This is a genomic window from Pararhizobium arenae, assembly GCF_001931685.1.
GTDB lineage: Bacteria > Pseudomonadota > Alphaproteobacteria > Rhizobiales > Rhizobiaceae > Pararhizobium > Pararhizobium arenae.
In genome coordinates this window covers 563,826-620,271 of sequence record NZ_MOOY01000001.1, presented here as the reverse complement: position 1 = coordinate 620,271, position 56,446 = coordinate 563,826, and the positions used below count along the sequence as shown (strand labels likewise).

Annotated in this window: 51 protein-coding genes and 1 tRNA gene (2 of these 52 only partly in view); 28 read left to right on the top strand and 24 right to left on the bottom strand. The window is 60.3% G+C overall.

Annotated elements, in window-relative coordinates:
- Positions 1-335 carry the 3' portion of a DUF6105 family protein gene (locus tag BLX89_RS03065; RefSeq protein WP_075289135.1) on the top strand. 13 nt of this gene lie to the left of the window's left edge, so the window shows 335 of its 348 coding nt (coding positions 14-348); its start codon lies beyond the left edge, outside the window; its stop codon occupies positions 333-335.
- Here BLX89_RS03065 and ruvX read toward each other — a convergent pair.
- Entirely contained in the window at positions 269-766 is a 498-nt protein-coding gene (gene ruvX, locus BLX89_RS03060) for a Holliday junction resolvase RuvX (protein WP_075289134.1), read from the bottom strand. The genes BLX89_RS03065 and ruvX overlap by 67 nt on opposite strands.
- An 81-nt stretch (positions 767-847) precedes the next feature.
- On the opposite strand from ruvX, the gene BLX89_RS03055 reads away from it, so the two are divergent.
- The 4 genes from BLX89_RS03055 (at position 848) to BLX89_RS03040 (ending at position 4,040) form a co-directional block, all read left to right on the top strand.
- Positions 848-1,552 carry a metal-dependent hydrolase gene (locus BLX89_RS03055; RefSeq protein ID WP_075289133.1) on the top strand — a complete coding sequence of 235 codons (705 nt, stop codon included), beginning with the start codon at positions 848-850 and terminating at the stop codon, positions 1,550-1,552.
- A gap of 85 nt (positions 1,553-1,637) precedes the next feature.
- Positions 1,638-1,925 (top strand): Asp-tRNA(Asn)/Glu-tRNA(Gln) amidotransferase subunit GatC, encoded by a 288-nt coding sequence (gatC, locus tag BLX89_RS03050; RefSeq protein WP_075289132.1) that lies wholly within the window; start codon positions 1,638-1,640, stop codon positions 1,923-1,925.
- Positions 1,926-1,974: 49 nt separating this feature from the next.
- Positions 1,975-3,456: an Asp-tRNA(Asn)/Glu-tRNA(Gln) amidotransferase subunit GatA gene (gatA, locus tag BLX89_RS03045; protein ID WP_075289131.1), complete on the top strand. Its 1,482-nt coding sequence runs from the start codon at positions 1,975-1,977 to the stop codon at positions 3,454-3,456.
- A 62-nt stretch (positions 3,457-3,518) separates the two neighbouring features.
- Positions 3,519-4,040, top strand: a complete 522-nt coding sequence (locus BLX89_RS03040) for a GNAT family N-acetyltransferase (protein ID WP_075289130.1) — start codon at positions 3,519-3,521, stop codon at positions 4,038-4,040.
- A 35-nt stretch (positions 4,041-4,075) separates the two neighbouring features.
- Here the strand turns inward: BLX89_RS03040 and BLX89_RS03035 are convergent, their stop codons facing one another.
- The 3 genes from BLX89_RS03035 to BLX89_RS03025 all read right to left on the bottom strand — a co-directional run bounded on the left by BLX89_RS03035 (position 4,076) and on the right by BLX89_RS03025 (position 5,964).
- Positions 4,076-4,333, bottom strand: coding sequence for a YjhX family toxin (locus BLX89_RS03035; RefSeq protein WP_075289129.1), 258 nt, complete (start codon positions 4,331-4,333; stop codon positions 4,076-4,078).
- 210 nt (positions 4,334-4,543) lie between these two features.
- Positions 4,544-5,434 carry an NAD(P)/FAD-dependent oxidoreductase gene (locus BLX89_RS03030; RefSeq protein WP_075289128.1) on the bottom strand — a complete coding sequence of 297 codons (891 nt, stop codon included), beginning with the start codon at positions 5,432-5,434 and terminating at the stop codon, positions 4,544-4,546.
- 74 nt (positions 5,435-5,508) lie between these two features.
- Positions 5,509-5,964, bottom strand: a complete 456-nt coding sequence (locus BLX89_RS03025; protein ID WP_075289127.1) for an Rrf2 family transcriptional regulator — start codon at positions 5,962-5,964, stop codon at positions 5,509-5,511.
- Positions 5,965-6,095: 131 nt separating this feature from the next.
- Between BLX89_RS03025 and gatB the strand changes: the two genes are divergently transcribed.
- The 5 genes from gatB (at position 6,096) to BLX89_RS03000 (ending at position 9,730) form a co-directional block, all read left to right on the top strand.
- The gene (gene gatB / locus BLX89_RS03020; RefSeq protein ID WP_075289126.1) at positions 6,096-7,598 is read left to right on the top strand and encodes an Asp-tRNA(Asn)/Glu-tRNA(Gln) amidotransferase subunit GatB; all 1,503 of its coding nucleotides are present in this window, start codon (positions 6,096-6,098) and stop codon (positions 7,596-7,598) included.
- Between the two features lie 3 nt (positions 7,599-7,601).
- Entirely contained in the window at positions 7,602-8,087 is a 486-nt protein-coding gene (locus BLX89_RS03015; RefSeq protein ID WP_075289125.1) for a GNAT family N-acetyltransferase, read from the top strand.
- Between the two features lie 99 nt (positions 8,088-8,186).
- Entirely contained in the window at positions 8,187-8,660 is a 474-nt protein-coding gene (locus BLX89_RS03010; protein ID WP_075289124.1) for a GNAT family N-acetyltransferase, read from the top strand.
- Between the two features lie 103 nt (positions 8,661-8,763).
- Entirely contained in the window at positions 8,764-9,162 is a 399-nt protein-coding gene (locus BLX89_RS03005; protein ID WP_245292749.1) for an NADH:ubiquinone oxidoreductase subunit NDUFA12, read from the top strand.
- A 148-nt stretch (positions 9,163-9,310) separates the two neighbouring features.
- On the top strand, positions 9,311-9,730 hold the full coding sequence (locus BLX89_RS03000) for a DUF2155 domain-containing protein (protein WP_083637314.1): 420 nt from the start codon (positions 9,311-9,313) through the stop codon (positions 9,728-9,730).
- A 16-nt stretch (positions 9,731-9,746) separates the two neighbouring features.
- Here the strand turns inward: BLX89_RS03000 and aat are convergent, their stop codons facing one another.
- The 5 genes from aat to BLX89_RS02975 form a co-directional block, all read right to left on the bottom strand.
- Positions 9,747-10,361 carry a leucyl/phenylalanyl-tRNA--protein transferase gene (gene aat, locus BLX89_RS02995; RefSeq protein WP_075289261.1) on the bottom strand — a complete coding sequence of 205 codons (615 nt, stop codon included), beginning with the start codon at positions 10,359-10,361 and terminating at the stop codon, positions 9,747-9,749.
- A 10-nt stretch (positions 10,362-10,371) separates the two neighbouring features.
- Positions 10,372-11,718 carry an acetyl-CoA carboxylase biotin carboxylase subunit gene (accC, locus tag BLX89_RS02990; RefSeq protein ID WP_075289122.1) on the bottom strand — a complete coding sequence of 449 codons (1,347 nt, stop codon included), beginning with the start codon at positions 11,716-11,718 and terminating at the stop codon, positions 10,372-10,374.
- Between the two features lie 10 nt (positions 11,719-11,728).
- Positions 11,729-12,205: an acetyl-CoA carboxylase biotin carboxyl carrier protein gene (gene accB / locus BLX89_RS02985; protein WP_075289121.1), complete on the bottom strand. Its 477-nt coding sequence runs from the start codon at positions 12,203-12,205 to the stop codon at positions 11,729-11,731.
- A gap of 20 nt (positions 12,206-12,225) precedes the next feature.
- Entirely contained in the window at positions 12,226-12,672 is a 447-nt protein-coding gene (aroQ, locus tag BLX89_RS02980) for a type II 3-dehydroquinate dehydratase (RefSeq protein ID WP_075289120.1), read from the bottom strand.
- A gap of 134 nt (positions 12,673-12,806) precedes the next feature.
- A complete protein-coding gene (locus BLX89_RS02975) occupies positions 12,807-13,574 on the bottom strand; it encodes a DsbA family protein (protein WP_075289119.1) in 768 nt (255 codons plus the stop codon).
- Positions 13,575-13,843: 269 nt separating this feature from the next.
- Here BLX89_RS02975 and BLX89_RS02970 point away from each other — a divergent pair, with 269 nt between their 5' ends.
- Together BLX89_RS02970 and BLX89_RS02965 are read left to right on the top strand one after the other, a co-directional pair.
- Entirely contained in the window at positions 13,844-14,965 is a 1,122-nt protein-coding gene (locus BLX89_RS02970; protein WP_075289260.1) for a pyridoxal phosphate-dependent aminotransferase, read from the top strand.
- A gap of 165 nt (positions 14,966-15,130) precedes the next feature.
- The gene (locus tag BLX89_RS02965) at positions 15,131-15,340 is read left to right on the top strand and encodes a hypothetical protein (protein ID WP_143523438.1); all 210 of its coding nucleotides are present in this window, start codon (positions 15,131-15,133) and stop codon (positions 15,338-15,340) included.
- A 72-nt stretch (positions 15,341-15,412) separates the two neighbouring features.
- On the opposite strand, the gene BLX89_RS02960 is transcribed toward BLX89_RS02965, so the two are convergent.
- The gene (locus tag BLX89_RS02960) at positions 15,413-18,286 is read right to left on the bottom strand and encodes an Rne/Rng family ribonuclease (RefSeq protein WP_075289117.1); all 2,874 of its coding nucleotides are present in this window, start codon (positions 18,284-18,286) and stop codon (positions 15,413-15,415) included.
- A gap of 707 nt (positions 18,287-18,993) precedes the next feature.
- On the opposite strand from BLX89_RS02960, the gene BLX89_RS02955 reads away from it, so the two are divergent.
- The 6 genes from BLX89_RS02955 (at position 18,994) to BLX89_RS24745 (ending at position 24,922) form a co-directional block, all read left to right on the top strand.
- Positions 18,994-20,202 carry an N-acetylmuramoyl-L-alanine amidase gene (locus tag BLX89_RS02955; RefSeq protein ID WP_083637305.1) on the top strand — a complete coding sequence of 403 codons (1,209 nt, stop codon included), beginning with the start codon at positions 18,994-18,996 and terminating at the stop codon, positions 20,200-20,202.
- A gap of 342 nt (positions 20,203-20,544) precedes the next feature.
- On the top strand, positions 20,545-22,998 hold the full coding sequence (locus BLX89_RS02950) for a penicillin-binding protein 1A (protein ID WP_075289115.1): 2,454 nt from the start codon (positions 20,545-20,547) through the stop codon (positions 22,996-22,998).
- A gap of 17 nt (positions 22,999-23,015) precedes the next feature.
- Complete coding sequence (locus BLX89_RS24750; RefSeq protein ID WP_198935118.1) at positions 23,016-23,165, top strand: hypothetical protein; 150 nt, start codon at positions 23,016-23,018, stop codon at positions 23,163-23,165.
- Positions 23,094-24,225 (top strand): peptide chain release factor 2 gene (gene prfB / locus BLX89_RS02945; RefSeq protein ID WP_143523436.1). Its coding sequence is split into 2 segments (ribosomal slippage): positions 23,094-23,162 and positions 23,164-24,225, totalling 1,131 coding nucleotides; the frame shifts between segments, so codons are not numbered across the junction. Before BLX89_RS24750 ends, prfB begins: the two co-directional genes overlap by 72 nt.
- A gap of 207 nt (positions 24,226-24,432) precedes the next feature.
- Positions 24,433-24,508, top strand: a tRNA-Thr gene (locus BLX89_RS02940).
- Between the two features lie 246 nt (positions 24,509-24,754).
- Positions 24,755-24,922: a hypothetical protein gene (locus BLX89_RS24745; protein WP_198935112.1), complete on the top strand. Its 168-nt coding sequence runs from the start codon at positions 24,755-24,757 to the stop codon at positions 24,920-24,922.
- Between the two features lies 1 nt (position 24,923).
- Here the strand turns inward: BLX89_RS24745 and BLX89_RS02935 are convergent, their stop codons facing one another.
- From BLX89_RS02935 to BLX89_RS02910, 6 genes are all read right to left on the bottom strand, one after another.
- Complete coding sequence (locus tag BLX89_RS02935; RefSeq protein WP_075289113.1) at positions 24,924-26,135, bottom strand: molybdopterin molybdotransferase MoeA; 1,212 nt, start codon at positions 26,133-26,135, stop codon at positions 24,924-24,926.
- A gap of 2 nt (positions 26,136-26,137) precedes the next feature.
- Positions 26,138-26,629 (bottom strand): cyclic pyranopterin monophosphate synthase MoaC, encoded by a 492-nt coding sequence (gene moaC / locus BLX89_RS02930; protein WP_075289112.1) that lies wholly within the window; start codon positions 26,627-26,629, stop codon positions 26,138-26,140.
- Positions 26,626-27,441, bottom strand: a complete 816-nt coding sequence (trpC, locus tag BLX89_RS02925) for an indole-3-glycerol phosphate synthase TrpC (protein WP_075289111.1) — start codon at positions 27,439-27,441, stop codon at positions 26,626-26,628. The genes moaC and trpC overlap by 4 nt, the downstream gene beginning before the upstream one ends.
- On the bottom strand, positions 27,438-28,466 hold the full coding sequence (gene trpD / locus BLX89_RS02920) for an anthranilate phosphoribosyltransferase (protein WP_075289110.1): 1,029 nt from the start codon (positions 28,464-28,466) through the stop codon (positions 27,438-27,440). Before trpD ends, trpC begins: the two co-directional genes overlap by 4 nt.
- 16 nt (positions 28,467-28,482) lie before the next feature.
- Complete coding sequence (locus tag BLX89_RS02915; protein ID WP_075289109.1) at positions 28,483-30,372, bottom strand: peptidylprolyl isomerase; 1,890 nt, start codon at positions 30,370-30,372, stop codon at positions 28,483-28,485.
- Between the two features lie 153 nt (positions 30,373-30,525).
- Complete coding sequence (locus tag BLX89_RS02910) at positions 30,526-32,277, bottom strand: hypothetical protein (protein WP_083637304.1); 1,752 nt, start codon at positions 32,275-32,277, stop codon at positions 30,526-30,528.
- Between the two features lie 237 nt (positions 32,278-32,514).
- Here BLX89_RS02910 and glmU point away from each other — a divergent pair, with 237 nt between their 5' ends.
- From glmU to BLX89_RS02890, 4 genes are all read left to right on the top strand, one after another.
- Complete coding sequence (gene glmU, locus BLX89_RS02905; protein ID WP_075289107.1) at positions 32,515-33,879, top strand: bifunctional UDP-N-acetylglucosamine diphosphorylase/glucosamine-1-phosphate N-acetyltransferase GlmU; 1,365 nt, start codon at positions 32,515-32,517, stop codon at positions 33,877-33,879.
- A 122-nt stretch (positions 33,880-34,001) separates the two neighbouring features.
- On the top strand, positions 34,002-35,828 hold the full coding sequence (gene glmS / locus BLX89_RS02900; protein ID WP_075289106.1) for a glutamine--fructose-6-phosphate transaminase (isomerizing): 1,827 nt from the start codon (positions 34,002-34,004) through the stop codon (positions 35,826-35,828).
- A complete protein-coding gene (locus BLX89_RS02895; RefSeq protein WP_075289105.1) occupies positions 35,825-36,328 on the top strand; it encodes a GNAT family N-acetyltransferase in 504 nt (167 codons plus the stop codon). Before glmS ends, BLX89_RS02895 begins: the two co-directional genes overlap by 4 nt.
- Positions 36,329-36,338: 10 nt before the next feature.
- Positions 36,339-37,046 carry a DUF502 domain-containing protein gene (locus BLX89_RS02890; protein ID WP_075289104.1) on the top strand — a complete coding sequence of 236 codons (708 nt, stop codon included), beginning with the start codon at positions 36,339-36,341 and terminating at the stop codon, positions 37,044-37,046.
- Here BLX89_RS02890 and recG read toward each other — a convergent pair.
- On the bottom strand, positions 37,033-39,138 hold the full coding sequence (recG, locus tag BLX89_RS02885) for an ATP-dependent DNA helicase RecG (RefSeq protein WP_075289259.1): 2,106 nt from the start codon (positions 39,136-39,138) through the stop codon (positions 37,033-37,035). The genes BLX89_RS02890 and recG overlap by 14 nt on opposite strands.
- A 130-nt stretch (positions 39,139-39,268) precedes the next feature.
- Between recG and BLX89_RS02880 the strand changes: the two genes are divergently transcribed.
- Both BLX89_RS02880 and mfd read left to right on the top strand, forming a co-directional pair.
- Positions 39,269-39,577 carry a succinate dehydrogenase assembly factor 2 gene (locus tag BLX89_RS02880; RefSeq protein WP_075289103.1) on the top strand — a complete coding sequence of 103 codons (309 nt, stop codon included), beginning with the start codon at positions 39,269-39,271 and terminating at the stop codon, positions 39,575-39,577.
- Positions 39,577-43,092 (top strand): transcription-repair coupling factor, encoded by a 3,516-nt coding sequence (gene mfd, locus BLX89_RS02875; RefSeq protein WP_075289102.1) that lies wholly within the window; start codon positions 39,577-39,579, stop codon positions 43,090-43,092. Before BLX89_RS02880 ends, mfd begins: the two co-directional genes overlap by 1 nt.
- 117 nt (positions 43,093-43,209) lie before the next feature.
- On the opposite strand, the gene BLX89_RS02870 is transcribed toward mfd, so the two are convergent.
- Positions 43,210-43,869, bottom strand: coding sequence for a DsbA family oxidoreductase (locus BLX89_RS02870; protein ID WP_075289258.1), 660 nt, complete (start codon positions 43,867-43,869; stop codon positions 43,210-43,212).
- A gap of 100 nt (positions 43,870-43,969) precedes the next feature.
- Positions 43,970-45,784 carry an extracellular solute-binding protein gene (locus BLX89_RS02865; RefSeq protein WP_075289101.1) on the bottom strand — a complete coding sequence of 605 codons (1,815 nt, stop codon included), beginning with the start codon at positions 45,782-45,784 and terminating at the stop codon, positions 43,970-43,972.
- 274 nt (positions 45,785-46,058) lie between these two features.
- Here BLX89_RS02865 and BLX89_RS02860 point away from each other — a divergent pair, with 274 nt between their 5' ends.
- Positions 46,059-46,688 carry an invasion associated locus B family protein gene (locus BLX89_RS02860; protein ID WP_075289100.1) on the top strand — a complete coding sequence of 210 codons (630 nt, stop codon included), beginning with the start codon at positions 46,059-46,061 and terminating at the stop codon, positions 46,686-46,688.
- Positions 46,689-46,769: 81 nt separating this feature from the next.
- Here the strand turns inward: BLX89_RS02860 and hspQ are convergent, their stop codons facing one another.
- A complete protein-coding gene (gene hspQ, locus BLX89_RS02855; protein WP_075289257.1) occupies positions 46,770-47,099 on the bottom strand; it encodes a heat shock protein HspQ in 330 nt (109 codons plus the stop codon).
- A 149-nt stretch (positions 47,100-47,248) separates the two neighbouring features.
- On the opposite strand from hspQ, the gene BLX89_RS02850 reads away from it, so the two are divergent.
- Both BLX89_RS02850 and BLX89_RS02845 read left to right on the top strand, forming a co-directional pair.
- Entirely contained in the window at positions 47,249-48,244 is a 996-nt protein-coding gene (locus BLX89_RS02850) for a hypothetical protein (RefSeq protein WP_075289099.1), read from the top strand.
- 31 nt (positions 48,245-48,275) lie between these two features.
- Positions 48,276-49,313: a TAXI family TRAP transporter solute-binding subunit gene (locus BLX89_RS02845; RefSeq protein ID WP_075289098.1), complete on the top strand. Its 1,038-nt coding sequence runs from the start codon at positions 48,276-48,278 to the stop codon at positions 49,311-49,313.
- 84 nt (positions 49,314-49,397) lie between these two features.
- Here the strand turns inward: BLX89_RS02845 and glnA are convergent, their stop codons facing one another.
- Both glnA and BLX89_RS02835 read right to left on the bottom strand, forming a co-directional pair.
- Positions 49,398-50,807 (bottom strand): type I glutamate--ammonia ligase, encoded by a 1,410-nt coding sequence (gene glnA, locus BLX89_RS02840; RefSeq protein ID WP_075289097.1) that lies wholly within the window; start codon positions 50,805-50,807, stop codon positions 49,398-49,400.
- 59 nt (positions 50,808-50,866) lie between these two features.
- A complete protein-coding gene (locus BLX89_RS02835; RefSeq protein WP_056326314.1) occupies positions 50,867-51,205 on the bottom strand; it encodes a P-II family nitrogen regulator in 339 nt (112 codons plus the stop codon).
- 337 nt (positions 51,206-51,542) lie between these two features.
- On the opposite strand from BLX89_RS02835, the gene BLX89_RS02830 reads away from it, so the two are divergent.
- On the top strand, positions 51,543-53,021 hold the full coding sequence (locus BLX89_RS02830; protein ID WP_075289256.1) for a bifunctional ADP-dependent NAD(P)H-hydrate dehydratase/NAD(P)H-hydrate epimerase: 1,479 nt from the start codon (positions 51,543-51,545) through the stop codon (positions 53,019-53,021).
- Between the two features lie 28 nt (positions 53,022-53,049).
- On the opposite strand, the gene BLX89_RS02825 is transcribed toward BLX89_RS02830, so the two are convergent.
- Positions 53,050-53,859, bottom strand: coding sequence for a DUF72 domain-containing protein (locus tag BLX89_RS02825; RefSeq protein WP_075289096.1), 810 nt, complete (start codon positions 53,857-53,859; stop codon positions 53,050-53,052).
- A 33-nt stretch (positions 53,860-53,892) separates the two neighbouring features.
- Positions 53,893-56,446, bottom strand: the 3' portion of a protein-coding gene (gene uvrA, locus BLX89_RS02820; RefSeq protein ID WP_075289095.1) for an excinuclease ABC subunit UvrA. It continues 365 nt past the right edge of the window; the window shows 2,554 of its 2,919 coding nt (coding positions 366-2,919); the start codon falls outside the window, past its right edge; the stop codon is at positions 53,893-53,895.

Below are 56,446 nucleotides of genomic sequence, written 5' to 3'. Positions count from 1 at the left end.
TGATCCTCTGGGCTGCTCCCGTCACGTTGCTGACCGGCTGGTATAGCCTTTCCTATTACGACATGAGCTTCGGCATCTTCATGCTGACCCGTCAGGCGCATGATCTGGTCTTCAACATCTACGGCAACGTCTTGGGCATTCCGCCGGAAACCATTCCGCCGCTTGTCGCCCGTGCCATTGCCTTCGACAGCCTGATCGTTTTTGCCATCATCGGCTGGCGCAAGCGTCGCGAGATCCGCGCCTGGTACCAGCGCCGCTATGGTGTGGCTCAGTCGCCGGCCGTCTCGGAAGAAGCGGCTCTTCCGAGCGTAGCCAGCCTGTCCAGCGCCCCCTGAAGAATGAAGGACGCGGCCGCCGAATCGATGCGTTCGGCGCGCTTGCGACGGGAGACGTTCATCTCGATCAGAACCCGCTCGGCAGCAACGGTCGAGAGCCGTTCGTCCCAGAAGACGAACGGCACGTCGGTTTTTTGGCCCATGTTGCGAACGAAGGCGCGCGTTGCCTGAACGCGGGGACCTTCCGAGCCATCCATGTTGATCGGCAGGCCGATCACCAGCGCGGCGATCTTTTCCTTTTCGATGATCGCCAGGAGCGCTTCTGCATCGACACCGAATTTTACCCGCTTGATCACGTCGCGCGGCGTGGCGAAGCGCCTGCCGAGATCGGACACGGAAATACCGATGGTTTTCGTGCCGAGGTCGAGCCCGGCGATGGCCTGTCCGGGCGTGAGCTGTTGAGCGAGGTCTTCGATGGTCAGAACAGCCATTTGATTTGCCGATTCGATCTTCTATTGATTGTCTCCTGATCCATATGCTTCCCGCACAGTAAAATCGACAGGAGTTCCATCATGAAGATCACATGGCTCGGCCATTCGGCTTTTCGCATCGAAACGGCCAAGGCGAAAATTCTGATCGATCCGTTTTTCACGGGCAATCCGTCTTTCCGTGACGAAACCCGCAAGGATGCCACCGCCGGTCTCACCCATATCCTCCTGACCCACGGCCATGGCGACCATGTGGGCGACACGATCGCGATTGCCAAGGAAACAGGGGCCACCGTCGTTGCCAATGCCGATCTCGCGTCCTGGCTCGGAACCAAGGGCGTCTCGGCGCTGGAAATGGGCAATACCGGCGGCACGATCCATCTGAGCGGCTTTTCGACGACCTTCGTGAATGCGCTGCATTCCTCGGCGCAGATCACCGAAGACGGCGTCTCCCATGCGCTCGGCAATGCCAACGGCCTCGTGCTGCATTTCGAAGACGAGCCGACGCTGTATCACATGGGCGATACCGACATCTTTTCCGACATGGCCCTGATCAACGAGTTGCACCAACCGGAGATCGGCCTTGTGCCGATCGGCGACCGTTTCACCATGGGCGGGGCCGTGGCCGCGCTTGCCTGCCAGCGATACTTCAAATTCGGCACGGTCATTCCCTGCCACTACGGCAGCTTCCCCATCGTCGATCAGACACCTGAGACTTTCCTCGTTGCCATGGATAGCGCTTCAACGAAGATCGAAACCCCGGCAATCGGCGCCGGCCTTTCGCTCTGATCGCCCATGACGCCGATTCCCCCGTTGCACCGCCGCGCCGCGGCCATTATAGCGGGGGAAATATTCCTGATACCGGAGCCGTTTTATGTCCGTAGATCTCGCCACCGTGAAGCGCGTCGCGCGTCTTGCCCGCATCGCCGTCAGCGAGGAGGAGGCACAGCGCATGATGGGTGAGCTGAACGGCATTCTCGGTTTCGTCGAGCAGCTCTCGGAAGTTGATGTCGCCGGTGTCGAGCCGATGACGTCTGTTACTCCGATGGCGATGAAGAAGCGCGAGGATGTGGTGAGCGACGGCAACAAGGCGGAAGATATCGTTGCCAACGCACCGGTCACCGACCGCAACTTCTTCCTGGTGCCGAAGGTCGTCGAATAACCGACCTGAGCCTGCCGCGCCGATCCCATTCTTTGAAAGTTCCGTTGCCATGACCGACCTGACCCGCCTGACTATCGCCGAAGCCCGCACCAAGCTTGCCGCCAAGGAAATCACCGCCGTCGAACTGACGGAGGCTTATCTTGGCGCGATCGAAGCCGCGAATGAAGCGATCAACGCTTACGTCGTCGTCACGCCAGAAAAGGCGCGCGAAATGGCGAAGGCCTCGGATGCGCGGATCGCGGCCGGCAAGGCCGGAGCGCTGGAAGGTATTCCACTCGGTATCAAGGATCTGTTCGCGACCGAAGGCGTGCACACGCAGGCCTGCAGCCACATCCTCGACGGTTTCAAGCCGCGCTACGAATCGACCGTCACCCAGAACCTGTGGAACGACGGTGCCGTCATGCTCGGCAAGCTCAACATGGACGAGTTCGCCATGGGCTCCTCCAACGAGACCTCCTATTACGGCGTTGTGAAAAACCCGTGGCGGGCGAACGGCTCGAACCTCGATCTCGTTCCCGGCGGCTCATCCGGCGGTTCGGCTGCTGCCGTTGCCGCGTTTCTCTGCGCCGGTGCAACCGCGACCGATACCGGCGGTTCGATCCGCCAGCCGGCCGCATTTACCGGCACCGTCGGCATCAAGCCAACCTATGGCCGCTGCTCGCGTTGGGGCACCGTCGCCTTCGCCTCGTCGCTGGATCAGGCCGGCCCGATTGCCCGCGACGTGCGCGACGCCGCCATTCTGCTGAAGTCGATGGCTTCCGTCGATGCCAAGGACACGACCTCCGTCGATCTGCCGGTTCCGGACTACGAAGCCTCTCTCGGCCAGTCGCTGAAGGGCATGCGCATCGGCATCCCGAAGGAATACCGCGTCGATGGCATGCCGGAAGAGATCGAAACCCTTTGGCAGCAGGGTATCGCCTGGCTGCGTGACGCCGGTGCCGAGATCGTCGATATCAGCCTGCCGCACACGAAATATGCGCTGCCGGCCTATTACATCGTCGCGCCCGCCGAAGCCTCGTCCAACCTTGCCCGCTATGACGGCGTTCGCTACGGCCTGCGCGTCGATGGCAAGGACATCGCCGATATGTACGAAAAAACCCGTGCTGCCGGCTTCGGTACCGAGGTCAAGCGCCGCATCATGATCGGCACCTATGTTCTCTCTGCCGGTTACTACGACGCCTATTACCTGCAGGCGCAGAAGGTCCGCACGCTGATCAAGCGGGATTTCGAACTAGCTTTCCATGCGGGCGTCGATGCGATCCTGACGCCGGCGACGCCGTCTTCGGCCTTCGGCATCGCCGACGAGGATCTGGCATCCGATCCGGTCAAGATGTACTTGAACGACATCTTCACGGTAACGGTGAACATGGCCGGCCTACCGGGCATCGCCGTTCCCGCCGGCCTCGACCACAAGGGGCTTCCGCTTGGCCTGCAGCTGATCGGCAAGCCTTTCGAGGAAGAAACCCTGTTCAAGACGGCTCATGTCATCGAGCAGGCAGCCGGCCGTTTCACCCCGGCAAAGTGGTGGTAAGCTCCCGCTGAGGCTGGCCAAAAGGCGTTTCAAGTGGTGTAGTGCAGCTGAAAGGCGGCCGCATGATCACCACCCGTATCGCACAAGAAAACGATGTCATTGCCTTGACGGCTATCGGGCTTGCCGCCTGGCAGGTCGCCGTTCTCGGCCTCGTCGATCTCGTCAAGGTGCGCCATACGGTCGAAGTCGCGTTTCTGTCTTTCCTGCGCAACAATTGGGAGCGGGTGCTTGTCGGCGAAATCGACGGCGCTCTTGCGGGCTGGGTCGCATCCGAGCGCGGAGATGGCACGATCACCGATCTCTGGGTAACACCGGAGATGCAGCGGCAGGGTCTTGGTTCGCTGCTGCTTGAACAGATGGAAAGTCGTATCGTTTCGATGAACATTGACACAGCCGACCTTGCAACCCATGTCCGCAACACCGTTGCCGTGGATTTCTTCAGGAAGCGCGGCTATGCGGTGAGTTCACTCTCCACCAGCTATGCGGCGAAACTCGACCAGAATGTCGAGACGATCGGGCTTCGAAAGACGCTGATCGAGCGCCCCGAACGCGATGCGGGCTCCAACCTTTTCAGCTATCTGTGAGGCCCAGCCCGGTTTGGCCGGACTGGGCTTTTTCGTCATTGGCAGTTGTTAAGCTGCGACCGCACCAGCACAAGCCCACGCTGGGTGATGCGATAGGGCTTGCCGTTCGAAGACGATATCGCCCTTTTCCGCTTGAGTTTTCTAAACAGCAGGAGATCGAGGCCCGGATAGAGCCAGCCATCGCGCGTGTAGCACTTGGCATTCTCGATCTTGCCGTTCGACCTGATGATTTCGATGCGGCCACCCTGGGCCATAAGGTGAAGAATACGCTGTTCGTCGCGTGAAATGTCCATGGTGTTGAAGTCCGAGAGGCGTCCACGAGGACGCGTGAAAACGGGCCGGCGCCTGGAATAAGCGTCGGCGGCTTCGTTTTCGGCCCAGCGCGCAAAGAGGATTTGCGGGCAGGGCCCTCAGCGGGACTCAGACTGGTTGGACATCAAAACTCCGTTTCAACGCGGTGAATTTAGAAAACGCCACGTCCGGCGTCAACCGTTCCGCAAGGTTCAGAAGATCAGGGAACGATGGATGGCAAGTGCCGCCATGGAACCATCGGCCGCTGCGAAGGTAATGTTGCCCACCGCTCGCGCCGCGTCACCGGCGGCGAACACGCCTGCGACGCTGGTCGCCTTCATCGCATCCGTGTCGATGATCGTCCCCATCGGCGTCTCCTCCAGCCGGCATTGGAGCGCATCGACGATGGGATTGTGGACGTCGAGTTTTGTGGCGACGAAAATCGCTTTGACTGTCGTTCCCGGCTTGTTTTCGACCTCGACGGAAAGTCCGCCGCCGCCTGCATCGCTGATGGCGGCGACCTTGCCCGGCGCCAGCCGAACGTTGCGTCGCGTCAAGAGATCGAGTGCTTCTTGCTCCAGCGGCATATCATTGGTGAAGAAAGTGACGTAGCCCCAATCGGCCACAAGAGCCGCCTGATGGTAGGACAACGGGCTGCCGGCGATGACGCCGATCGCACCGCCGCCAATCTCGAAACCGTGGCAATAGGGGCAGTGAAGCACCGTCTTGCCCCAGCGTTCGGCGATACCCGGTATATCAGGCAAGTTATCCCGGACGCCGGAGGCGATCAGCAGGCGGCGGCCTTCGAGCACCGCACCCGTGTCGAGTTCCACGGAGAAATCATCGATCCCGCCACCGGCATGAACGGCTGTACCTTCGACAAAGGTAACAGTCGGGTAGGCGAGGAGTTGGGCGCGGGCGTCCGCCAGAATATCCGATCCGGGCCGTCCATCATGGCCGAGAAAGCCATGGGAGTGACCGGCGAATCGGTTCCGCGGCAAGCCTGCGTCGATGACGGTGATGGGGCGGCGGGCGCGGGCGAGCATCATCGCGCCGGCAAGGCCGGCAAAACTGCCGCCGATGATGATGGCATCCTGTTTCATGGCAATATCCTTCCTTTGCCCGCCCGGAGTTGCCGGCTGAGCCTGTTACGCTGTTGATGGGATTGGCCGGTCTCTCAGGTCGTATCTGTGGAGAGGGTCAGCTTTCGTGCCTTGGCGCGGGTGATGAAGTCGGCTGCGATGATATCGAGCGTGACCTCTCCAAGACGAGCAACAAGCAAGGCTTCGGCATCGCGCATGGCGTCATCGAGCGCGTGATTGACGGCCTGCTCGACGAGGCAGCCCGGCATTTCCTCGGCATGGCCGATCTGGAACAGCATGGGCTCCCCGAGCGCGGAATAGACATCGCGCATGGTGATCGTCGAAAGATCGCGCGAAATCGTCCAGCCGCCGCCATGACCACGGCCAGAGCTCACAAGCCCGGCCTCCCGCAGCCCCGCCATGGTGCGACGGACGACGACGGGATTGGTGCTGAGGCAGGCGGCAAGTTCGTCCGAGGTCATCGGCGCATGGCGTTCGGCCATGTGGAGCAGCGCGTGCAGCACTGCGGAGAGGCGGCTGTTCTTTTTCATGTAACTATTATTGTTACGATTCGATCCGGTGTCAACGCTTCTCGGCATTGAAGTGGCTTCAAGCCTTGCACCCCCATGCCATTTGTTCTACCGAGAGGATCACGATTTCGAGCCTTCAAGAAGAGCAGTCCATGACCCTAGTCGATGTTCGCACACCCGATCCGAAACGCTTTATCCCCGGCGCCACTGGCGACTGGGAGGTCATCATCGGCATGGAGGTGCACGCCCAGGTTCTGTCCAATTCCAAGCTCTTCTCGGGCGCTGCGACCGAATTCGGCAATGCGCCGAACGCCAACGTTTCGCTCGTCGATGCCGCCATGCCCGGCATGCTGCCGGTGATCAACATCGAATGCGTCAAGCAGGCGGTGCGCACCGGTCTTGGCCTGAAGGCCCAGATCAACAAGCGCTCGATCTTCGACCGCAAGAACTATTTCTATCCCGATCTGCCGCAGGGCTACCAGATTTCGCAGTTCAAGGACCCGATCGTCGGCGAGGGCAAGATCGTCATTTCGCTCGGGCCTGACCGGCAGGGCAATTTCGAGGATATCGAAATCGGCATCGAGCGCCTGCACCTTGAACAGGACGCCGGCAAGTCGATGCACGACCAGCATCCGACCATGTCCTATGTCGATCTCAACCGCTCCGGCGTGGCGCTGATGGAGATCGTCTCCAAGCCGGACATGCGCTCGTCGGACGAGGCCAAGGCCTACATGACCAAGCTGCGCTCGATCGTGCGTTACCTCGGCACCTGCGATGGCAACATGGACGAAGGCTCGATGCGCGCCGACGTCAACGTGTCCGTACGCCGCCCCGGCGAAGCCTTCGGCACGCGCTGCGAGATCAAGAACGTCAACTCCATCCGCTTCATCGGTCAGGCGATCGAATACGAAGCCCGCCGCCAGATCGGCATTCTGGAAGATGGCGGCGTGATCGATCAGGAAACCCGCCTGTTCGACCCGAACAAGGGCGAGACCCGCTCCATGCGCTCCAAGGAAGATGCGCATGACTACCGCTATTTCCCCGATCCGGACCTGCTGCCGCTGGAGTTCGACGATGCTTTTGTCGAAGCGCTGAAGGTCGACCTGCCGGAACTGCCGGATGACAAGAAGGTGCGGCTGGTCAGCGATCTCGGCCTTTCCACCTATGACGCCTCGGTGCTGGTTTCGGAAAAGGCGATTGCCGACTATTTCGAAGCGGTGGCCGCTGGCCGTGACGGCAAGATCGCTGCCAACTGGGTGATCAACGATCTGCTCGGCGCCTTGAACAAGGCCGGCAAGGACATCGAGGAAACGCCGATTTCGCCAGACCAGCTCGGCGGCATCATCGACCTCATCAAGGACGGTACGATTTCCGGCAAACTTGCGAAGGATCTGTTCGAGATCGTCTGGAACGAGGGTGGCAACCCGGCCGAGATCGTTGAAGCGCGTGGCATGAAGCAGGTGACCGATACCGGCGCCATCGAAAAGGCTGTGGATGAAATCATCGCCGCAAACCCGGATCAGGTTGCAAAGGTTCAGGCCAAGCCTTCGCTGGCCGGCTGGTTCGTGGGTCAGGTGATGAAATCGACCGGCGGCAAGGCCAATCCGCAGGCCGTTCAGGCTCTCGTCAAGGCCAAGCTCGGTCTCGAGGACTGATTGATGTTCTTCGTCCGGTCAGCAACGGAACGCGACCTGCCAGCGATCAGCAAGCTGCTGTCCGAGACGGCCCATGCGACCTATGACGCGCTTTACGGCGCCGAGAAGATCGCCGAGATGACGGCGAAGTGGCATTCGGTTCCGGCGCTTAAGGTCAATCTCGCGCGCAAGAATTCGGAATTTCTTGTCGCCGACAACGGCAAGGTCATTGGCGGCATGGGTTATGCCGCCATGTCCGAGACGTTGCATGAAACCGCCACTCTGCATCAGCTGTACGTGCTGCCTGCCCACCAGCGCCAGGGTATCGGCCGCGATCTTTTCGCGGAGCTCGAAACCTGCTTTCCCTATGCCGGCCATATGCGGCTGGAAGTCAAGGAAAACAACGCGAAGGCTATCGCCTTCTATGAGGCGCATGGCTTTACGGCCCGGGGCCAGGGTGTACCCCACTGGGGCATTGCGACCATCGTGATGGACAAGCCGCTCGACTGATTCTCCGGGCAGGCTTTTCCACAGGGTCCAGTCTCGTGTCACATTTCCTTTGCCGACGGGTGCCAGATGTACCGCGTTTCCCACGAGGACGCGAGGACCATGGACGCGAACGTCAACGCCATCACCATCCGGCATGCCCGCCGAAACGACCTGCCGGCACTGGTCCAAATGTTTGCGGATGACGCGCTGGGCGGTCACGGCGATACGACGGATCCCAAGGCTCTTGGTGAATACCTTGCCGCCTTTGAGCGTATTCAGGCGTCGGCAAACGACACTCTCTATGTCGCGGAAATGGACGGCACGATTGTCGGCACCTTTCAGACCACGGTGTTGACGTCGCTGCCGGGGCGGGGACGTTCCAGCCTGCTGGTCGAAGCGGTGCAGACACGGACGGATCGGCGAGGGCAGGGCATCGGCGAGATCATGCTGCGCTTTGCCATCGATCAGGCTCGCCACATGGGCCTTGCAAAGGTGCAACTGACCTCGAATGCCATCCGCACCGATGCCCATCGGTTCTACAAGCGCCTCGGTTTTGAGGCCTCTCATCTTGGGTTCAAGCTCCACCTGAAATGATGGCTGTTGCGCCGGAAATACTGGACAAGCCGCGGCTTGCGCGGCATAAGCAGGCTAGCAATTCCAGTTATTTCGCGCGTCATCGGCGCGGCCAAGGACGAACATCATGAAGTCTCTGCTGCAGATCTTTACCTGGTGGAATGGCCAGACCATCGGAACCCGTTTCCACACCTGGCGATTCGGCAAGCGCGTCGGTGAAGACGAGGCAGGCAACGTCTACTACGAAGGCGGCAAGGATTCGGAAGGTCGTACCCGTCGCTGGGTGATTTATAACGGCTACGCGGACGCCTCGGCCATTCCTCCGGGCTGGCACGGCTGGATGCATCACCGCACCGATATTTCGCCGGCTCACGAGGATTACAAGGCCCGTGAATGGCAGAAGCCGCATCAGGCCAACAAGACCGGTACGGGCGATGCCTATCGCCCGAAGGGTTCGATCAACAACACCGGCGAGCGTCCGCGCGTGACCGGCGACTACGACGCCTGGACGCCCGGCGCCTGATTCTTCTCCCAGGGGCGCGGCATTCCGCGCCCGCTTCCCGGCCTATCATGTCTCGGCCACATTTCATCGTTAGCGCCTGATGCCGCAACATCATAATGCGGTGCGCAAGGAAACGGCGATCATGGCAGCTTCAAATTCCGGTTTCTCGATGCCTCGCAGGCTTTTGACTGTGGCAACCTCTGCGTTTTGTGCGTTGATGGCTGCCGCCATGCCGGCCAATGCCGAGCGCATCTCCAATCCGGTTGCCGTCTTCTCCGGCATCGACAAGATCACCGGGCGCATCACCACTTTTGACGTCTACATCGGCGAGACCGTGCAATTCGGCGCGCTGCAGGTGACGCCGCGCGTCTGCTATAACCGCGACGATACGGAAGCGCAGAAAACGACGACCTTCGTCGAGGTGGACGAGATCACGCTTGACCGCAAGATCCGCCGCATCTTCACCGGATGGATGTTTGCAGACAGCCCTGGCCTGAACGCAGTCGAGCATCCGGTGTATGACGTGTGGCTGCAGTCCTGCAAGGCGAAGTCCGACCTTCCGCCGCCGGATACCGCTGCGACGCAGTAAGGCTTGATCTTTTAGCTCAAAATTTGAGGTTCGGTAGCGCCATGGCGCTGGCGAGCATGAGTTCATACTCGGCCTTGGGCACGTCAATCGCGCCGAAGGTTTTCAGGTGTTCTGTCGTGAACTGCGTGTCGAGCAGCCGGTAACCACGCTCTTTCAGGCGTTCCACCAGATGCACGAGGCAGATTTTCGAGGCGTCCGTGCGTCTGGAAAACATGCTCTCCCCAAAGAAGGCGCCGCCCAGCGATACGCCGTAGAGCCCGCCGACCAGCACATCGTTCTCCCAGGCCTCGACCGAATGCGCATGGCCCATGTGATGCAGGGAGGTGTAGAGCGAAAGGATCGTTTCGTTGATCCATGTCGTCGGCCGATCGGGCGCGGCTTCTGCGCACCCCCTCATCACGCCCTCGAAATCTTCATTGAAGGTGATTTCGAATGGCTTGCGCCGGATGGTTTTGGCAAGGCTGCGAGGGACGTGGAAGTCGTCAAGCGGGATCACACCGCGCAGTTCCGGTTCGACCCAGAAGATTTCAGGGTCGTCGGCCGAATCGGCCATGGGAAAAAGACCGATCGAATAGGCCCGCAAAAGCAGTTCCGGAGTGACCACCGGCTGCTTGTCGCGGGCCTTTTTCATGCGCAAAGCCTCATTCGGCCGCGGACTTGGCCAGATAATTTTCCAGCCAGTGGATGTCGTAGTCGCCGTTGGCGATGTCCTGATTGTTGATCAGGTCCTGGAACAGCGGCAATGTGGTCTTGATGCCGTCGATAACGAACTCGTCCAGCACGCGGCGAAGGCGCATCATGCATTCAACGCGGGTGCGGCCGTGCACGATAAGCTTGCCGATCAGGCTGTCGTAGTAGGGCGGGATGCGGTAGCCCTGATAGGCGCCCGAATCCACGCGAACGCCGAGACCGCCGGGCGCATGGAAATGCGTGATCGTGCCCGGCGAGGGAACGAAGGTCCGCGGATCTTCGGCGTTGATGCGGCACTCGATGGCGTGGCCGGAGAACACGATCTCGTCCTGGGTCACGGAAAGGCCGGCGCCGGAGGCGACACGGATCTGTTCGTGCACGAGGTCGATACCAGTGATCGCTTCCGTGATCGGATGCTCCACCTGCAGACGGGTGTTCATTTCGATGAAATAGAACTCGCCGTTCTCGTAAAGAAACTCGATGGTCCCGGCGCCGCGGTATTTCAGCTTGCGCATGGCATCGGCGCAGATTTCGCCGATCTTCATGCGCTGCTCGACGTTCAGGGCCGGCGAATTTGCCTCTTCCCAGACCTTCTGGTGGCGGCGCTGCAGCGAGCAATCGCGTTCGCCGAGGTGGATGGCATTGCCTTCCCCGTCACCGACGACCTGAATTTCGATGTGGCGTGGCTTGCCGAGGTACTTTTCCATATAGACGGCGTCGTTGCCAAAGGCGGCGAGCGCCTCGGAACGAGCGGTGGAAACGGCCTCTTCAAGGTCTGCCTCGGATTTGGCGACCTTCATGCCACGTCCGCCGCCGCCGGCCGTTGCCTTGATCAGGACGGGGAAACCGATTTCACGGGCGATTTCCAGCGCGTTTTCCGGCTTCACTTCGCCGGCGGACCCCGGAACGACCGGAATACCGAGCGCCTTTGCCGTTTCCTTGGCCGTGATCTTGTCACCCATGATGCGGATGTGATCGGCGGTCGGACCGATGAAGGTGATGTCGTGGGCGTCCAGAATATCGGCAAACTTGGCGTTTTCCGACAGGAACCCATAACCGGGATGCACGGCGTCGGCGCCGGTGATTTCGCAGGCGGCAACGATCTGATGGATGTTCAGATAGCTGTCGCGCGAGGGCGGCGGGCCGATGCAGACGCTCTCGTCGGCGAGCCGCACATGCATGGCGTCGGCGTCGGCGGTCGAGTGGACAGCCACGGTGGCAATGCCGAGTTCCTTACAGGCGCGAAGCACGCGAAGGGCGATTTCGCCGCGATTGGCAATAAGTACCTTGGAGATCATCTGTTCAGGCCTATTCGATGACGATCAGCGCTTCGCCATACTCGACCGGCGCGCCGTCTTGAACGATGATTTCGACAACCTTGCCGGAGCGAGGCGCCGGAATCTGGTTCATCGTCTTCATCGCTTCGATGATCAGGATTGTCTGGCCTTCCTTGACGGTCGCGCCGACTTCAACGAACGGACGCGAGCCGGGGGCAGGTGCGAGATAGGCCGTGCCGACCATGGGCGAAGTGACAGCATTCTTGGCGTTGCGAGCGGATGCCTCTGAGGCTGCTGCAGAGGTTGAGCTTGCCGCGGTTGCAGCGGCGGCAGGGGCACTGTAACTGGCCGGAACCGGCGCGGAAACGTATTGCGGCGTGCCGGCGCGCGAGACGCGGATCCGCAGGTCTTCCTGTTCGACTTCGATCTCGGTCAGATCGGTCTCGTTCAGGATATTGGCGAGGTCGCGAATGAGCGCCTGGTCGATGCCGGATTTCTTGTCAGCCATGGGTGAGCCTCTTGTTCTTTTTATTTCGTTTGTGTCGTGAGTGTGTTTAGCGCATTGAGCGCAAGAATGTAACTGTGGGCGCCGAAACCGCAGACGACGCCCTTGGCGGCGGGAGCAATCATGGATTTGTGGCGAAATTCCTCGCGCGCATGCACATTCGACAGGTGCAGCTCGACGACCGGGATTTTGACGGCCTTGATCGCATCGTGCAGTGCGATCGAGGTGTGCGTGTAGGCGCCAGCGTTGATGGCAACACCGGCGGCCTTGTCGCCTGCCTCGTGGATCCAATCGACCAGCGCGCCCTCGTGATTGCTCTGGCGGCAGATGATCTCAAGTCCAAGCTTCTTGCCTTCTTCCACGCACATCGCCTCGATATCGGCCAGCGTGTGGCCGCCATAGATGCCGGGCTCACGCTTGCCGAGCATGTTGAGGTTTGGGCCGTTCAGAACGTAGATGGTCTCAGGCATGAAGGAATAAGTCCGATATTTGTGGAGGTTACCTATAGACCGGAGGTCCCGTGAGGAAAAGCCCTTTGCTTCCTCACGGAATTTGTCCACAAGCGGTCAGACGGTCCGGGTGGTTTCGTCCGCCGGTCAGGCCTTCAGCACAGCGTCTTGCCGCAACTGCGCATGTTGGTGATCCGGGTCTCAAGCTCTTCCGCACCGACAGCGCCGAACACCGCCTCGTCGCCGACGACATAGGAGGGAGTGCCGGTGATGCCGAGACTGTTGGCGAGCGTGTAGGCTTCCTTCACCGCCTCGTCATGGGCGTCGGTTTCCATTTTTGCACGGATATCGGCTTCCGATACGCCGAGGCGACCGGCAACGGCGATTGCGGTTTCCTCCGTCGCGCGGTCTTCACCGCCGAGCAAGGCGCGGTGGAAATCTCCATATTTTTCAGGCGCGACAAGGCGGAACGCGGCACTGACCTTATGGGCGGCAAGCGAATCCGGCCCCAGGATCGGCAGTTCCTTCAGCACGAAACGCACATTCTTGTCGTTCTCCAGAATGGCGTCCATATCCTCAAGGGCGCGTTTGCAGTAGCCGCAGTTGTAATCGTAGAATTCGACGATCGTCACGTCGCCCTTGGGGTTGCCGAGGGTGACGTCGTGGACGGACTGGAAGATCGCATCCTTGTTTTCCGTGATGGCGGCCTGCGCCTGGCGAAGCTGCTCTTCCTGCTGCTTCTTCTTCAGCGTCTGCTGGGCTTCGAGAAGGATTTCCGGATTGGCGACAAGGTACTCGCGAATGAAATCGCCGATTTCCTTCTTTTCGCTGTCGTCGAGTGCGTAAGCGCCATGGGGCAGGGCGATGCTGGCCGTCAGCAGCATGGTCGCGGCGGCGATGATCTTGCGGGCAGTCAATGGCATCAGGTCCTCGTGTCCTTCGTTGTCTTGCCTTTGTCGTTCAAGTTCGCGACCGGAGCCGGCAGGCAGAATTGAAAGACATTCCCGCACCTTAAGGTACGGTAGTCGACCATAGGTCGAGCGGTCGTCAAACGAAACCGCAAAATCGGCGGAAGTGCGGCGTTCGCGCACTTGTGAATGGCTTTTTGATGGTGCAAAGCACGGGCACGCTTTGAAGGAGATCGGCTTTGAAATCACTCTCGCACCGCAGCGCCGTTGAGCCGTTTCATGCCATGGATGTGCTGGCGGAAGCCACGAAGCGGCGCGAAGCCGGCTATCCTGTCATCTCAATGGCGGTCGGGCAGCCGAGCCACCCGGCACCGAAGGCGGCGCTCGAGGCCGCTCAGGCGGCACTCGTACATGGTCGGCTGGGCTACACCGACGCTCTCGGGACCAGCAGCCTGCGTATCGCCATCGCCGGGCACTACCGCACCCGTTATGGTGTCGAGATAGACCCCCAGCGGGTGGCTGTGACGACGGGCTCGTCAGCAGGCTTCAATCTCGCATTTCTCGCGCTCTTCGATCCCGGCGACTGTGTGGCCATCGCCCGACCGGGCTACCCGGCCTATCGCAACATTCTGGCCGCACTCGGTATCGATGTGATCGAAGTGGAGGCCGATGCGCAAACCGGTTTTACCCTGACGCCGGAAAGCCTGTCAGTTGCAGAAAGGAAAGCGGGCCGCCGTATCGATGGCGTGCTGCTTGCGAGCCCCGCCAATCCCACGGGCACGGTGACGGGGAAAGCTGCCCTGCGGGCTCTTGCGGATTATTGCCACGACCGCGATATCGCTTTCATATCGGACGAGATCTACCACGGCCTCACCTTTGCCGGAGAGGAAACGACTGCGCTTTGCGTGACGGACGAGGCTGTCATCATAAACTCGTTTTCCAAATACTATTGCATGACCGGCTGGCGCATCGGCTGGATGGTCCTGCCGGAATGCCAGGTCAGGGCCTACGAGAGGATCGCCCAGAGCCTTTATATCTCGCCGCCGGAACTCTCGCAGATCGCAGCGCAGGCAGCTCTTGGGGCGGAGGCGGAGCTGGACGTCTACAAGGCATCCTATGCGGCCAACCGGGATCTGCTGCTGAAGCGTCTGCCGGAGATGGGGCTGACCATTGCCTCACCGATGGACGGGGCATTCTATGCCTATGCGGATGTCAGCCGGTACACCAATGACAGCATGGCCTTCGCCCGCCGCATGCTCGCGGAAATCAACGTGGCGGCAACACCCGGCTTCGATTTCGATCCGGTGGAAGGTCATCGCACCATGCGGTTTTCATATGCCGGTTCCGAAGCCGATATCCGGGAAGCGCTGGACCGGATAGCGCGATGGCTGCCCCGCACGGACTAACCGTAGACGCGAAAGCGCGTCGGAGGTGCGCCATCGCCTGATTGCTGTGTCGGGATTGCCGACCGCTTCTTACGGACTGTTTCCGTGGATACAGATCGAAATCCGGGAGTGTGGGAGTTTGCCTCATCCGACGCGATCAGCGTCGCCTTCAATGAGGATAAAGCCATGGCAGGTATTGCCGCCACACTTGCCGCCGCCTCGGTCGTCGGCCTTACCCAAACTTCGCTGACCGGCGCCGGCGCGCGCCAGTTTCACAACGATTATTACTACCGAAGCTACGACTTCGCCTACGAACCGATCTGCGTCGTGCGCATCGTCAAAACCCAAGATGCGTTTGGAAATCCGGTAACCCGCAGGGTCAAGGTCTGCCGATGATGCCGTTTGCGGGCAGAAAAAAACCGGCCAGAAGTCTGGCCGGTTCTTGATTTCAGGACATCTGCACGTTTCTTAGAAAAAGCCGCGCTTCTGCCACCAGCCGCCCTTCTTGGGCTTCGGCGGTTCGCCGTCCGTCTCCGTGCTCGACGGAGAAGAGGACTTGACGACCGGGGCGCTGGCGATCGCGTTGAGGTCGCGATTGCCGCGAGAGGGCTTGTCTTCTTCCAGGGCCGCAGCGGCCTCTTCGACGGCAGGCTCAACTGGCGTAGCCTCAGGGGCGGCAGGCGTATCCTCGATCGCAGCCTTTGCTGCGGTGTCGATGACCGCGGCCTCTGCAACGGCCTCTTCCGCAACCGGCGCTTCCTCACCGACGGACGCTGCCTTCTTGCGGCTGCGGCGTGGCTTGGCCGGCTTGGCTTCTTCAGCGATAACCGGGGCTTCGGCCACGACGTCGACATCGGCTACGGCAACAGCAACCGCTTCAACTTCGTCCGCTTCGGCGTCGGTTTCAGAATTGCCATCTGCTTCAGCAGTTTCGGCTGCTTCTGCGCTTACGCCTTCGCCGTCAGCCTCGTCGCCGCGGTTGCGGCGGCCACCACGCTTGCCACGGCGGCGGCGCTTGCGCTTCTGGCGCTCGTCGTCGTCCTTGCTGGCTGCGTCTGCGCTGACGAGATCGTCGGCAGCGTCATCGCTTCCATCTTCTTCGTCTTCTCCGGCATCATCAGCGCCGGTTTCTTCGGAAGCGCCAGCCTGCTGTTCGCCATTGCCCCGTCCGCCACGGCGGCGGCGACGACGCTTGCGCTTGCGACCATCATCGCCTTCGGTCCGTTCAGGACGATCCGCGCGTTCGGCCTTGGCTTCGACGACGACTTCCTCGTCTTCGTCGATCTCTTCCTCAATGACGATGTCGTCGTCTTCTTCGATTTCAGGCTCGAAGTGCAGGAGCTGTTCGATCTTCACCGGATTTTCAACCGGCTCCCCCCGATCGATGCCAAAGTGCTGGGCACCGACATGCGCATCGGCCTCGACGACGATCGATACACCGAAGCGTGCCTCGTAATCGATGATCGTGCTGCGCTTGTGGTTGAGCAGGTAGAGCGCGATATCCGGCGTCGTGCGCACGGTGATGTCGTGCGTGGTGTTCTTCAAGAGATACTCTTCGACGCCGCGCAGCACATGCAGGGCAACAGACGACTGCGAGCGGACGTGACCCGTGCCGTTGCAATGCGAGCAGACCTGCATCGTTGATTCGAGAACCGAGGCTCGGATACGCTGGCGCGACATTTCGAGCAGGCCGAAATGCGAGATGCGGCCGACCTGGATGCGCGCACGGTCGTTCTTCAGGTGATCCTTCAGACGCTTCTCGACGGCGCGGTTGTTGCGCTTTTCTTCCATGTCGATGAAGTCGACGACCACAAGGCCGGCAAGGTCACGCAGGCGGAGCTGGCGGGCGACCTCTTCGGCGGCTTCGAGATTGGTCTGAAGCGCGGTGTCTTCGATCGAATGCTCGCGCGTCGAGCGGCCCGAGTTGACGTCGATCGCCACCAGCGCTTCCGTCTGGTTGATGATGATGTAACCGCCGGACTTCAGCGTCACCTGCGGCTGCAGCATGCGGTCGAGCTGGGCTTCGATGCCCGAGCGCGAGAAGATCGGATGGACGTCACGATACGGCTGAACCACCTTGGCGTGGCTCGGCATCAGCATCTTCATGAAGCTCTTGGCTTCCTTGTAGCCTTCCTCGCCAGCAACGACGATCTCGCTGATATCCTTGTTGTACAGGTCGCGGATCGAGCGCTTGATGAGCGAGCCTTCCTCATAAACGAGGCAAGGGGCAGTCGAGGCCAGCGTCAGCGTGCGGACGTTTTCCCACAGGCGCATCAGATATTCGAAGTCGCGCTTGACCTCGACCTTGGTGCGGTTGGCGCCGGCGGTGCGCAGGATGACGCCCATGCCCTGCGGCACTTCGAGCGCGCGGGCGATTTCCTTCAGACGCTTGCGGTCCGGCAGGTTGGTGATCTTGCGGGAAATGCCGCCACCACGCGCCGTGTTCGGCATCAGGACCGAGTAGCGGCCGGCGAGCGACAGGTAGGTCGTGAGGGCCGCGCCCTTGTTGCCGCGCTCTTCCTTGGCGACCTGAACCAGCAGGATCTGGCGACGCTTGATCACTTCCTGTATGCGGTACTGCTTGCGCGGACGGCGGTTGGACTGGCGATCGGGAACCTCTTCCATCGCGTCTTCGGCGCCGACCGATTCGATCACTTCCTTTTCTTCGTGGTGATCGTCATCGTCATCGTCGTCATGACGGCGGCGACCGCCGCCGCGAACGTCTTCCGAAATGCTGTCGGTATCGACCATGGCGGCCATTTCGCCGCCGCTCTGTTCGTTCGAGCCGTCTTCGGTCTCCGCCTTCGCTTCGGCAGCGGCGGCTTCTTCCTCGGCGATCGCCTTTTTCGTGCGGCGTGGACGACGGGCCTTGGCCTTTGGCTTTTCCTCGACGACTTCTTCGGCCGCAGCCTCAGTCACGGTTTCAACTTCCGACGCTTCTTCGACGATCTCGACAACCGTCGACACGGATTCGGCAGCCGGTGCGGTTTCGGTTTCGTCCTCGCTCAGATCCGTACCGGTTTCGACCGGCTCGATATCGTCGTCGCGACGCGCTTCTTCAGCCTCGGCCTTCAGGAGAGCCTGACGGTCAGCGAGCGGAATCTGGTAGTAGTCGGGATGGATTTCGGCGAAGGCCAGAAAGCCGTGACGGTTTCCGCCGTAATCGACGAAGGCCGCCTGAAGCGAGGGTTCTACGCGGGTCACCTTTGCAAGGTAGATATTACCGCGGATCTGCTTCTTGTGTTCTGATTCGAAGTCGAATTCTTCTATGCGGTTTCCGCGTACGACAACGACGCGCGTCTCTTCAGCGTGAGACGCATCGATAAGCATTTTCTCTGCCATTTAAGCTGTGCTCCTCGGCGCACACGCAAAACAGAAGAGGGACGGCTTCCCGGAGGAGACCATCCCGACAGTTCGCGTTGTTCGCCGGATGTGAATATCCCTGAATGGTCAGTGCGAACGTTCAGCAGCCAGACGGCAGCCGGGGCGCTTACGTCCCGGGGCCTGTTTACTTCTGACCGATACTGCTGTGACAACGTCGCGTACCAAACAAGAATGCCAATGTATTAGGCCCTTGAGGCCCGATGAATGCGCCCGATCACGGGCTTGCGGTGAAATCACCATGTCTTGCCGGCCACCGCCGGATGTTTTCGATTCATGAGGGAAGAAAGTGGTGCGACGGCGGATGAAGCGCGACTGCATGCTGCTGCGTGACCTAAACTGAAGCGGCTATCCCGCTGATCACGCTCTGGCGCCAAGGCTTGAAAATTGCCATGGCTGCCGGTCGTCGATTCTATCCCGTCAACACTTTCTACCTGCCACGCTTGTATGTTTTCTATGTCACAATGGCAAGGGAAAAGCCTGATCCGTCATAATATTGATTGATTCGACCGGCCACGTATGGCTGCTCGCGGACGGCGTTGAAACCTCGCAGTAAGGTTCAGTTAACCATGAAGGAGCATTCATGGTGCTGGAGCGAATCGCAAGGCCGGTCCGCGTGGCCTTTGGCCGAAGATCCGATTGAGATAAAACGGGGAATGTCTGTCAGGATGCTGAGGACCATTGTGCGATATCTGTCGGCAGCCCTTCTTATCGGCGCCATGTCAGGTATTGGCTTTGCAGCCGACGGCCCGCTGTTGGCCTACGGTGCCCGTATCGCCGGCGATGATGCCCGCACCCGAGTCGTCATCGAATTCGACCAAGCACCTGATTTTTTCGTGCATTATGTCGCCGATCCGGTGCGCGTCATCATCGACCTGCCGGAAACGTCGTTCGGCTTGAAGTCTGAAGATATGCAGGCGAGGGGGCTTTTCAGCGATATCCGCTATGGCGCCATGGGGACCGGAAGCTCACGGATTGTCTTGACCGCCAAGGAGCCGGTCGAAGTGTCGCTGGCTGAGGTCAAACCGGACGAGGACAAAAAAGGCTTTCGGCTTGTTCTCGATTCCGAGCGGGTCAGCAAGCAGGAATTCGCCGAACTTATCGAAGCACAGAAATGGACGGGCAGTGTCGTTGCCACCAAAACCGGCCGCGTCGGTGCAACCGAGCCCAAGGTGGATGACGGTGCCTTCGTCGTTGCTGTCGATGCCGGCCATGGCGGTATCGACACCGGCGCGATCGGCACGGAAACCAAGACGGAAGAAAAAGACGTAACGCTCGCCTTTGCGCGTGATCTCGTCGGCCATCTCAATCGACAGGCCGGCATCAAGGCCTTCCTGACACGGGATGGAGACGAATTTCTGTCTCTACCGCAGCGGGTGCAGATCGCGCGGCGAAAGAACGCCAACCTGTTCATTTCGCTGCACGCGGATACGCTGAAGCAGCGGGACATTCGCGGCGCGACCGTTTACACCATCTCGGACAAGGCGTCGGACCATCTCGCCGCAAGCCTTGCCGAGCGGGAAAACCTCTCCGACGCGATTGCCGGGGTTGCGCTCTCGAACGAGCCGGCCGAAGTCGCCGACATTCTGCTCGATCTGACGCGCCGCGAAACCCAGGCGTTTTCCGTCAATCTTGCCCAGACCGTCGTGTCGTCCTTCGAGGGGCAGATCAACCTCATCAACAATCCGCACCGCTATGCGGGGTTCCGCGTGCTTCAGGCGCCGGACGTGCCGTCCATCCTGCTCGAACTGGGTTTTCTTTCCAACAAGGAAGACGAGAAGCTGCTGGTTGACCCCGCCTGGCGGGCGAAGGTTGCCGAGCTTTTGGCCGGCGCCGTGCGCAACTATAAAAGCGCGACCCTCGCCAATGGTGGCTGATCCTGCTTGAGTGTGATTCGATTTCCCGCAAGGCCGTCACGTCATCACGCAGCGGTTTACCACTCCATCCGAAGTGATTTGTGTCGCTCGGGTAACAGCGATATGATTTTCAAGGGGATGCGGGTCGTTTATGCGCTTCGGGCCCTATTTTGCTCACAATCCGGTCGCTATCGGAAGCCGGAGTTTGCATTGACATCTCGCCCAGCGTCCCCTTTTGGGCCTCGGCTTGGCAAGACCGTCGCTTGAAGAAGCGAAGGCGGCACGTTGCATTCGCATTCGGCACGCGCTAGGCCTCCCGCCTGGACGCGCAGGCATGGACAACAGGGTACCGGTATCTGGCTGATGATCAGACTGATTGGATATTTCTTCGGCATTGGCGCTTTCCTGCTTCTTGGCGTAGCAGCGGCGGCCGCCGTCTATCTCGGTCATGTGACGAAGGACCTGCCGGACTATGAAGTTCTGGCGAACTACGCGCCCCCGGTGACAACCCGCATTCATGCGGGCAACGGCGCGCTGATGGCTGAGTATGCCCGCGAGCGTCGCCTCTATCTGCCGATCCAGGCTATCCCCGATCGCGTCAAGGCTGCGTTCATCTCCGCGGAAGACAAGAATTTTTACCAGCATCCCGGCGTCGACATCACCGGTCTGGCGCGCGCCATTGCCGTCAACCTGCAGAATTTCGGATCCGGCCGTCGTCCTGTCGGTGCCTCGACGATCACCCAGCAGGTCGCCAAGAACTTCCTTCTGAGCTCCGATCAGACGATCGACCGCAAGGTCAAGGAAGCGATCCTTTCCTTCCGCATCGAGCAGGCCTACAGCAAGGACCGCATCCTCGAGCTTTATCTGAACGAGATTTTCTTCGGCCTCAATTCCTACGGCATCGCAGGCGCGGCATTGACCTATTTCGACAAGTCCGTGACCGAACTGACGATTGCCGAGACTGCCTATCTCGCCGCCCTGCCGAAAGGCCCCGCCAACTATCATCCCTTCCGCAAGGAAGCCGCCGCGCTCGAACGCCGCAACTGGGTCATCGATCGTATGGTCGAGAACGGCTACGTGACCAAGGCCGATGGTGAGGAAGCCAAACAGCAGCCGCTCGGCGTCAAACTGCGTCGGGGTGGTTCGCACCTCTTCGCATCCGACTATTTCGCAGAAGAAGTTCGCCGCCAGATCATCCAGCGCTACGGCGATAACGCGCTCTACGAGGGCGGCCTCTCCGTGCGGACCTCGCTTGACCCGGACATGCAGGTCAAGGCCCGCAAGGCGCTGCAGGATGGGCTCGTAAGCTATGACGAGCGTCGCGGTTTCCATGGTGCGCTGAAGTCGATCGAGATCGGCGGCGACTGGGGTGAGCCGCTCGGCAAGCTCAATGCGCTGTCGGATGTTCCCGAATGGAAGTTGGCCGTCGTGCTGTCCGTCGATGACAGGGGTGCAGAAATCGGCATTCAGCCGGACAAGGACAGCGCCGGAAAGATCGCCGAGGAGCGCACCACCGGCTACATCACGGCCAAAAATATGCAGTGGGCCTATCGTTCGTCGACAGGCGAGCGAAAGACCGCTAAATCGCCCGAAGGCGTGCTCGGTCCGGGTGATGTCGTTTATGTCGAAGCTACCGACGAGCAGGGCCAGTACCGCCTGCGCCAGCCGCCGAAGGTCCAGGGTGGCCTTGTCGCCATGGACCCGCAGACCGGGCGCGTTCTCGCCATGGTCGGTGGCTTTTCCTACGGCCAGTCGGAATTCAACCGCGCGACGCAGGCCATGCGCCAGCCGGGTTCGTCCTTCAAGCCTTTCGTTTACGCAGCGGCTCTCGACAATGGCTATACGCCTGCGTCTGTCATTCTCGATGCACCCTTCGAGATGGTGGCTGGCGGTCAGGTGTGGCGCCCGGAAAACTACGGCGGCGGATCGGCCGGCCCTTCGACATTGCGCCTCGGTATTGAAAAATCGCGTAACCTGATGACGGTTCGCCTCGCCAACGACATGGGCATGAACCTCGTTGCCGAGTATGCCGAACGCTTCGGTATCTACGACAAGATGCTGCCGGTGCTGGCGATGTCGCTCGGTTCGGGCGAAACGACCGTGCTTCGCATGGTGTCCGCCTATTCCGTGATCGCCAATGGCGGCAAGCAGATTAAGCCGTCGCTGATCGACCGTATTCAGGACCGCTACGGCAAGACGATTTTCCGCCACGAGGAGCGCACCTGCGAGACCTGCAACGCGGCCGACTGGGAAAGCCAGGACGAGCCTGTGGTGACGGACAATCGCGAGCAGGTGCTCGATCCGATGACGGCCTACCAGATCACCTCCATGATGGAGGGTGTCGTCACCCGCGGTACGGCAGCCGGCAAGATCAAGCTCGATCGGCCGGTCGCCGGCAAGACCGGCACGACCAACGACGAAAAGGATGCCTGGTTCGTGGGCTATACGCCCGATCTCGTTGCCGGCCTCTATCTCGGTTTCGACAGTCCCGCCCCGCTCGGGCGCGGTGCGACCGGCGGCGGACTGGCTGCGCCTGTCTTCAACGAGTTCATGCAGGCGGCTCTTCAGGGCACCCGCCCTGGCAAGTTCGTAGTTCCTGAAGGGATGAACCTCATTCCCGTCAACCGCAAGACGGGCATGGCCGCCTACGAAGGCGAACCTGATACCATCATCGAGGCGTTCAAGCCCGGTACAGGGCCGGCCGATACCTTCTCGGTCATCGGCGATATGGACGAATACGTGCCGCCGGAAGAAATATTGCGCACCTCGCCGCAGGCAAACCAGGCGGTGACGTCCGGCTCTAACGGTCTGTTCTAGGCTTTCGTGGATTGCTGATGCCCGTCGCCTTTACTTTGGCGGCGGGCATCGCTATTTCACGGCTCCATCAAAACCCGAATTCAAGAAGCGGAAAAATGCGCAGCGAAATCGAGAATATTGTCGACGAAATCAAGCAGGCCATAAGCCTGCTGAGGAGGCATCTTTGACTGGGATCAGGCGGTAAGACGACTGGACTGGTTGAACAACAAGGCTGAAGATCCAAACCTCTGGAACGACGCTGCCGAAGCGCAGAAGCTGATGCGCGAGCGGCAGAACCTTGACGAGGCGATCAACGGTGTCCGCGCGCTCGAGCAGCAGCTGAAGGACAACATCGAACTCATCGAGCTCGGCGAAGAAGAGGGCGATGCCGATATCGTCAAGGAAGCCGAAGATACGCTGAAGGCGCTGCGGGCGGAATCGGCGCGACGTCAGGTCGAGGCGATGCTTTCGGGCGAAGCCGACGGCAACGACACCTACCTCGAAGTGCATTCCGGCGCCGGCGGCACGGAGAGCCAGGACTGGGCCAACATGTTGCTTCGCATGTATACCCGCTGGGCCGAGCGCCAGGGCTTCAAAGTTGAGCTTCTCGAAATCCATGACGGCGAAGAAGCGGGCATCAAGTCGGCAACGTTGCTGGTCAAGGGGCACAATGCCTATGGTTGGCTGAAGACCGAATCAGGCGTACATCGCCTTGTTCGAATCTCGCCCTATGACAGCAATGCGCGGCGCCACACCTCGTTCTCGTCGATCTGGGTTTACCCCGTCGTGGACGATTCGATCCAGATCGATATCAACGAGAGCGACTGCCGGATCGATACGTACCGCTCGTCGGGCGCCGGTGGACAGCACGTCAACACGACCGATTCGGCGGTGCGTATCACGCACATTCCGTCCGGGATAGTCGTGCAGTGCCAGCAGGAGCGCTCCCAGCACAAGAACCGCGCCAAGGCCTGGGACATGCTGCGCGCGCGCCTCTACGAGGCCGAACTCAAGAAGCGCGAAGATGCCGCGAATGCGGAGGCAGCCTCCAAGACAGATATCGGCTGGGGGCACCAGATCCGGTCTTACGTTCTGCAGCCTTACCAGCTGGTCAAGGATTTGCGCACCGGCGTTGAAAGCACTGCGCCTTCGGATGTGCTCGACGGTGAGCTGAACGAGTTCATGGAGGCAGCGTTGGCGCATCGTATCAGCGGCAGCGCGGACGCCGTTGTAGACGATCTGGCCTGAGCCGATCCATCCCTGGAACGATTGAGGGAGCCGGGCAGGACTGTCCGGCTCTTTTGCATTGTGGCACCGGGATCGCGACGACAAACCGCGGGAGTGCCACCTTGCAACATGCCCTCACGGCAACGCCATCTTCCGGTTTAAAAAATCCTCATGAGTGGCCTTTTTGCTTTACAGGCCGGAAAAATATGGTACTGCCATCGCCATGGCGCCCTTATAGCTCAGTTGGTAGAGCATCTGATTTGTAATCAGAGGGTCGGGAGTTCGAGTCTCTCTGGGGGCACCATTTTCCACACCCACAACACGGTTTCCCGTTTACGCCGGCGTTCTCTGGATCGCCTGGCCTTGTTGCTCGTCTGCGCCTGAAACGCGGGTATCTCGCCATCCGTCAACACGCAAACACTGGGTTGCAAGACTTAAAAAACCACTTGTTGCGGGACATTCAACAGCTTACCGTGCAGATATAGGCAGGCGGCGATACCGTAAAAGCGATGCCCGCGGTTGAGCCACATTATAACCGGAGAGAGTATTCATGACCGTCAAATCTGTAACGCTGGCCGTATTGGGTGCCCTTCTGATGCTCTCGGGCTGCGCCAGCACCGGTGGCAACAACACCACATACGCCAATTATCAGGGCTCTTATCCGCAGCCGTTCCTCGGCGCTCAGAGCGGTGCCAATGTCGGCATTCCGCTGCAATAATTCAGCGTAGTCGCATCACGATGCAGGGTGCGCCGGCCGCTGCGGCGGGCGCACCGATCGGCCTTACGATCAGGCAATCCGCCCCGGCAAACACCCTTATCATGGACGAGTCCTGACGCGGGAAGGGATGCGCGATCAACGTGCCATCCTCATCTTCCTGCAATCGTGCCCGCACATAATCCTGCCTGGTATCGTTGGCAGGCAAGGCTTCTCCAAGAAGCGCTGTGGCCTTTCGCGTCAGGGGCGGCCTGCCGCCGATATGGCAGACCAGCGGCTCCAGAAACAGGTAGGCGCAGACGAGGCTCGAAACGGGGTTTCCCGGAAGACCGAGGACCACGGTATCCGCAAGCGAGCCGACCATCAGCGGCTTGCCGGGGCGCATGGCGATTTTCCAGAAATCGAGGAGCATGCCCGCATCCATCAACGCCGGCTGAACAAGATCGTGATCACCGACGGAGGCTCCGCCGAGGGTCACCAGCACGTCGATGTCGCCTGCGACAGCATTCTCGACCGCGGCCGCGATCGCTGCGCGATCGTCGCCTATGATACCCAGATCGGTAATCTCGGCACCGCTGTTTAAGGCGAGCGCGCCGACGCCGACATTGTTGGACGAGATGATTTGCGATGGCCCCGGAGACGAGCCGGGTGGCAGCAATTCGTCGCCTGTCGCCAGGATTGCCACTTTCGGCCGGGCGAGAACAGGCAGGCTGGCGTGGTTCATTGCAGCAGCAATCGCAAGGCGCGCCGGCGTCAGCTCGTCGCCGGCATGCAGGATGACATCGCCTTCGCGAAAGTCTTGCCCCTTCGGCCGTATGTGCCGTCCCTTTTCCGGCGCAAAGAGCGTGCGAATGCTGCCTCCGGGCAGGCGTTCGGCATCTTCCTGTATCAGAACCGTATCGGCGCCCGTAGGTATGGGCGCGCCGGTCAGGATGCGCACCACTTCACCGGGGTGCACGATGCCGGGGAAGGCGCGTCCAGCCGCCGATTCGCCGATGATCCTGAGTTCAGCACCACGCTCCGACAAATCCTCGCTGCGTCCGGCGTAGCCGTCCATGGCAGAGTTGTCGAAGGCGGGATGGGTCAATTTCGCGGCAACATCGTCCGCCAGAACCCGGTTCCGGGCCTCGTTCAAAGGCACCGTTTCAATGCGGCGCTTCCGGTTCGCTAGTGCGAGAAGGCGGCTTAACGCTTCATCGACGGGAAGCAGGGCCATGGTCAGGCGTCCGTACGCTCGAAATCGCCGGATCGACCGCCAGATTTTCGCACCAGCCGAATGCCGCCGATTTCCATTTCCCGGTCGGCGGCCTTCGCCATGTCATAAATCGTCAGGCACGCGACGCTTGCCGCGGTCAGGGCTTCCATCTCGACACCCGTGCGCCCCGTCAGCTTCGCCATACTCTCGACGCGCAGGCCGGGCAACTGCGGATCGGGACTGATCTCGACAGAAACCTTGCTCAGCATAAGCGGGTGGCAGAGCGGAATGAGGTTTGCAGTCTGTTTGGCGGCCATGATGCCCGCGAGGCGCGCCGTCGCAATCACGTCGCCCTTCTTCGCATTTCCGGCCAGGATAAGATCAAGCGTCTCCGCCTTCATCCGCACATGGCCTTCCGCCACGGCGATACGGACAGTCTCCTGCTTGTCCCCGACATCGACCATTCCGGCGGTTCCGCTGGCATCGACATGGGTGAGCGAGGGGGGCATCGTCATTCCGCAGCCATCACGGGCGAGGAACCGGTCAGCAGCGAACGGGTCGCAGCTGTCACATCGTCCTTGCGCATCAGGCTTTCGCCAACGAGGAAGGTGTTGATGCCGCAATCGCGCAGCCTCAGGCATTCGGCATGGGTAAAGATGCCGCTTTCGGCCACAAGCAGCCGGTCTTCGGGAACAAGCGGCGCAAGCTTTTCAGACAACGCGATATCGACTTCGAACGTCTTCAGGTTCCGGTTGTTGATGCCGACGAGTTTCGAGGAAAGCTTCAGGGCGCGCTCCATCTCCTGCTCGTCGTGCACTTCGATGAGAACATCCATCCCCAGCGCGAAAGCCTCGTGTTCCAGGCGTCGTGCATCGTCGTCGTTCAGAGACGCCATGATCAGCAGGATGCAATCGGCGCCCCAGGCGCGGGCTTCCTGAACCTGGTAGGTGTCGAACATGAAGTCTTTGCGGAGCGCAGGCAGCGAGCAGGCCGCGCGTGCTGCCGTCAGAAAGGCTGGCTGGCCTTGAAAACTCGGCGTATCGGTCAAGACCGAAAGGCAGGCGGCACCGCCGGCTTCGTAGGCCTTCGCGAGGCTCGGCGGATCGAAATCCTCGCGGATGAGGCCCTTAGACGGGCTGGCCTTCTTGATCTCGGCGATCAGGCCGAAAAGACCATCGGCCTGCTTGGCGCGCAATGCCGCCATGAAGCCGCGCGGCGATTCCTGATCGGCCTGCATGGCGCGCAGGTCTGCAAGCGAGACCTTGGTCTTCGAAGCCGCGATCTCTTCTCGCTTGTAAAGCTCGATCTTGTGCAGAATATCGGTCACGGCGCATCTCCCGTCACGCGGTTGGTGGAAGTGACAAGTTTGTCCAAGGTCTCCCTGGCGCTTCCGCTGGAGAGCGACTGGCGCGCAATGTCCATGCCTTCTTTGAGATCGGCAGCACGGCCGGCAATCACCAGTGACGCCGCCGCGTTGGCAAGGGAAATGTCGCGGTAAGGCGTCGCGTCACCTTCGAGAACGCCGCGCAGGGCAACTGCGTTGTGCGCGCCGTCTCCCCCCTTCAGAGCAGAGAGATCGACCGTCGGCAGACCGAAATCGTCAGGCGTCAGTTCAAAGGTCCGGATTTCGCCGTCTTTCAGCTCTGCAACCTGCGTCGAGCCCGTGGTGGTGATCTCGTCAAGCCCGTCGCCGTGTACGACCCAGACGCTTGCGGAACCGAGGTCGCGAAGCACTTCCGCCACCGGTACTACCCAACGCGGCGCGAAGACGCCGACGAGCTGGCGTTTGACGCCTGCGGGGTTGGAAAGCGGGCCCAGCAGATTGAAGATCGTGCGCGTGCCAAGCTCGACCCGCGTCGGTCCGACATGGCGCATGGCGGAATGATGCTGCTGGGCGAACATGAAGCCGAGCCCCGCTTCCGCGATACTGCGGGAAATCTCATCAGGGCCGATATCCAGCCGGACGCCAAGGCAGGAGAGGGCATCGGCGGTGCCCGATTTGGAGCTCAGCGCGCGGTTGCCGTGCTTGGCGACGGGAACGCCCGCGCCTGCGACGATCAGGGCGGCAAGTGTCGAGATATTGTAGGTACCGGCACCATCGCCACCGGTTCCGACGATATCGATCGCGTCTGCCGGTGCGTTGACTGTCAGCATCCGCGCGCGCATGGCGCCGACGGCACCGACGATCTCATCGACGGTTTCCCCCCTGACGCGCAGGGCCATCAGAAAGCCACCGATCTGCGATGGGGTTGCCTCACCGGACATGATGATCTCGAACGCGGCGCGGGCGTCGGCTCGATCAAGCGCTTCGCCCGCGGCTGCCTTCGCGATAAAAGGCTTCATATCCGGCATTTAGGCATCCTTGTCATTACTGGTTCAGCGACGTTTCGGCGAGTTGCTGATTGATCGACACGCCGTAACCGGTCTGCAATTGGGCGACCAGCTGGTCCAGAATATCGTCACCGCTCGCTTGCGCCACAGCTTCGATCTGGCGATCCTGGTTGTCCAGGGCGTCGACCATGTTGTTTTCGTTTACGGCGACGACCTTGAGAAGGATCTGGCCTTCTCCGCCGACGCCGGCCGCGTTCGCAACGGTGCCTTCCGGCCCACTGAAGGCGGCCGTTACGGCGGCAGGGCTCAGCGCGGCATCGTCGGAGGAGCGGCGCAGGCCGGTCTTTGTCTCGACCGCAATGCCGAGATCGGCGGCGATGGCCGCCAGCGTTTCCCCCTTCTGGACACGCGCCTTCAGCTCTTCAGCTTTTGCGGCCAGCGCCTTGCGTTGCTGTTCGGCCGTCCAGTCAGCGACCACCCGTTCGCGGGCTTCATCAAGCGTACGGTCGCGCGCTGGCGTGATTTCTTCGACATCGAACCAGACATAGCCTTCGCGACCCAAATTGATGGGCAGGGTTTCTCCTCCCACGTCCGCCTTGAAGGCCTCTTCGAGCAGCGTCTTGGCTTCCGGAATGCCTGCAACCGGCTCGCCGTCGACGTCGTTTCCGCGTGCATCGACCGCGTTGATGACAACGAGCTTGAGGCCTGATCCGTCGGCGGCTTCCTTCATGCTGGCGCCGGAAACGCGGGCATCCTCGAACTTGTCGTGAATGGCCATGATTTCATTGGCGGCGTTCGACAGCGCAATTTCCTGGCGCAGTTCTTCCTTGACGTCGTCGTAGCTGCGAACCGTTTCGGGCTTGATGTTGCTGACGCGCACGATCACCGGTCCGAAGGCGCCGTCGATGACGGGGGTGACGCTACCGTCCAGCGTTGCGGCGAAAGCGGCCTCGCCGATTTTCGCATCCGGCACGCTGTCGCGCGTGAAGTCACCGAGAAGAACATCGCTTGCTGTCTTGCCCTGTTCGGCGATCAGATCATCGAAGGACGTGCCGGCGGCAAGCTTTGCGGCGGCTGCATCCGCTGCTTCGCGCGACGGGAACGTCAACTGTTCGATGGTGCGCGTTTCCGGGGTTGTGAAGCTGTCCTTGCGGCGCTCGTAATCAGCCCGGATCTCGTCTTCCGTCACGGTCTTCGGGTCGGCGATATCCGAGGGCTCAAGCTTTACGTAGGCGATGCGGCGGAACTCCGGTGCGCGGTACTCGGCCTTATGGGTTTCAAACCACGGAGCAAGAACCTCGTCGGCAGGCGCCTTAATGGGGTCGATGTTGGCGTTCGAAAGCAGGAGATACTCGATATCGCGTGCCTCATTGCGGTACTGGCGCAATGCATCCGTCAGGATTTGCGGGGCGGTGTAGCCATCCGACAGGGCCTCGACGATCTGCGAGCGGATCGCAACCTGGCCGCGATTGTTGATGTAATCCTGTTCGCGCAGGCCGGCATTGCGCAGGACGCTGGAGAACGTCAGCCGGTCGAACTGGCCGTTGACGCCATGGAACGCCGGATCATCGGCAATCAACTGGGCCAGCCGGTCCTGCGAGAGGCCGAGGCTCATATTCTGTGATAGCTGATCGAGCGTCGCACCCGCGACCAGCTGCGAATAAACCTGCGCTTCGACGCCGAAGGCGCGAGCCTGCTCGCGCGTCAGCCGCGTGCCGAACTGGCGGGAAAGCTGGGCGATCTGGCGCTCATACGCCAGGCGAAACTCGGCGGGAGAAACCTTGACATCGCCAACCGCAACCACGGTATCCGAGCCGGTGTTCACGATCGAGGTGCCTGCGCCCCAGACGCCGAAGGAGACCACTAACAGGATCAACAAGCCTTTGAAGAGCCAGGACTTGGAAGCGTTTCTCAGGGTTTCGAGCATCGGATTGCGTACCTCATGGCATTTCGTGACCGCCGGATGACGGGTGGTCCCGTTCCTTAGAACAAAGCCGGACGGATGAGAAGTCTCGCAAAGCCTAAAAAAAACGGCCGTTGCGCCGCTAAAGTCGGCGAAACGGCCTGCAAGTATTCCGGGTCACTGTTTGTTGACCAGCGCATCGCGCACGAAGGCGTCGTAGCAGGACGTCAGCTTGATGCGCGTGTGCCCCTGCTTCAGGAAGGGTTCGTAAAGACCGAGCAGCGACCAGCGCGCCGTCGTCGGCGGGCAAGTCGGGAGCAAGGCGAGGTCGACAGCGGCGACGGCCGCAGCAACCTTGTCGTCCGGCGGCGGCACCGCGCGGAAAGGATCGGCACCGATGGCGATCGCATGGGGAGCGCGACGATCCATCAACCAAGGGAAGGGATTGGAGAAGTCGATGGACATGATGGTGTCGAAACGCATGCCGTGATCCGCTTCATAGGCTTTGATCGCATCGATCGCGTCATCCATCGTCTGCATCCAGAGCCAGAAGAAATCAAAGTCGCTGTAGAGCAGGTTGGCCGGGAGCTCACCGTTGCGGACGATTTCTTCATAGGTCTCGCGGTGGGCAATGTAGTTGGGGTGCATGCGCTCTGCACGGGTGGCAAAGACGGGACGCAACGATATCGTTCCGAGCGTCTTCAGGTTCCGGTGCTGGAGCACGATGTCGTTGACGCTGCCGACAGCCGAACGCGCTGCTCTCTGGGTTATCTCGACCACGGGCGGCAGCATGGCCGCCAGAGCGAGGATGCCGGCCACCATCAGACCGGTCGATGTGCCATCCTCGCGATGCTTGCGTATCAGGATCGAGAGAATGAGTGGCCACAGGAAGATAAAGGCCTGGCTGCCCGTGTTCTGGCTCTCGAAAAGCAGGCCGGCAAGAAGAAAAACGGCAAGCCAAAGCCAATTCTGGTCAAGAAGCTGCGCTGCGGAGGCGAAGCCGGGGGCGTTGCGGAAGCGCTTCCAATCCGTCGCGAGTTTATGCCGGTCGCTCACGAGAAGGACTACGGCCAATCCCGCGGCACTTGCCATAATCCCGAAATTGATCGATGCACCCTGCAGCAGGCGCGGCAGAAGGCTGGTATCGTTCATCACCAAGAGTGCGATCATGTCTTCCGCATAGGCCGACACGACGCCTGTCGTTATCTCGATGAGGCCGATCGACAGGAAAAAGGCAAGGCCGGCGGCGATAGCGACTCGCAGAGGCAGCCGCCCCGCGGCAAAGGCCATCAGGCACAGAAGCACGCCGGATACGACGCCGGTGACTTTTACGAAAAGCAGCGCCAGCATCGTGAGCGTGACGACGATACCGAGAAGAGCCGGCGCGCGCAGGAAACACAATGCGGCTGCCAGCACATAAAGCAGCTGGCATATCTGCCGGTTGTAGATACCGAAACCGTCTGTCCCCGGAAACGGATAAAATTCCGCTGTGTTGAACGGCAGGATCGAAAAAAGCAGAAAGGGCAGGAGCAAGGCCCAGGCCGTCGCCCGCGATCGCTTCTGAACACAATACAGCACCAGCGCGAGCGACGGCGCGGTGACTGCGAGCAGCGACCAGCTCGCAAGAAGAAGAATCGCCCCCTCGGGGAAAATTTTCAGCCAGCCTGCAAACAGATAATATCCGAGTGCACCGACGGGTGCGAAAAAATCGATCGCCGGTACCTGTCCATCGGCGATGCGATTCGCGGCGTCGATGTAGAGATACTGATCCCAGAACATCGCTCCAAGCGGGATCGGGATCGTCTTGACGAGTGCCAGCGGCAGAAGCACGAACGTAACGGCAATCAAAAAGAATGTCGGGCTGAAAACTATGCTTTTCAAGCCGCTTTTCTGCTCGGCAACCGGCGAAACAACCGTCGAAACCTGCATTATCATCTCCTTGCGCGCCGCGTGAGGCCCGGTTCGGCATCGCAGCATACGGCGCGTTGATTGCGCCGCTGGATGTGATCGGTATCGAAACGTTATTGCAGGAAGGGGTTTTAGCCGGGTTAACACGATGGCATCTGGCAAGAATTATGGTTCTCGCAATCTCTTCCTGCTATGGAACCCGGCAATCAGATCCGGCTCGGCGCAGGCCTCCGGGCAGTGACAATAAGGAGAAACGACATGGAGCGTTCATGTCTGGCGATCGTGCTTGCGGCGGGCGAAAGCACGCGCATGAAATCATCGATGTCCAAGGTGCTGCATCCCGTCGGCGGCCGTCCGATGATCGCGCATGTCATGGAGGCTCTTTCGCAGGCCGACATAGCATCGGCCGCTCTCGTTCTCGGGCGTGATGCGGAGGCGGTCGAGAAGGCGGCTCGCCGCGGCGACATGACAGTATCGAGCTATCTGCAGACGGAGCGCCTGGGGACGGCTCATGCGGTTCTGGCGGCGCGTCAGGCGATTGCTGAAGGTTTTGACGATATTCTCGTCGTTTTCGGCGATACGCCGCTGATCACGGCAGATCCCTTGAAGGCCGCCCGCAAAGGGCTGGCCGCCGGCAACGATATCGTCGTGATCGGGTTCGAAACGCAAGCGCCGTTCGGTTACGGCCGCCTCGTCATCCGCGACGGCGCTCTTGTCGCGATCCGTGAGGAAAAGGACGCGAGCGACGAAGAGAAGAACATCACCTATTGCAATGGCGGCCTGATGGCGATCAACGGCCGCAAGGCGCTCTCGCTTCTCGAACAGATCGGCAATTCCAACGCCAAGGGCGAATACTATCTGACCGATATCGTCGAGGTCGCCAATGCGCAGGGCGGTCAGGCAATCGCAGTTGCTGCGCCTGAAGCCGAGCTCATGGGCTGCAACAATCGCGCCGAACTTGCGATCATCGAGGCCGTCTGGCAACGCCGGCGGCGCAACGAGATGATGCTCGCCGGCGTGTCGATGATCGCCCCCGAAACCGTGTTCCTTGCCTTCGATACGGTTATCGCCCAGGATGTCTTGATCGAGCCGAATGTCGTTTTCGGCCCGGGGGTCACCATAGAAAGCGGCGCGGTGATCCACGCGTTTTCCCATCTTGAAGGTGCCGTCGTCGGCAGGGAAGCGGCTGTCGGGCCATACGCGCGCTTGCGACCCGGCGCAAATCTGGGGGCCGAAGCCAAGGTGGGCAATTTCTGCGAGGTCAAGAAGGCCGAGATCGGCGCCGGTGCAAAGGTCAATCACCTGTCCTATATCGGCGACGCCTTTGTCGGTGAGAAAACAAATATCGGGGCCGGCACCATCACCTGCAATTATGATGGCGTGAACAAGCATGTCACCACTATCGGTGCAAATGCCTTTATCGGCTCAAACTCCGCGTTGGTTGCTCCGGTCACGGTTGGCGACGGCGCACTGGTCGCCTCGGGAAGCGTAATTACACAGGACGTTCCGGCTGACGCCGTCGCATTCGGTCGTGCCCATCAGACGATAAAGCCTGGTCGGGCAAAGCTCTTGCGGGAAAAATACCTGGCAGAGAAAGCCGCAAAAAAGCAGGCCGGAAAATGACGTCGCTTGTGACGTTAAAATCTGAAACTGAAAGTGAAATCCGCTCCGATTGTGCATTCGCACAAATCGGGTAGGTAACAGCGCAGCAGCCTTGGGGGGCTGCCTGAGAAGGAGATCTGTGCATGTGCGGTATCGTAGGCATCGTCGGGGAACGTCCGGTCGCTGAACGATTGGTGGACGCTCTGAAGCGGCTTGAATATCGCGGCTATGATTCCGCAGGCGTCGCCACCGTTCTGGACGGCAAGCTTGAGCGTCGCAGGGCCGAAGGTAAGCTGTTCAACCTCGAAACCAGGCTCCAAGCCGAGCCTCTGGCTGGCAATATCGGTATCGCCCACACGCGCTGGGCGACCCATGGCGCCCCGACCGAGAACAACGCCCATCCGCATTTCACCGATGGCGTTGCGGTCGTACACAACGGCATCATCGAGAATTTTTCCGAGATCAAGGACGAACTGATCGACGGTGGCGCGACGTTCGCGACGCAAACGGATACGGAAGTCGTTGCCCAGCTTCTGGCAAAGTATCGCCGGGACGGTCTCGGTCGTCGCGAGGCGATGCATGAAATGCTTCGCCGGGTGACCGGCGCTTACGCCCTTGCCGTCATCTTCAGCGATGACCCATCGACGATCATGGCTGCACGGTCCGGCCCCCCGCTGGCCATCGGCTATGGGGACGGCGAGATGTTCCTTGGATCGGATGCCATTGCACTGTCGCCCTTCACCAACAGGATCGCTTATCTGCAGGACGGTGATTGGGCGATTATCGGTCGCAAGACAGCCCATATTTTCGATCTTGACGGCAACCCGGTCGAGCGTCCGGTCCAGATCTCGTCGGCTGCCGCCTACATGGTCGACAAGGGCAATCACCGCCATTTCATGGAAAAGGAAATTTACGAGCAGCCGGAGGTCATCTCCCATGCGCTCGGTCACTACGTCGATCTGATCGAAAACCGGATCGATGCCAGCGCCGTGGGAATTGATTTCACCAAGGTAACCAGCCTTGCCATGTCCGCCTGCGGCACGGCCTATCTCGCCGGGCTGATTGGCAAGTATTGGTTCGAGCGCTACGCCCGCCTGCCGGTCGAGGCCGATGTGGCATCGGAATTCCGCTATCGCGAGATCCCGCTGTCCAAGGATGCGGCTGCGCTGTTCATTTCGCAATCAGGCGAGACCGCCGACACGCTGGCTTCGCTGCGCTACTGCAAAGACGAAGGCCTGCAGATCGGCGCCGTCGTCAACGTCAGGGAATCGACGATTGCGCGGGAATCGGACGCCGTGTTTCCGATCATGGCAGGCCCTGAAATCGGCGTTGCCTCGACGAAGGCGTTCACTTGCCAGCTATCGGTGCTTGCCGCTCTTGCGATCGGCGCCGGTCGGGCACGGGGAACGGTTTCGCCTGAGGAAGAGAAGCGGCTTGTCCGGCATCTCGCCGAAATGCCGCGTATCATGTCGTCTGTTTTGAACAGCATCCAGCCGAAAATGGAAAGCCTGGCCCGCGAACTGTCGAAATGCCGCGATGTGCTCTACCTCGGCCGCGGCACCAGTTTTCCGCTTGCTATGGAAGGCGCGCTGAAGCTCAAGGAAATCTCTTACATCCATGCCGAAGGCTACGCGGCGGGCGAACTGAAGCATGGCCCGATCGCCTTGATCGACGAGAACATGCCGGTCATCGTTATCGCCCCGCATGACCGTTTCTTTGAGAAGACGGTTTCGAACATGCAGGAGGTCGCGGCCCGCGGCGGCCGGATCATCTTCATCACCGACGAGAAGGGAGCCGCCGCCTCCAAGCTCGAAACGATGAGCACGATCGTTCTTCCCAATGTGGATGAAATCATCGCACCGATGATCTTCTCGCTGCCGATCCAGTTGCTTGCCTACCATACGGCGGTCTTCCTGGGCACGGATGTCGACCAGCCGCGCAACCTTGCAAAGTCGGTAACCGTCGAGTGATCATTCGGCCGGAGCGGGAAGGCGATCAAGCGACGATCCGCGCCGTGACCGCGACCGCGTTCGACGGTCATCCCCATAGCGACGGCAGCGAGCCGGCGATCATCGACCGGCTGCGGCACGCAGGCGCGCTTTCGGCTTCATTCGTTGCCGAGCAAGTCGGGAATGTGATCGGTCATGTTGCGCTCTCGCCAGTCACGATCGAAAACGGTGTCACCGGCTGGTTTGGCCTCGGTCCGATATCCGTTTTGCCGGAATATCAGGGCAGGGGTATAGGCGCCGCCCTGATGGAAAAGGGGCTTGGATGGTTGCGTGAAAACGGTGCCGCCGGCTGCGTTCTTGCGGGAAATCCGCAATTTTATGAACGTTTTGGTTTTCGTGCCGATCCCCTGTTGATACTCAAGGATTGTGCGCCGCAATATTTTCTTGCGCTGCCCTTGTCCTCCGCTCCGGCGTCCGGCATGGTGCGGTATCACCCGGCCTTCTATGGCGGCACGAGTTAGCGGAAGCAGCATGACGGACAAGCCGGCCCGCGGATTTCTGGCTACCCGGTTGAGGAACTATTTCCTGACCGGGCTGATCATCTGTGCGCCGCTTGCCATCACCGTCTACATCACCTGGTCGTTTATCCTGTGGGCTGACAGCTGGGTCAAACCCTATCTGCCCTTCGACTATAATCCCGATAACTTCCTGCCTTATCCGGTTCCGGGCTTCGGGCTTCTGACGGCTTTGATGCTGATTACCCTGGTCGGCTTTTTCGCAGCTAATCTGATCGGTCGCAGCATCGTCAATTTCGGCGAGTCGCTGCTCTCCCGTACACCGCTTGTTCGTACGATTTACAAAGGCTTGAAGCAGATTTTTCAGACAGTGCTTCAAGACCAGTCAAACTCCTTCAAGAAAGCCGGGCTGATTGAATATCCGAGCCCCGGCCTTTGGTCGCTGGTCTTCGTGGCGACGGATGCGAAGGGAGAACTGGCTGTGAAATTCCGCGATCGCGGATTGGATATGGTGGCGGTGTTCCTGCCGCCGACACCGGTTCCAACCGCCGGGTTTCTGATTTTCGTTCCGCGCGAGAAGATCGTGCTGCTCGACATGAGCGCCGAAGATGCGGCCAAGATGCTGATCTCCGGCGGTCTCGTTGTCCCCGAGCAGTTGCCGGCATCGCTCCAGTCCGAGCTTTCGGAACAGCCCAGGACGCGGCGCTTCCTCAACCGGCCCTGAGAAAGCGGATCGCTTCGTCACGTCGGTAGAGATAGAGCAGGGTGCGCAATGCCTGGCCGCGCTCCGACGTCAATTCCGGGTCTTTTTCCAGAATATAGGCCGCATCCTTGCGGGCGATCTCCAGAAGATCGCCGTGGGCGTCGAGGCTTGCGATGCGGAAACCGGGCGTGCCTGACTGACGGGTGCCCAGAAGCTCGCCTTCGCCGCGCAAGCGCAGGTCTTCTTCAGCAATGAGGAAGCCGTCTTCGGTATCGCGCAGGATGGAAAGGCGGGCACGACCGCTCTCGCTGAGCGGCCCCTTGTAGAGCAGGATGCAGGTCGATGCCTCGTCGCCCCGTCCGACCCGTCCTCGCAACTGATGCAACTGAGCAAGCCCGAAGCGTTCCGCATGCTCGATCACCATGATCGTCGCGTCCGGGACATCTACGCCGACCTCGACAACGGTCGTTGCCACGAGAACCCTGATCTCGCCGTTCTTAAAGGCGAGCATGACGGCATCCTTTTCCGCACCGTTCATGCGCCCATGCACGAGACCAATTCGGGGGCCGACGCTGCTTTTCAGTATCTGGAAGCGTTCGTCAGCGGACATGAGGTCCGAATTCTCGGACTCCTCAACCAGCGGGCAGATCCAATAGGCCTTCTTGTCCTCGGCAACGGCAGCCCGCAGGCGTTCGACGATATCACCGACACGCTCATCCGGGATGGTCACGGTCTGTATGGGTTTGCGGCCCGCAGGTTTTTCCGTGAGCTTGGAAACATCCATATCGCCGAAGGCGGCAAGGACCAGCGTCCGGGGAATGGGTGTCGCGGTCATGACCAGCATATGGGGCGAGATGCCCTTTGCGGTCAGCCGCAGGCGCTGGTGCACGCCGAAGCGATGCTGCTCGTCGACGACGGCGAGCAGCAGGTTGCTGTAGATGACACTGTCCTGAAACAGGGCGTGGGTGCCGATGACGATGTGGGTTTCGCCGGAGGCAATCCGCTCCTGGATCGCGTCGCGCTCACGGCCCTTTGTCCGCCCGGTCACCAAATCGATCGTCAAGCCGGCAGGGGCGGCCATTTTAGAGAGGGTCGCAAAATGCTGGCGTGCAAGGATTTCCGTCGGGGCCATCAGCACGGCCTGACCGCCGGATTCCACCGCCGCCAGCATCGACATCAGCGCGACCGCGGTCTTGCCGGAGCCAACGTCGCCCTGCAGCAGCCGAAGCATGCGCTTGTCGCCCGCCATATCCGCAAGAACGTCCTTGATGGCTGCGGATTGGCTGCCTGTCAGCGAAAAGGGCAGGGCATCGAGAACAGGGCGACTAAGTCGGCCCGTGGCATGAACCGGCGTGCCCGCGACCTTGCGCAGGCGTTGGCGTACAAGGGCAAGAGAGAGCTGGCCGGCCAGGAACTCGTCATAGGCAAGGCGCCGGCGTGCCGGCGCCTGCGGATCGATATCCGCCGCGTCCCTCGGTTCATGCAGCTGCAGGAAGGCCTCATGGGCCGATGCGAAGCCTTGCTTTGCCGTCAGGGCGGCGTCCTGCCATTCCGGGAAGGCGGGCACGCGCTGGAGAGAAGCTTCAATCTGCTTGCGTAGCAAGCGCGCGGAAAGGCCGGCCGTCAGGCTGTAGACCGGTTCGACCAGCGGCAGATTTTCAGCCTCCGATTCGCGCACCATGTAATCGGGATGTACCATCGAGGGGCGGCCGTTGAACCAGTCCACCTTGCCGCTGACGATGACGGTTTCATCGACCGGCAGGGCCTTTTCGAGCCAGTTTCCCTTAACCCGGAAGAAGGTCAGCGCAAGTTCGCCGGTGTCGTCGTGGAGGAACACACGATAGGGATTGTTGTTTCGCCCCGGTGGCGGCGGATGGTGGCGATCCACCCGCGCCTTGATCGTGACGATCGCCCCTTGGGGAGCATTTGCTATCCCCGGCTGCTGGCGGCGATCGATCAGGCTATAAGGCGCGTGAAAAACAAGATCGACGATCCGGCACTCCTCAATGCTCTCGCGACCGAGCAGGCGCGCATAAAGTTCACCGGCTTTCGGGCCAATGCCGGAAAGCGTATCGAGCGGCGCAAACAGGGGATCGAGCAGGAGAGGACGCATGGCAGGAGACTGAAACGAGGAATCGGTCTTTGGCAAGGCTGACAATCGCCTTTTCAGTGTTTATAGAGCCTCACGGAACCGTCGGCGTCACTCCATGTTTACCGACGCTGCGGCAAGAAGGACTTGGCCCATGACTGGCATTTCGCGCACCAGCGCCGACCTCGACCCGCGCCGCCGCCGCATACTTTTTCGCTGCTGGCATCGCGGCATTCGCGAGATGGACCTTGTTCTCGGCCAGTTTGCCGAGACGGAGCTTGCCGATCTGCCGGAGGAAGCGCTCGACGAACTCGAAACGATCATGGCCGAAGAGGACACTGATCTGGTGAAGTGGATCACCGGTGAACACCCTCTGCCGGAGCGTTTTCGCACCCCCATGTTTGAGCGGATCGCGGCCTATCGACCGGATTTCGAAGACCGTCGTCTGGGTCAGGCAGACTGATGTCGATCATTGCAGGCTTTGACCCGAAGAAAATTGCCTCGGCAACACGCGAGTTGACGATCGGGCCGGTTCCCTCCGGTATCGAGCCGATTATCCTTTCTGAAATCGCCCGCAGCAACGGCCCCGTCGCCTATATCCTCTCCGATGGTCAGCGGATGGCCGATCTCGAGCAGATGCTGGGCTTCGTTGCGCCGGATATCCCAGTTTTGAGCCTGCCGGGTTGGGACTGCCTGCCTTACGACCGCGTTTCCCCAAGCACGGATATTTCCGCACGTCGTCTATCGGCGCTGAGCGGGTTGATCGCTCATGCCCAGAAGCCCCATGCAGCTATCGTTCTCGTCAGCGTCAATGCGGCCCTCCAAAAGATGGCGCCGCAGTCGGTTATCGAAGGCCTCGGATTCTCGGCCCGCCCTGGCAATGTCGTGCGCATGAACGATATCGCCGCGCGTCTGGAGCGAAATGGTTTCGACCGGGTGCCGACCGTTCGAGAAGTCGGGGAATTCGCGGTGCGCGGCGGTATTCTCGATGTTTTCGTGCCCGGCAGCGAGCAGCCCGTCCGCCTTGATTTCTTTGGCGACACACTGGAGACGATCCGCTCCTTCGATCCCGCAAGCCAGCGCACGACCGGACAGGCGAAGTCGCTCGACCTCAGCCCTATGAGCGAGGTGTCGCTGACGCCTGAAACCATCAGCCATTTCCGCACCGGCTACCTGTCGCTGTTTGGCGCGGCAACGCGGGACGACGCCCTTTATCAGGCAGTTTCGGAAGGCCGGCGCTATGCCGGCATGGAGCACTGGCTGCCCCTGTTCTACGACGGGCTTGAAACCGTCTTCGACTATCTCGGCGGCTTTCGCATCGTGACAGACCACGTTGCACGCGAGGCGGCAGCGGAGCGCAGCAAGCTCATTCAGGATTACTACGAAGCCCGCCAGGAATCTGCGACGCCTAGCAAGACAGCGATTTCGCAGGGGACGCCATACAAGCCCGTTCCGCCGGAGATGCTGTATCTCAGTGCCGAGTCGTTCAACGCCGCCTTGATCTCCCGGCAGGCCGTGCGGCTGTCGCCTTTTGTCGAGCATGACGGAGAAGCCCGTCAGGTTGTGACCATCGATGCGCGGCTTGGGGTGCGCTGGGCGAAGAACGCAACGGAAGCAACGCCGGACAACGAGCGCGTCAACGTCTTTGATCAGGCGGTGAAGTACATCGCCGATCGCCGCTCGAAGGGTGCGAAGGTCCTGATTTCCGCGTGGTCCGAAGGCTCGCTGGATCGATTGCTTCAGGTTCTCTCGGAGCATGGGCTTGGAAATATTCAGCCCGTGACCAAGCTCTCCGAGGTGATGAAGCTGAAGCCGGGCGAAGCGGCTTCCGGTGTGCTCAGCCTCGAAAGCGGTTTCGAGACCGGTAATCTCGTCGTTATCGGCGAACAGGATATCCTCGGCGACCGCATGGTGCGCCGCTCCAAGCGTCGCCGCCGCGGCGCCGATTTCATCGCCGAAGTCGCCGGCCTCGACGAGGGCAGCATCGTCGTTCACGCCGAACACGGCATCGGGCGCTTCGTCGGGCTGCGAACGATCGAGGCGGCAGGCGCTCCACACGCCTGCCTGGAACTTGTATATGCCGATGACGCCAAGCTGTTCCTGCCGGTCGAAAACATCGATCTTCTTTCGCGCTATGGCTCGGAAGGAACCGATGCGGTTCTCGACAAGCTGGGAGGCGTCGCCTGGCAGGCCCGCAAGGCGAAACTCAAGAAGCGGCTCTTGGATATGGCGGGCGGTCTCATCCGCATCGCCGCCGAGCGCCTGACACGCCGGGCACCTGTGCTGACAACGCCGGAAGGGCTCTACGACGAGTTCGCTGCCCGTTTCCCCTACGAGGAAACCGAGGATCAGCTGAACTCCATCGAAGCCGTCCGCGACGATCTCGGGGCGGGGCGGCCCATGGATCGCCTCGTGTGCGGCGACGTCGGCTTCGGCAAGACGGAAGTGGCCCTGCGCGCGGCTTTCGTGGCGGCGATGAACGGTGTTCAGGTGGCCGTGGTGGTTCCGACCACATTGCTCGCCCGCCAGCATTTCCGTTCGTTCTCCGAGCGTTTCCGCGGGCTACCCGTTCGCATCGCGCAGGCATCCCGCCTTGTCGGCTCCAAGGAGCTGGCGTTGACGAAGAAGGAAGTCGCCGACGGCAAGACCGACATCGTCGTCGGCACCCATGCACTGCTCGGCAGTTCGATCAAGTTTGCCAATCTCGGCCTTCTCATAATTGACGAGGAGCAGCATTTCGGCGTCAAGCACAAGGAGCGGCTGAAGGAGCTCAAATCCGATATACATGTGCTGACACTCTCGGCCACGCCGATTCCCCGAACGCTCCAACTGGCGCTGACGGGTGTGCGCGAACTTTCGCTGATCACCACGCCGCCCGTGGACCGCATGGCCGTGCGCACCTTTATTTCGCCGTTTGATGCCCTGGTGATCCGCGAGACGCTGATGCGCGAGCACTATCGCGGCGGGCAAAGTTTCTATGTCTGCCCGCGTCTCAGCGATCTCTCCGAAATTCATGAATTCCTCCAGTCGAGCGTGCCGGAGCTCAAGGTTGCCGTCGCTCACGGCCAGATGCCGGCAACGGAGCTGGAAGACATCATGAACGCCTTCTATGAGGGCCGTTACGACGTCTTGCTCTCCACCACGATCGTGGAATCGGGCCTTGATGTTCCGACCGCCAACACGCTGATTGTGCATCGCGCCGATATGTTCGGGCTGGCGCAACTCTACCAGCTGCGCGGCCGTGTCGGGCGCTCGAAGGTGAGGGCCTTCGCGCTGTTCACGCTTCCGGTGAACAAGAAGCTGACGGGCACCGCGGAGCGCCGCCTGAAAGTTCTCCAGTCGCTTGACACGCTGGGCGCAGGCTTCCAGCTCGCCAGCCACGATCTCGATATTCGTGGCGCCGGGAACCTGCTTGGCGACGAGCAGTCCGGCCATATCAAGGAGGTCGGCTTCGAGCTTTACCAGCAGATGCTCGAAGAGGCCGTTGCCGAACTGAAGGGCGAGGAAGAGATCATCGACACCGGCTGGTCGCCGCAGATTTCGGTCGGCACGCCGGTCATGATACCCGACGAATACGTGCCTGACCTGCACCTGCGTCTCGGCCTCTATCGTCGTCTGGGCGAGATCACGGAACTCTCGGAAATCGATGCCTTCGGCGCCGAACTGATCGATCGTTTCGGGCCGCTGCCGCTCGAAGTGCAGCATCTGTTGAAGATCGTCTACATCAAGTCGCTGTGCCGAACCGCCAATGTCGAAAAGCTCGATGCCGGTCCCAAGGGTGTCGTGGTGCAGTTCCGCAACCGCGAATTCCCGAACCCGGCCGCACTTGTCGGCTATATCGCCAAGCAGGGCACGCTGGCGAAGATCAGGCCGGATCAGAGCCTGTTCCTGCAGCGGGATTTCCCGACACCGGAAAAGCGTCTTTCAGGCGCCGCCGTCGTGATGACGCAGCTTGCCGCCTTGGCCAAGGAGACTTGAAACATGCACGATCCTCGCCCTCGGCGTTGATTCGAGGGCGAGCCGGTGGAGGACTGGGGTAAAACCGACATGCCGGACAGTGACCGGGGGCGGGTGGTCTAAGCGCTTCAGCCTTGCTTAATTGACCTGTTTCGGGTCCTTCATCGCCGCAATCTCGCGAAATGCGTTCGCCAACACTTCGACGGACTGCGCACCCATAACAGCGTATTTGCTGTCGATGATGAAACAGGGGACGCCGCTGACGCCCATATCCTGAGCCATTGAGATTTCTTCGCCGATTGCTTGCTTGTCCGCATCGGAGGCGAGCAGCACGTCGATCACAGCGGCATCGAGGCCATTCTTCGCAGCGATATCTCGAAGCACGTTTGGATCGCCAACATTGCGCCCTTCTTCAAAGTAGGCGCTGAAGAGGGCGTTGGCGACCTCGTTCTGACGACCTTCATTGCCAGCCCAGCGAAGCAGCCGATGGGCATCCAGCGTGTTGGGGCTGATCTTGACCGCATCGAAATCGAAGGCGATGCCGTCCTGGAGGCCAAGCTCCGCCAGCCGCCCATGGGCCTGCGCAACAGCCGCCGCGCCACCAAGCTTTGCAGCGAGATGCGCCTTATGATCGACGCCTTCCGGCGGAAGATCGGGATTGAGCTGATAGGGGCGCCAGTTGACCGTCACGAGCATCTCGCCGGAGACCTGATCGATCGCCCGCTCCAACCGCGCCTTGCCGAGAAAGCACCAGGGGCACACGACATCCGATACGACGTCCACGACGATATGTTCCATGCCGGGTGTTCCTTCCTTCAGCGTTCCGGAACAGCCGACATAGGAGATCATCGACCGGCGTTCAATGCGTTACCTGGAGTATACCAACCAAGGCATGCACCTATTGAACGCGGGCATCCCACCACGCGGGCAACTGATAGCCGTACAAGGGGTTTGTGTCGGGGCGCCCGATATGCTTCTGGCGTGCAACCCACTGGGCGGAGATATGGTAAAGCGGGACGAGGTAGAAATTCGACACCAGCATCCGGTCATGGGCGCGGACTGCGGCCGTGAAGTCCTCGACCGTTCTTGCCTGCAGGATATTGTTGACCAGTGTATCGACGTCCGTGTCGGCCACGCCGGCAAAGTTGTCGCTTCCCTGACGATCCCGAGCCGTAGATGTCCAGCGGCCGACCTGCTCGATGCCTGGTGACAGGGACGACGGGAAGGATTTGATGATCACATCGTAGTCGAATGACTGGCTGCGCTGCTGGTACTGCGAATCGTCGACCGTGCGCACGGACGCTGAAATGCCCAGTGCCGTAAGAAAGCGCTGGTAGGCCAGCGCCAGCTTTTCCTGTCCCTCGTTCTGCGTCATGATTTCGAAGGATAGCGCTGTGCCCTTGGCATCCAGCATTTTTCCGTCCTTGATCGAATAACCGGCCTCACGCAGCAGCGTTACGGCTTCCCGCAGCACGTTTCGATCCCTGCCGGTCGCATCGGTTACGGGAAGGCGGTATGTGCCGTCCAGTACCTTGGGATTGATACGGTTTCTGATGTCTCCGAGCAGGGCGAGTTCGCGGTCATCGGCGGGCTTGTCGAGGTAGGAGAGATTGGAGTTCTGCCAGAAGCTTTGCGTGCGCGTATAGGCATTGTCGAACAGGTTTTTGTTCACCCACTCGAAATCGAACGCCATGGCGAGGCCCTGACGCAGCTTGGCGTCGGCGAAGATCGGCTTGCGGGTGTTGAAGACGAAACCAAGCATGCCCGATGGCGTTTTCGGGGTGAATTCATCCTTGACGACGTCACCGGACTGAACCGCCGGGAAATTATAGCTGCGTGCCCATTTGGTCGGGCTGCCTTCCGCATAGATATCGACTTCGCCCTTCTTGAAGGCTTCGAACAGCGAATTTTCCTGTAGGAAATACTCGACCGAAATCTGGTCGTAGTTGTCGAAGCCAACCTTGGAGGGCAGATCCTTTGCCCAGTAATCCGGGTTGCGCTTGTAGACGATCCGTTCGCCGGCCTTCACCTCCGCGACCTGATAGGGCCCGGAACCCAAAGGGAATTTCAACGACGTCTGATCGAAGGTCGCGACATCCGTGGCGTGTTTCGGCAGGATCGGCGTCATCGCGATCAGCAGCGGAAATTCGCGGTCGGCTTCGTCGTTGAAGGTAAAGCGCACACTCCGATCGCCAACCTTTTCCAGCTTGGCGACCTTGGCCATACGGGTGCTGAACGGCACGCGGCCCTTGTCGCGGAACAGTTCGAACGTGAAAATCACGTCTTCCGGCGTCACCGGCTGCCCGTCTGCCCATTTCGCCCTGGGATTGATATTGAACTGGATGAAAGTGCGGTCGTCATCCCATTCGACGGTTTCGGCAAGAAGCGGATAAAGCGAGAACGGCTCGTCGCGGGAACGCTGCATCAGCGAATCGTAAACGAGGTTGCCATATTCCGGGTCAAGCATGCCGCGCGCGGTGGTGCGCATGCTTTTCAGAATGAAGGGATTGAGACTGTCGAAGGTACCTACCACCCCGTAGGCGACCTTGCCGCCTTTCTTCACATTCGGGTTCGCGTAGGGGAAATTCTTGAAATCGGCTGGCAGCGCAGGCTGGCCGTGCATCGAGATGGCGTGGACCGGCTCCGCCATTGCGGGAGCCGTCGCAGCAAGGGATGCCGCCAGAGAAAACAAGCCAAAAACCAAAGCGCGCAAAGGTCACCTCCCGCCGCAACATGCCATGTGATTCACGGCAAACTAGCACGTAACCGCGCTTTTCCAATTGCTGGCACGTTCAATTTCCGCTCTTCATCGGGCAATTTCATGAAGGAAAGACTGGATATCGGATCACTTGCATTGTAACAGGTGTGTCCTGAGACAAGGGTCATGCAATTGCCTTATTTTCCCAACAGGAGAGCGGGCGAATGACCAGAGATGACCGAGCGGCCAGGATCGCTCAACGACCGGAATTCAGGAGACGGATATCGCCATGATCTTCAAGTCAAACTTCACGAAAAAGGCTGCGCTGGCGGCATTTGCGGGTGCCGTTGCCGTTGCCGCGACACCGGCCGTTTCCGTAGCCCAGCAGGCAAATGCCAGCCGCCCGCAGGGATGGTTCAAGGTTTGCACCAAGCAGGAAGACAATGATGTCTGCATCGTCCAGAACCTTCTGACCGCCAATAACGGTCAGTTGATCACGGCGGTCGGTCTCATCAACGTCCAGGGCAAGGTGAACCGCAAGATCCTGCAGGTTTCCGTTCCTTCCGCGCGTATGATTCCGCCGGGCATCCAGATGCAGATCGATGGCGGCAAGGGTTCCAAGCTCGATTACGCCGTTTGCATGCCTGACAAGTGCGTCGCCGAAGTTCCTCTGAGCGACGCGGTTCTCGCAAGCCTCAAGAAGGGTGGCGAAGTGGTCTTCACCTCCGTAAACTTCCAGCGCGCGCCAAACCCGATCAAGCTTTCGCTTTCCGGTTTCACCGGCGTTTATGACGGCGAGCCGATCGAGCAGTCGAAGCTTGAAGAGCGTCAGCGCCTGCTGCAGGAAGAAATGCAGAAGAAGGCCGAGGACGCCCGCAAGAAGCTTGAGGAAGCCCAGAAGGCTGCCAAGCAGAACTGATCTGCCGCGAAATTGCGGATTGAATGAAGAAGGGCCCGACAGCAGCGCTGCCGGGCCCTTTTTACCGTCTTGGTGTCGCAATCAATGGCGTTGGACAGCCTTGGGAGTGTACAGGCCAACGCTTTTCGGATCGAAGAACGCGTTCACCTGGGAGTGGCGAACGGGCGTTCCGCTGTCGTCGGAAACCAGGTTCTGTTCCGAGACATAAGCGACATATTCGGTCTCGTCGTTCTCCGCCAACAGGTGATAGAACGGCTGATCCTTTGAAGGACGAATTTCGGCCGGTATCGCATTCCACCACTCTTCAGTGTTTGCATATTCCGGATCGACGTCGAAAATGACGCCACGGAACGGAAACACGCGATGGCGTACCACCTGGCCGATCTGAAATTTTGCGTCTCTTTGCTTCATCATGTTCGGTTCCTTTCCACTACATTATGTGGGGAATTTTGCGCGAACATCAATAGCTGGCTTCGATCGTCGGCACGTGCCCGACAGGTTGCCACATCTGCCGTTTCGGCGTACCCATCATATGGGATTTCTGCTGCGACGGATAAGGCATGAGCAATCGATGGGGTAGAAACACGCAGCTGACGCAAGGCGGTTCCTCTGCCGGCTTCGTGCTCGCAGCCCTGCTTTGCCTTCTGATGATCGGCGCCGGCGTCTACGGCTGGTTCGTCCGCCAAAATCTGCAGGCTGAAATTGCAGGTCTGAATACGGCGAATGCCGAACTTGCCGACAAGCTCGCGAAAGCTGAAACTGATCGCACGAAACTCGCCGCGGACATTGAGGCACTGAAGCGCAACGCGGGACAGTGGGCGGGCGAACTGGAACAGGACTATGCCAATCTTCAGCTGAACGAAGTGCCGAAACTTAACCGACTGCTCGACAAGCGGGATGCGACAATCACCGATCTTGAGAGGCAGCTGGATGCCCTGAAAGCAGATGGCGCCACGAACGCGCAGGAAAAGGCTCGGCTTGCATCGGACCTACAGACCGCGCGAGGCGCGGCTCGCCGAGACGCCGACATCATTGCCGGCCTACGGGCAAAGGTCGACGCGCTCGCCAGCGAAGCGGAGCAACTGCGCGTCGAGAGCGGTCAACGCGGCGATGCGCAGGCTCGCGCGCAGTCTTTGCTGATTGCGGCGCAGGCCAGGGCGGAAGCTGCCGAGGAAAAACTCGAAACGCTTCAAAAAGAACGCATTCCCGGGCTGGAGCGGGAGATTGCAACACAAAGGGCAAGGGTCGCGGCGCTGGAGCTTCGGCTTGCGACACCCGACGCGAAAGCGGAAACTCGCCCGCAACCCATGCAAGCCGAGCCGGCGAAGCAGCCGCCGACCGATGGCACGGGCCGTCCGCCCCGCGATGGGGCTCAGATCGCCGCCTTGCTTGATAGTCAGCCGGGTCTCAACGCGCTCGATGATCAAAGACGCCGGCAGCTGCAAGACGAGCTTTCCTCCGGTGCCTGTGTGACCGACGCACTGGACGGTGTGTTCGACAGGGTTCCGCTGATCGTGATGCGAAACCTGATGCGTGAACTGAAGAGCGATTGCTGACGCCGCGGCGCGGCAGATCATGGAGACAGAGATGCGTTTTCCCCGGCAAATTCTTGTTCTTTTCCTGTTGGCCATGGCGACGGGCGGCAGTCCGGTTCACGCCGCCGAATTTGAGAAGAACATCATGACCGGTGGAGCGCAGGGGACCTATATCCAGATCGGCAGGGATATCGCCGGGCTTAGCAATACCTGCGGCCTGACGCTGAACGTGCGTGAGAGCGCAGGCTCCCTCGAAAACTTCGTCGGCGTTCGCAACCGGCGCAACACCCAGTTCGGTATCGTGCAGAGCGATGTGCTGGAATACCTCAAGACGTTCGAGGCAAACGATCCGGAAGTGCAGCAGGCGGTGAAGGGCGTGCGCATCATGTTCCCGCTCTACGACGAGGAAATCCATATACTGGCCCGCCGCGAAATCGCGGACGTCAAGGCGCTTGCCGGAAAGAAGGTTGCCGTCGGCGTGAAGGACAGCGGCACCTTCCTCACGGCGTCCCTCGTGCTCGACATATTGCAGGTCGAGCCCGCGGAGAAACTGCCGCTCAATCCAGACGCGGCACTGCCGAAATTGCTTTCAGGAGAGCTCGACGCGTTCTTCTATGTCGCTGGTGCGCCGGCATCGCTTTTCGCCGGAGACACTATCGATGGGGCGAAGTTCCATCTGCTGCCGATCACCCAGGCACCGTTGCTCGCGACCTATACGAAGGCTCGCATCGAGGCCGGGACCTATGGTTTCCAGGAGGAGCCTGTCGATCTGATCGCCGTCAAGGCGGTGATGATGACCTACGACTACGATATCAAACGCAACGCCTACCAGCGCGAGAGCTGCAAGGCCGTTTCCGATTTTTCCAACCTGGTCATCAACAATCTCGACCGCCTCAAGCAAACCGGCCATCCGAAATGGAAGACTGTCGATCTCACGGCCTTGCCGCCGGGATGGCAGGTCGGCGTCTGCGTCAAGGCGGGTATGGCGCTCGATTACAAGGCGAGCTGCACGGCTCCCGCCCAGCAAACGGAACCTGACGGCAACGAGGAGTATCTGAACCTTCTCAAACAGCGCCTCGAGCAGCCGTAAAATTATCAAAGCCATTGAAAAAGCCCGGTCTCGCGAGAGGCCGGGCTATTCAGTCTAGTGCCGATTAAATGTCGGCTGACCGCCTTACGCCGAGTAGTACATGTCGAACTCGACCGGGTGCGGGGTCATTTCGAAGCGCATCACCTCGATCATCTTCAGTTCGATATAGGCATCGATCTGGTCGTCGTCGAACACACCGCCGGCCGTCAGGAACTTGCGATCCCTGTCGAGGTTTTCCAGGGCTTCGCGCAGCGAGCCGCAAACGGTCGGGATTTTCTTCAGCTCCTTCGGCGGCAGGTCGTAGAGATCCTTGTCCATGGCCTTGCCGGGATGGATCTTGTTCTTGATGCCGTCGAGGCCGGCCATCAGCATGGCGGCAAAGCCGAGATACGGGTTTGCCAGCGGATCGGGGAAGCGAACTTCGACGCGCTTCGACTTCGGACCCGTGCCGAACGGAATGCGGCAGGAGGCCGAGCGGTTGCGGGCGGAGTAGGCAAGCAGGACCGGCGCTTCATAACCCGGGACGAGACGCTTGTAGGAGTTCGTCGTCGGGTTGGTGAAGGCGTTGATCGCCTTGGCGTGCTTGATGATGCCGCCGATGTAATAGAGGCACGTTTCCGACAGGCCGGCATATTCGTCGCCGGCGAAGGTCGGCTTGCCGTCTTTCCAGATCGACTGGTGAACGTGCATGCCCGAACCGTTGTCGCCGAAGATCGGCTTCGGCATGAAGGTTGCCGTCTTGCCATAGGCATTGGCGACCTGATGCACAACGTATTTGTAGATCTGGATCTTGTCGGCGTTGCGAACGAGGGTGTCGAACTTGACGCCGAGTTCGTGCTGGGCCGCAGCCACTTCGTGGTGCTGCTTTTCAACGACGACGCCCATTTCCGACAGGACCGTCAGCATCTCGGAGCGCATGTCCTGGCACGAATCGATCGGCGGAACCGGGAAGTAGCCGCCCTTGACGCGCGGGCGATGGCCGAGGTTGCCGGTCTCGTAGTCGGTGTCGTCGTTAGACGGCAGTTCCGAACTATCGAGCTTGAAGCCGGTGTTGTAGGGATCGGCCTTGTACTTGACGTCGTCGAAGACGAAGAATTCCGGCTCCGGGCCAACGAACACGGTGTCACCGATGCCGGATGCCTTCAGATAGGCTTCCGCCTTTTTCGCCGTGCCGCGCGGGTCGCGATTGTAGGCTTCGCCCGATACCGGATCGAGAATGTCGCAGACGATGACCATGGTGGACTGCGCGAAGAACGGGTCCATGTGGACCGTCGCCGGGTCCGGCATCAGCACCATGTCGGATTCGTTGATGGCCTTCCAGCCACCGATCGAGGAACCGTCGAACATGACGCCATCGGCGAACATGTCTTCGTCGACACAGGAGATGTCCATCGTCACATGATGCAGCTTGCCCTTGGGGTCCGTGAAGCGCAGGTCGACGAACTTGACGTCGTTTTCCTTGATTTGCTTGAGGATGTCACTTGCGGTCGTCATGTTAGGTAGTCCTTTTTTGATATGACGAGGTCTCGACCAGGTCCAGGAAGGCCCGGCGGCTAGATGGCATCAATGCCGGTTTCGCCCGTGCGGATTCGGATAACTTCTTCCACGTTGGAAACGAAGATCTTTCCGTCGCCGATGCGACCGGTCTGAGCAGCGTTGCGGATCGCCTCGATCACGGCATCCGCATTTTCGTCGGCCAGAACGACCTCAACCTTAACCTTCGGGAGAAAATCGACGACGTATTCCGCGCCGCGATAGAGCTCCGTGTGTCCCTTCTGGCGGCCAAAGCCCTTTGCCTCAGTGACGGTGATACCTTGCAACCCGACCTCTTGAAGCGCTTCCTTAACTTCATCCAGTTTGAAAGGCTTAATGATCGCTTCGATCTTTTTCATGAGAAAATGTCTCTCCGCTTCTCCCGTTGTAGCAGGCTTATCCCGCTCCGCCGACGATATGCATTTTATATGCCAGATATGGAAAATGATGCGCCAATTCGCGCCAAATCCTCCTCCAACGCGCTGATCATACGTCTTTATCGGGAATAATCACGCGCTTTTGCCTATTTTTTGTGATTTTTTAATAGCAACGACTAGTGCTTGCGAAACAAGCATGGGGACCCTGCCGAATTGGTGTAAGGAGACGCGGTAAATATATGCAAATGCATAAAATTTGCGCAACATGCGATGAAAAAGAGGGCTTGTGGTTGTCTCGCCAGCGCGCCATGCTTTCCAGATGACGCAGAAACATCTCCATGCTCTCTTCACTCCCGATCAGATGAATGCGATCGACAAGGCCGCAGCCGCCTCGGGGATCGACAGTTACGGCTTGATGCGACGGGCAGGTGAAGCGGTCGCAGCGTGCGCGCTCCGCCGTTTTCCCGGCGCCCGGCGATATGTCGTCCTTTGCGGACCCGGCAACAATGGCGGCGATGGTTACGTGGCTGCCCGCGCGCTGTTGGACAGCGGCGCTGAAATAGCCGTTTATGCTTTTGGCAAAACCGAGAAACTTCAGAGGGACGCTGCTTTGGCATTCTCCGATTTCCACGGGAATGCCGCACCGCTGTTCACCTATCAGCCACAGATGGGGGACGTCGTCGTCGATTGCATCTTCGGCGCAGGGCTGGCACGGCCTGTGTCCGCCGATGTGGCGGGGATCATGCGGCGGGTTTCCGCAACCGCGACGCCGGTTCTGGCCGTCGATCTGCCATCCGGTGTCGATGGACGCAGCGGAGAGGTGCTCGGGGAAAGTTTCAAGGCTGCGGTGACGGTTACGTTCATGGCTCGGAAACCCGGCCATCTGCTGTTGCCGGGGCGCGCTCTATGTGGCGAGGTCGAAGTCTTCGACATCGGCATACCGCGCCGCATCTTGATCGCCGAGACTGGCAGACTTTACGAAAACGGGCCGCGTCTGTGGACGGATATCGCGCAAGCGCTCGAGCCGGGGTCTCACAAATACACCCGCGGTCATCTTGCCGTCTTCTCCGGCGGAGCGCTTGCCACAGGGGCGGCCCGACTGGCCGCGACAGCGGGACTGAGAGCCGGCGCCGGTCTGGTCACGCTCGCTGGTGTTCGCGATGCTTTGACGGCGAGCGCGGCTCATCTGACCGCCGTTATGATGCGGGAAATCGACACCTCGCAGGATTTTGCGGACTGGTTGGCGGATGCCCGCATACATGCCTTTGTGCTGGGGCCGGCGTTCGGGGATATGGAAAAGGCGCGTCGATACGTTTGCTTGCTTTCGGAGCGACCGCTGGTCCTCGACGCGGACGGCATCACCGCTTTCCGCGACAGGCCCGACACGCTGTTCGAAGCCTTCGCAAACGGGGAGCCCCGGCTCGTGCTGACGCCGCATGAAGGAGAGTTTCGCCGTCTTTTTCCCGACCTCTCCGACGACGAAACGCTTTCGAAAATCGATCGCGCGTCGGCTGCCGCCAAGCGCAGCAACGCGGTCATCATCTACAAGGGCGCCGATACGGTGATCGCCAGCCCGGACGGACGTGCGGCGATCAACACCAATGCTCCCCCTTGGCTCGCGACCGCAGGCTCGGGCGATGTGCTCGCCGGTATTGTCGGTGCGCATCTGGCGCACGGAATGCCGGCCTACGAGGCGGCGGCGGCGGGTGTCTGGCGCCATGGGCAGACCGCCCTGTCGCTGGGCGAGGGGCTCACTGCAGAAGATCTCGCCGCCCATGTCGCGCCGCTTGACCGGTGACGACACGAACTGACACTCCGGCCGCTCCCTATTTCCGATCGACCTTCGCCTGCAAGGCCTTAGCGCCGGCTGGCGCATTCACCTTGCCTTCGGTGATGAAGAAGGCAAAGACATCGCGCGGCTTCTTCTCGACCTTGCGATCCGGATCGGCTTTCTCAAGCTCATCGACCGTACCGCCGGCAGCCCAGGTTTCCAGCCTCTTCGCCCAAAGGTCTAGCCGCTTTTCATCGTAGCAGGTGGCAACGTCGTCGCTGCCAGTCTGCAGGCGGGCATAGACGAAATCGGCCGTGACATCCGCGATCATCGGATACTCGAAATGATCGGCAAAGACGACCGCGACATTATGCTTCGCAAGCAGTGCTGCAAATTCCGGCGTGCGGAACGACGGGTTTCGCACTTCGACGACATGCCTGAGCAGCAATCCATCCCGTTTCTCCGGAAGAAGGGCGAGAAACGCGCCAAAATCATCCAGATCGAATTTCTTGGTCGGCATGAACTGCCAGAGAATGGGACCGAGATGGGAACCCAGTTCGGTCAAGCCCTGGGCCAGGAACTTCTCGATCGATTCCGCAGCCTCGGCGAGCGCCTTGCGATTGGTCGTAAAGCGGCTGGCTTTCAGGGAGAAGACGAAATCCTCCGGTACTTCCGAAGCCCACTTGGCGAAAGTTTCCGGCTTCTGAGAGCTGTAATATGTGCCGTTGACCTCAATGACCTTGAGCTGGCTGCTGGCATATTCAAGCTGCCGCTTCTTGGAAAGCTTCTCCGGATAGAAGGTTCCCTCCCATGGATCGAAGGTCCAGCCGCCGATTCCGACGCGAATAATTCCAGCCTTGCTCATACAATTCCCTCACCATTTCGCTTCGAGTTCGGCCTATTCCGCCGCCGCCTTGCGGATCGGACGGCGCTCCAGAAGCTCCTTCAGGAACTGCCCGGTATAGGATCGCTCGACCTTGACCACATCTTCCGGGGTGCCGGCAGCAATGACCTCACCACCGCCATCTCCGCCTTCCGGGCCGAAGTCGATGATCCAGTCGGCTGTCTTGATGACTTCGAGATTGTGCTCGATGACAATGACGGAATTGCCCTGGTTCACCAGTTCGTGCAGCATTTCGAGCAGCTTGGCGACGTCGTGGAAGTGTAGCCCGGTCGTCGGCTCGTCAAGGATATAGAGCGTGCGCCCGGTCGAGCGCTTCGACAGCTCCTTGGCGAGCTTGACGCGCTGCGCCTCGCCGCCGGAGAGAGTGTTGGCCTGCTGGCCGACCTTGATATAGCCGAGGCCGACATCGAACAGGGACTGCAGCTTGTCGCGCACGGCGGGAACGGCGGCAAAGAACTCGACAGCCTCTTCAACCGTCATGTCGAGAACATCGGCAATCGACTTGCCTTTGAACAGGACATCAAGGGTCTCGCGGTTGTATCGCTTGCCATGGCAGACATCGCAGGTGACATACACATCCGGTAGGAAATGCATCTCGATCTTGATCACACCATCACCCTGGCAGGCCTCGCAGCGGCCGCCCTTGACGTTGAAAGAAAAGCGGCCGGGCTGGTAACCGCGCGCCTTGGCTTCCGGCAAGCCGGCGAACCAGTCGCGGATCGGGGTGAACGCGCCGGTATAGGTCGCCGGATTCGAGCGCGGCGTGCGGCCGATCGGCGACTGGTCGATGTCGATCACCTTGTCGATGTGTTCGAAACCATCGATGCGGTCGTGTTCCGCCGGGTTTTCGCGCGCGCCCATGATCCGACGCGCCGCTGCCTTGTAGAGCGTCTCGATCAGGAAGGTCGATTTGCCGCCGCCGGAAACGCCCGTGACCGCGGTGAAGACGCCAAGTGGAATCGACGCCGTGACATTCTTCAGGTTGTTGGCACGCGCGCCGAAGACGGTGATTTCCTTTTTCTTCTTGGGCTTGCGGCGCTCGGCGGGTACAGCCACCGAAAGCTCGCCGGAGAGATATTTTCCGGTCAGCGAATTCGGGTTGTCGATGATCTGCTGTGGCGTGCCCTGGGCGACAATCTCACCGCCATGGATGCCGGCGGCCGGGCCGATATCGACCACATAATCCGCGGTCAGAACCGCATCCTCGTCATGCTCCACGACAATGACGGTGTTGCCGATATCGCGCAGATGCCGAAGCGTGTCGAGCAGGCGGGCGTTATCGCGCTGGTGCAGACCGATCGACGGCTCGTCCAGTACGTAAAGAACGCCGGTCAGGCCCGAGCCGATCTGCGAGGCAAGCCGGATGCGCTGGCTTTCGCCACCGGACAGCGTGCCGGAATTGCGCGACAGGCTGAGATATTCAAGGCCGACGTCATTAAGGAAACGCAGGCGCTCGCGGATCTCCTTGAAGATGCGTGCGGCGATCTCGTTCTGCTTGGCGTTCATCTGGTCGGGCAGCGCATCGAACCAGTCGCGCGCGACACGGATCGACATTTCCGTCACCTGGCCAATATGCAACTGGTTGATCTTGACCGCCAATGCTTCGGGCTTCAGGCGATAACCTTTACAGGCCGGGCAGGGGGCGGCCGACATATAACGTTCGATTTCCTCGCGCGCCCAGGCGCTGTCGGTTTCCTTCCAGCGTCGCTCGAGGTTCGGAATGATGCCTTCGAAGGTCTTCGTCGTGTTGTAGGAACGGGCGCCATCGACATAATGAAAGGTGATCTTCTCGTCGGTACCCTGCAGGATCGCGTTCTGCGCCGCTGCGGAAAGATCGCTCCACTTGCTGGAAAGCTTGAAGCCAAAGGCCTGACCGAGCGCTTCCAAAGTCTGGTTATAATAGGGTGATGTGGATTTCGCCCAGGGCGCGATCGCACCGTTCTTCAGCGTGCGGTCAACCTCCGGCACGATCAGGGCAGGATCGATCTTCTGCTGGCTGCCGAGACCGTCGCAGGTCGGGCAGGCGCCGAAGGGATTGTTGAACGAGAACAGGCGTGGCTCGATTTCCGGGATCGTGAAGCCGGAAACGGGGCATGCAAATTTTTCAGAAAACATTACCCGTTCATGGGTTTCGTTCAGCGACTTATTGGCCGAACCGCCGGCAGCGGTTTCTTCCGGCGGCAGCGGCTTGTCCGCAAATTCGGCGATCGCCAGACCGTCGGCGAGCTTCAGGCAGGTTTCAAGGCTATCAGCGAGGCGGGAGGTCAGGTCCGCGCGCACCACGACGCGGTCCACGACCACATCGATGTCATGCTTGTATTTCTTGTCGAGCGCCGGGGCTTCGGCGATTTCGTAGAACTGGCCATCGATCTTGACGCGCTGAAAGCCCTTTTTCATCAGCTCGGCGAGTTCTTTTTTGTACTCGCCTTTGCGCCCGCGCACGATCGGCGCGAGAATGTAGAGACGGGTGCCTTCGCCGAAGGCGATCACACGGTCGACCATTTGGGACACCGTCTGGCTCTCGATCGGCAGTCCCGTTGCCGGCGAA

Bases quoted from the DNA above. Each gene is read 5' to 3' on its own strand.
- gatA (WP_075289131.1), top strand. From the start codon at position 1,975: ATGACCGACCTGACCCGCCTGACTATCGCCGAAGCCCGCACCAAGCTT.
- accB (WP_075289121.1), bottom strand. From the start codon at position 12,205: ATGGCTGACAAGAAATCCGGCATCGACCAGGCGCTCATTCGCGACCTC.
- BLX89_RS02835 (WP_056326314.1), bottom strand. From the start codon at position 51,205: ATGAAAAAGATCGAAGCGATCATTAAGCCTTTCAAACTGGATGAAGTT.
- trpD (WP_075289110.1), bottom strand. From the start codon at position 28,466: ATGCCGGATATGAAGCCTTTTATCGCGAAGGCAGCCGCGGGCGAAGCG.
- ruvX (WP_075289134.1), bottom strand. From the start codon at position 766: ATGGCTGTTCTGACCATCGAAGACCTCGCTCAACAGCTCACGCCCGGA.
- BLX89_RS03025 (WP_075289127.1), bottom strand. From the start codon at position 5,964: ATGAAAAAGAACAGCCGCCTCTCCGCAGTGCTGCACGCGCTGCTCCAC.
- accC (WP_075289122.1), bottom strand. From the start codon at position 11,718: ATGATCTCCAAGGTACTTATTGCCAATCGCGGCGAAATCGCCCTTCGC.
- gatC (WP_075289132.1), top strand. From the start codon at position 1,638: ATGTCCGTAGATCTCGCCACCGTGAAGCGCGTCGCGCGTCTTGCCCGC.
- BLX89_RS03000 (WP_083637314.1), top strand. From the start codon at position 9,311: ATGCCTCGCAGGCTTTTGACTGTGGCAACCTCTGCGTTTTGTGCGTTG.
- BLX89_RS02860 (WP_075289100.1), top strand. From the start codon at position 46,059: ATGATCTTCAAGTCAAACTTCACGAAAAAGGCTGCGCTGGCGGCATTT.
- aroQ (WP_075289120.1), bottom strand. From the start codon at position 12,672: ATGCCTGAGACCATCTACGTTCTGAACGGCCCAAACCTCAACATGCTC.
- BLX89_RS03030 (WP_075289128.1), bottom strand. From the start codon at position 5,434: ATGAAACAGGATGCCATCATCATCGGCGGCAGTTTTGCCGGCCTTGCC.
- BLX89_RS02850 (WP_075289099.1), top strand. From the start codon at position 47,249: ATGAGCAATCGATGGGGTAGAAACACGCAGCTGACGCAAGGCGGTTCC.
- BLX89_RS02890 (WP_075289104.1), top strand. From the start codon at position 36,339: ATGACGGACAAGCCGGCCCGCGGATTTCTGGCTACCCGGTTGAGGAAC.
- BLX89_RS02880 (WP_075289103.1), top strand. From the start codon at position 39,269: ATGACTGGCATTTCGCGCACCAGCGCCGACCTCGACCCGCGCCGCCGC.
- BLX89_RS02825 (WP_075289096.1), bottom strand. From the start codon at position 53,859: ATGAGCAAGGCTGGAATTATTCGCGTCGGAATCGGCGGCTGGACCTTC.
- BLX89_RS02975 (WP_075289119.1), bottom strand. From the start codon at position 13,574: ATGCCATTGACTGCCCGCAAGATCATCGCCGCCGCGACCATGCTGCTG.
- BLX89_RS03015 (WP_075289125.1), top strand. From the start codon at position 7,602: ATGTTCTTCGTCCGGTCAGCAACGGAACGCGACCTGCCAGCGATCAGC.
- BLX89_RS02910 (WP_083637304.1), bottom strand. From the start codon at position 32,277: ATGCAGGTTTCGACGGTTGTTTCGCCGGTTGCCGAGCAGAAAAGCGGC.
- BLX89_RS02955 (WP_083637305.1), top strand. From the start codon at position 18,994: ATGCTGAGGACCATTGTGCGATATCTGTCGGCAGCCCTTCTTATCGGC.
- BLX89_RS02960 (WP_075289117.1), bottom strand. From the start codon at position 18,286: ATGGCAGAGAAAATGCTTATCGATGCGTCTCACGCTGAAGAGACGCGC.
- aat (WP_075289261.1), bottom strand. From the start codon at position 10,361: ATGAAAAAGGCCCGCGACAAGCAGCCGGTGGTCACTCCGGAACTGCTT.
- BLX89_RS02950 (WP_075289115.1), top strand. From the start codon at position 20,545: ATGATCAGACTGATTGGATATTTCTTCGGCATTGGCGCTTTCCTGCTT.
- BLX89_RS24750 (WP_198935118.1), top strand. From the start codon at position 23,016: ATGCCCGTCGCCTTTACTTTGGCGGCGGGCATCGCTATTTCACGGCTC.
- BLX89_RS03035 (WP_075289129.1), bottom strand. From the start codon at position 4,333: ATGGACATTTCACGCGACGAACAGCGTATTCTTCACCTTATGGCCCAG.
- moaC (WP_075289112.1), bottom strand. From the start codon at position 26,629: ATGACGATGCCCCCCTCGCTCACCCATGTCGATGCCAGCGGAACCGCC.
- BLX89_RS02845 (WP_075289098.1), top strand. From the start codon at position 48,276: ATGCGTTTTCCCCGGCAAATTCTTGTTCTTTTCCTGTTGGCCATGGCG.
- BLX89_RS02830 (WP_075289256.1), top strand. From the start codon at position 51,543: ATGACGCAGAAACATCTCCATGCTCTCTTCACTCCCGATCAGATGAAT.
- BLX89_RS24745 (WP_198935112.1), top strand. From the start codon at position 24,755: ATGACCGTCAAATCTGTAACGCTGGCCGTATTGGGTGCCCTTCTGATG.
- BLX89_RS03055 (WP_075289133.1), top strand. From the start codon at position 848: ATGAAGATCACATGGCTCGGCCATTCGGCTTTTCGCATCGAAACGGCC.
- glmS (WP_075289106.1), top strand. From the start codon at position 34,002: ATGTGCGGTATCGTAGGCATCGTCGGGGAACGTCCGGTCGCTGAACGA.
- BLX89_RS02970 (WP_075289260.1), top strand. From the start codon at position 13,844: ATGGATGTGCTGGCGGAAGCCACGAAGCGGCGCGAAGCCGGCTATCCT.
- BLX89_RS02965 (WP_143523438.1), top strand. From the start codon at position 15,131: ATGGCAGGTATTGCCGCCACACTTGCCGCCGCCTCGGTCGTCGGCCTT.
- hspQ (WP_075289257.1), bottom strand. From the start codon at position 47,099: ATGAAGCAAAGAGACGCAAAATTTCAGATCGGCCAGGTGGTACGCCAT.
- BLX89_RS02935 (WP_075289113.1), bottom strand. From the start codon at position 26,135: ATGGCCCTGCTTCCCGTCGATGAAGCGTTAAGCCGCCTTCTCGCACTA.
- glmU (WP_075289107.1), top strand. From the start codon at position 32,515: ATGGAGCGTTCATGTCTGGCGATCGTGCTTGCGGCGGGCGAAAGCACG.
- recG (WP_075289259.1), bottom strand. From the start codon at position 39,138: ATGCGTCCTCTCCTGCTCGATCCCCTGTTTGCGCCGCTCGATACGCTT.
- BLX89_RS03010 (WP_075289124.1), top strand. From the start codon at position 8,187: ATGGACGCGAACGTCAACGCCATCACCATCCGGCATGCCCGCCGAAAC.
- gatB (WP_075289126.1), top strand. From the start codon at position 6,096: ATGACCCTAGTCGATGTTCGCACACCCGATCCGAAACGCTTTATCCCC.
- BLX89_RS02870 (WP_075289258.1), bottom strand. From the start codon at position 43,869: ATGGAACATATCGTCGTGGACGTCGTATCGGATGTCGTGTGCCCCTGG.
- mfd (WP_075289102.1), top strand. From the start codon at position 39,577: ATGTCGATCATTGCAGGCTTTGACCCGAAGAAAATTGCCTCGGCAACA.
- glnA (WP_075289097.1), bottom strand. From the start codon at position 50,807: ATGACGACCGCAAGTGACATCCTCAAGCAAATCAAGGAAAACGACGTC.
- BLX89_RS02915 (WP_075289109.1), bottom strand. From the start codon at position 30,372: ATGCTCGAAACCCTGAGAAACGCTTCCAAGTCCTGGCTCTTCAAAGGC.
- BLX89_RS03040 (WP_075289130.1), top strand. From the start codon at position 3,519: ATGATCACCACCCGTATCGCACAAGAAAACGATGTCATTGCCTTGACG.